The sequence below is a fragment of the Pseudomonas sp. C32 genome (assembly GCF_030417915.1).
Lineage (GTDB): Bacteria > Pseudomonadota > Gammaproteobacteria > Pseudomonadales > Pseudomonadaceae > Aquipseudomonas.
In genome coordinates, this window is record NZ_JAUHUK010000016.1 from 57672 (window position 1) to 115342 (window position 57671).

At 58.8% G+C, this 57671-nt stretch carries 50 protein-coding genes and 1 tRNA gene (2 of these 51 cut by a window edge); 22 read left to right on the forward strand and 29 right to left on the reverse strand.

Annotation, left to right across the window (positions count from 1 at the left end; genetic code table 11):
* The 7 genes from bioC to QYH43_RS18830 form a co-directional block, all read left to right on the forward strand.
* Positions 1-322: the final stretch of a malonyl-ACP O-methyltransferase BioC gene (bioC, locus tag QYH43_RS18800; protein ID WP_301157786.1), read on the forward strand. Its footprint begins 491 nt before the window's first position; only the last 322 of its 813 coding nucleotides appear in the window; its start codon lies off the left edge, out of view; the stop codon is at positions 320-322.
* On the forward strand, positions 319-999 hold the full coding sequence (gene bioD / locus QYH43_RS18805; RefSeq protein WP_301157787.1) for a dethiobiotin synthase: 681 nt from the start codon (positions 319-321) through the stop codon (positions 997-999). The genes bioC and bioD overlap by 4 nt, the downstream gene beginning before the upstream one ends.
* Before the next feature lie 106 nt (positions 1000-1105).
* Complete coding sequence (locus QYH43_RS18810; protein ID WP_301157788.1) at positions 1106-1402, forward strand: pyrroloquinoline quinone biosynthesis protein PqqE; 297 nt, start codon at positions 1106-1108, stop codon at positions 1400-1402.
* 276 nt (positions 1403-1678) lie between these two features.
* Positions 1679-3484: a phenylacyl-CoA dehydrogenase gene (locus QYH43_RS18815; protein ID WP_095060377.1), complete on the forward strand. Its 1806-nt coding sequence runs from the start codon at positions 1679-1681 to the stop codon at positions 3482-3484.
* A gap of 198 nt (positions 3485-3682) precedes the next feature.
* Positions 3683-4972, forward strand: a complete 1290-nt coding sequence (locus QYH43_RS18820) for a GGDEF domain-containing protein (protein ID WP_301157789.1) — start codon at positions 3683-3685, stop codon at positions 4970-4972.
* An 85-nt stretch (positions 4973-5057) separates the two neighbouring features.
* Positions 5058-6854, forward strand: a complete 1797-nt coding sequence (locus QYH43_RS18825; RefSeq protein WP_301157790.1) for an acyl-CoA dehydrogenase C-terminal domain-containing protein — start codon at positions 5058-5060, stop codon at positions 6852-6854.
* 211 nt (positions 6855-7065) lie between these two features.
* Entirely contained in the window at positions 7066-8844 is a 1779-nt protein-coding gene (locus tag QYH43_RS18830) for an acyl-CoA dehydrogenase C-terminal domain-containing protein (protein ID WP_095060374.1), read from the forward strand.
* 228 nt (positions 8845-9072) lie between these two features.
* Here the strand turns inward: QYH43_RS18830 and QYH43_RS18835 are convergent, their stop codons facing one another.
* On the reverse strand, positions 9073-10002 hold the full coding sequence (locus QYH43_RS18835; protein ID WP_301157791.1) for a LysR family transcriptional regulator: 930 nt from the start codon (positions 10000-10002) through the stop codon (positions 9073-9075).
* A gap of 169 nt (positions 10003-10171) precedes the next feature.
* On the opposite strand from QYH43_RS18835, the gene QYH43_RS18840 reads away from it, so the two are divergent.
* From QYH43_RS18840 to QYH43_RS18855, 4 genes are all read left to right on the forward strand, one after another.
* Positions 10172-11377 carry an aminotransferase class III-fold pyridoxal phosphate-dependent enzyme gene (locus tag QYH43_RS18840; protein ID WP_301157792.1) on the forward strand — a complete coding sequence of 402 codons (1206 nt, stop codon included), beginning with the start codon at positions 10172-10174 and terminating at the stop codon, positions 11375-11377.
* Positions 11378-11629: 252 nt separating this feature from the next.
* Positions 11630-11986: a type II toxin-antitoxin system RelE/ParE family toxin gene (locus QYH43_RS18845; RefSeq protein ID WP_301157793.1), complete on the forward strand. Its 357-nt coding sequence runs from the start codon at positions 11630-11632 to the stop codon at positions 11984-11986.
* On the forward strand, positions 11979-12299 hold the full coding sequence (locus tag QYH43_RS18850; protein WP_085727761.1) for a DNA-binding transcriptional regulator: 321 nt from the start codon (positions 11979-11981) through the stop codon (positions 12297-12299). The genes QYH43_RS18845 and QYH43_RS18850 overlap by 8 nt, the downstream gene beginning before the upstream one ends.
* Positions 12300-12383: 84 nt before the next feature.
* Complete coding sequence (locus tag QYH43_RS18855; RefSeq protein WP_003228885.1) at positions 12384-12542, forward strand: YqaE/Pmp3 family membrane protein; 159 nt, start codon at positions 12384-12386, stop codon at positions 12540-12542.
* A 156-nt stretch (positions 12543-12698) separates the two neighbouring features.
* On the opposite strand, the gene QYH43_RS18860 is transcribed toward QYH43_RS18855, so the two are convergent.
* The 10 genes from QYH43_RS18860 to QYH43_RS18905 all read right to left on the reverse strand — a co-directional run bounded on the left by QYH43_RS18860 (position 12699) and on the right by QYH43_RS18905 (position 23717).
* Positions 12699-14525: a S9 family peptidase gene (locus QYH43_RS18860; RefSeq protein ID WP_301157794.1), complete on the reverse strand. Its 1827-nt coding sequence runs from the start codon at positions 14523-14525 to the stop codon at positions 12699-12701.
* A complete protein-coding gene (pqqE, locus tag QYH43_RS18865) occupies positions 14491-15663 on the reverse strand; it encodes a pyrroloquinoline quinone biosynthesis protein PqqE (RefSeq protein WP_301157795.1) in 1173 nt (390 codons plus the stop codon). The genes QYH43_RS18860 and pqqE overlap by 35 nt, the downstream gene beginning before the upstream one ends.
* On the reverse strand, positions 15635-15910 hold the full coding sequence (gene pqqD, locus QYH43_RS18870) for a pyrroloquinoline quinone biosynthesis peptide chaperone PqqD (RefSeq protein ID WP_301157796.1): 276 nt from the start codon (positions 15908-15910) through the stop codon (positions 15635-15637). Before pqqD ends, pqqE begins: the two co-directional genes overlap by 29 nt.
* Complete coding sequence (gene pqqC / locus QYH43_RS18875; RefSeq protein WP_301157797.1) at positions 15907-16659, reverse strand: pyrroloquinoline-quinone synthase PqqC; 753 nt, start codon at positions 16657-16659, stop codon at positions 15907-15909. Before pqqC ends, pqqD begins: the two co-directional genes overlap by 4 nt.
* A gap of 116 nt (positions 16660-16775) precedes the next feature.
* Complete coding sequence (gene pqqB, locus QYH43_RS18880) at positions 16776-17687, reverse strand: pyrroloquinoline quinone biosynthesis protein PqqB (protein ID WP_301157798.1); 912 nt, start codon at positions 17685-17687, stop codon at positions 16776-16778.
* An 81-nt stretch (positions 17688-17768) separates the two neighbouring features.
* Positions 17769-17843, reverse strand: a complete 75-nt coding sequence (pqqA, locus tag QYH43_RS18885) for a pyrroloquinoline quinone precursor peptide PqqA (protein WP_003444522.1) — start codon at positions 17841-17843, stop codon at positions 17769-17771.
* A gap of 158 nt (positions 17844-18001) precedes the next feature.
* Complete coding sequence (pqqF, locus tag QYH43_RS18890; RefSeq protein WP_301157799.1) at positions 18002-20431, reverse strand: pyrroloquinoline quinone biosynthesis protein PqqF; 2430 nt, start codon at positions 20429-20431, stop codon at positions 18002-18004.
* A 48-nt stretch (positions 20432-20479) separates the two neighbouring features.
* Positions 20480-21274, reverse strand: coding sequence for a carbon-nitrogen hydrolase family protein (locus QYH43_RS18895; RefSeq protein WP_301157800.1), 795 nt, complete (start codon positions 21272-21274; stop codon positions 20480-20482).
* A 12-nt stretch (positions 21275-21286) separates the two neighbouring features.
* Positions 21287-22969 carry an NAD(P)/FAD-dependent oxidoreductase gene (locus tag QYH43_RS18900; RefSeq protein WP_095060358.1) on the reverse strand — a complete coding sequence of 561 codons (1683 nt, stop codon included), beginning with the start codon at positions 22967-22969 and terminating at the stop codon, positions 21287-21289.
* Between the two features lie 286 nt (positions 22970-23255).
* A complete protein-coding gene (locus QYH43_RS18905) occupies positions 23256-23717 on the reverse strand; it encodes an Lrp/AsnC family transcriptional regulator (protein WP_301157801.1) in 462 nt (153 codons plus the stop codon).
* 185 nt (positions 23718-23902) lie between these two features.
* Between QYH43_RS18905 and QYH43_RS18910 the strand changes: the two genes are divergently transcribed.
* Both QYH43_RS18910 and QYH43_RS18915 read left to right on the forward strand, forming a co-directional pair.
* Complete coding sequence (locus tag QYH43_RS18910) at positions 23903-26254, forward strand: glucose/quinate/shikimate family membrane-bound PQQ-dependent dehydrogenase (protein WP_301157802.1); 2352 nt, start codon at positions 23903-23905, stop codon at positions 26252-26254.
* 158 nt (positions 26255-26412) lie between these two features.
* Positions 26413-27045 (forward strand): peptidase M41, encoded by a 633-nt coding sequence (locus QYH43_RS18915; RefSeq protein ID WP_301157826.1) that lies wholly within the window; start codon positions 26413-26415, stop codon positions 27043-27045.
* Positions 27046-27140: 95 nt separating this feature from the next.
* Here the strand turns inward: QYH43_RS18915 and QYH43_RS18920 are convergent, their stop codons facing one another.
* Positions 27141-27443, reverse strand: coding sequence for a DUF3077 domain-containing protein (locus tag QYH43_RS18920; protein ID WP_301157803.1), 303 nt, complete (start codon positions 27441-27443; stop codon positions 27141-27143).
* 486 nt (positions 27444-27929) lie between these two features.
* Between QYH43_RS18920 and QYH43_RS18925 the strand changes: the two genes are divergently transcribed.
* From QYH43_RS18925 to QYH43_RS18935, 3 genes are read left to right on the forward strand one after another with little or no spacing between them, the layout of a single operon-like run.
* Positions 27930-28724, forward strand: a complete 795-nt coding sequence (locus QYH43_RS18925) for a MarR family transcriptional regulator (protein WP_301157827.1) — start codon at positions 27930-27932, stop codon at positions 28722-28724.
* Position 28725: 1 nt separating this feature from the next.
* Positions 28726-29427 (forward strand): hypothetical protein, encoded by a 702-nt coding sequence (locus tag QYH43_RS18930; protein WP_301157804.1) that lies wholly within the window; start codon positions 28726-28728, stop codon positions 29425-29427.
* Positions 29424-30095 (forward strand): PP2C family serine/threonine-protein phosphatase, encoded by a 672-nt coding sequence (locus QYH43_RS18935; RefSeq protein WP_301157805.1) that lies wholly within the window; start codon positions 29424-29426, stop codon positions 30093-30095. The genes QYH43_RS18930 and QYH43_RS18935 overlap by 4 nt, the downstream gene beginning before the upstream one ends.
* Positions 30096-30229: 134 nt before the next feature.
* On the opposite strand, the gene QYH43_RS18940 is transcribed toward QYH43_RS18935, so the two are convergent.
* From QYH43_RS18940 to rpsU, 5 genes are all read right to left on the reverse strand, one after another.
* Positions 30230-30306, reverse strand: a tRNA-Ile gene (locus QYH43_RS18940).
* 15 nt (positions 30307-30321) lie between these two features.
* Positions 30322-34068, reverse strand: coding sequence for a bifunctional diguanylate cyclase/phosphodiesterase (locus QYH43_RS18945; protein ID WP_301157806.1), 3747 nt, complete (start codon positions 34066-34068; stop codon positions 30322-30324).
* A gap of 121 nt (positions 34069-34189) precedes the next feature.
* On the reverse strand, positions 34190-36037 hold the full coding sequence (gene rpoD / locus QYH43_RS18950) for an RNA polymerase sigma factor RpoD (RefSeq protein WP_301157807.1): 1848 nt from the start codon (positions 36035-36037) through the stop codon (positions 34190-34192).
* Between the two features lie 67 nt (positions 36038-36104).
* Entirely contained in the window at positions 36105-38072 is a 1968-nt protein-coding gene (gene dnaG, locus QYH43_RS18955) for a DNA primase (protein WP_301157808.1), read from the reverse strand.
* Between the two features lie 482 nt (positions 38073-38554).
* Positions 38555-38770 carry a 30S ribosomal protein S21 gene (gene rpsU, locus QYH43_RS18960; protein ID WP_002551877.1) on the reverse strand — a complete coding sequence of 72 codons (216 nt, stop codon included), beginning with the start codon at positions 38768-38770 and terminating at the stop codon, positions 38555-38557.
* A 199-nt stretch (positions 38771-38969) separates the two neighbouring features.
* On the opposite strand from rpsU, the gene tsaD reads away from it, so the two are divergent.
* Positions 38970-39995, forward strand: coding sequence for a tRNA (adenosine(37)-N6)-threonylcarbamoyltransferase complex transferase subunit TsaD (tsaD, locus tag QYH43_RS18965; protein WP_095060345.1), 1026 nt, complete (start codon positions 38970-38972; stop codon positions 39993-39995).
* A 23-nt stretch (positions 39996-40018) separates the two neighbouring features.
* On the opposite strand, the gene plsY is transcribed toward tsaD, so the two are convergent.
* Entirely contained in the window at positions 40019-40588 is a 570-nt protein-coding gene (plsY, locus tag QYH43_RS18970) for a glycerol-3-phosphate 1-O-acyltransferase PlsY (RefSeq protein WP_095060343.1), read from the reverse strand.
* A gap of 74 nt (positions 40589-40662) precedes the next feature.
* Between plsY and folB the strand changes: the two genes are divergently transcribed.
* Complete coding sequence (folB, locus tag QYH43_RS18975; RefSeq protein ID WP_301157809.1) at positions 40663-41019, forward strand: dihydroneopterin aldolase; 357 nt, start codon at positions 40663-40665, stop codon at positions 41017-41019.
* Positions 41010-41528: a 2-amino-4-hydroxy-6-hydroxymethyldihydropteridine diphosphokinase gene (gene folK / locus QYH43_RS18980; RefSeq protein ID WP_301157810.1), complete on the forward strand. Its 519-nt coding sequence runs from the start codon at positions 41010-41012 to the stop codon at positions 41526-41528. Before folB ends, folK begins: the two co-directional genes overlap by 10 nt.
* A gap of 84 nt (positions 41529-41612) precedes the next feature.
* Here folK and QYH43_RS18985 read toward each other — a convergent pair whose 3' ends face one another.
* The 11 genes from QYH43_RS18985 to QYH43_RS19035 all read right to left on the reverse strand — a co-directional run bounded on the left by QYH43_RS18985 (position 41613) and on the right by QYH43_RS19035 (position 55778).
* Positions 41613-42836 (reverse strand): multifunctional CCA addition/repair protein, encoded by a 1224-nt coding sequence (locus QYH43_RS18985; RefSeq protein ID WP_301157811.1) that lies wholly within the window; start codon positions 42834-42836, stop codon positions 41613-41615.
* A gap of 63 nt (positions 42837-42899) precedes the next feature.
* Positions 42900-44462, reverse strand: coding sequence for a SpoVR family protein (locus tag QYH43_RS18990; protein WP_095060335.1), 1563 nt, complete (start codon positions 44460-44462; stop codon positions 42900-42902).
* On the reverse strand, positions 44459-45730 hold the full coding sequence (locus QYH43_RS18995; protein ID WP_007947798.1) for a YeaH/YhbH family protein: 1272 nt from the start codon (positions 45728-45730) through the stop codon (positions 44459-44461). The genes QYH43_RS18990 and QYH43_RS18995 overlap by 4 nt, the downstream gene beginning before the upstream one ends.
* 200 nt (positions 45731-45930) lie before the next feature.
* Positions 45931-47853 carry a PrkA family serine protein kinase gene (locus QYH43_RS19000; RefSeq protein ID WP_053162938.1) on the reverse strand — a complete coding sequence of 641 codons (1923 nt, stop codon included), beginning with the start codon at positions 47851-47853 and terminating at the stop codon, positions 45931-45933.
* Positions 47854-48150: 297 nt separating this feature from the next.
* Positions 48151-48480 carry a thiosulfate sulfurtransferase GlpE gene (glpE, locus tag QYH43_RS19005; RefSeq protein ID WP_301157812.1) on the reverse strand — a complete coding sequence of 110 codons (330 nt, stop codon included), beginning with the start codon at positions 48478-48480 and terminating at the stop codon, positions 48151-48153.
* Between the two features lie 33 nt (positions 48481-48513).
* Entirely contained in the window at positions 48514-49395 is an 882-nt protein-coding gene (locus QYH43_RS19010) for a symmetrical bis(5'-nucleosyl)-tetraphosphatase (RefSeq protein ID WP_301157813.1), read from the reverse strand.
* Positions 49395-49775, reverse strand: coding sequence for a Co2+/Mg2+ efflux protein ApaG (apaG, locus tag QYH43_RS19015; protein WP_301157814.1), 381 nt, complete (start codon positions 49773-49775; stop codon positions 49395-49397). The genes QYH43_RS19010 and apaG overlap by 1 nt, the downstream gene beginning before the upstream one ends.
* A 115-nt stretch (positions 49776-49890) precedes the next feature.
* The gene (rsmA, locus tag QYH43_RS19020; protein WP_301157815.1) at positions 49891-50700 is read right to left on the reverse strand and encodes a 16S rRNA (adenine(1518)-N(6)/adenine(1519)-N(6))-dimethyltransferase RsmA; all 810 of its coding nucleotides are present in this window, start codon (positions 50698-50700) and stop codon (positions 49891-49893) included.
* Positions 50697-51686, reverse strand: a complete 990-nt coding sequence (gene pdxA / locus QYH43_RS19025; RefSeq protein ID WP_301157816.1) for a 4-hydroxythreonine-4-phosphate dehydrogenase PdxA — start codon at positions 51684-51686, stop codon at positions 50697-50699. The genes rsmA and pdxA overlap by 4 nt, the downstream gene beginning before the upstream one ends.
* Positions 51683-53005 (reverse strand): peptidylprolyl isomerase SurA, encoded by a 1323-nt coding sequence (gene surA, locus QYH43_RS19030; RefSeq protein WP_177408848.1) that lies wholly within the window; start codon positions 53003-53005, stop codon positions 51683-51685. The genes pdxA and surA overlap by 4 nt, the downstream gene beginning before the upstream one ends.
* Positions 52980-55778, reverse strand: a complete 2799-nt coding sequence (locus QYH43_RS19035; RefSeq protein ID WP_301157817.1) for an LPS-assembly protein LptD — start codon at positions 55776-55778, stop codon at positions 52980-52982. The genes surA and QYH43_RS19035 overlap by 26 nt, the downstream gene beginning before the upstream one ends.
* 130 nt (positions 55779-55908) lie before the next feature.
* On the opposite strand from QYH43_RS19035, the gene QYH43_RS19040 reads away from it, so the two are divergent.
* The 3 genes in view from QYH43_RS19040 to QYH43_RS19050 are tightly spaced (at most 1 nt apart) and all read left to right on the forward strand, a layout consistent with a single transcriptional unit that may run on beyond the window.
* Positions 55909-56928: a phosphotransferase gene (locus QYH43_RS19040; RefSeq protein WP_301157818.1), complete on the forward strand. Its 1020-nt coding sequence runs from the start codon at positions 55909-55911 to the stop codon at positions 56926-56928.
* Positions 56925-57596 (forward strand): N-acetylmuramate alpha-1-phosphate uridylyltransferase MurU, encoded by a 672-nt coding sequence (gene murU, locus QYH43_RS19045; protein ID WP_095060319.1) that lies wholly within the window; start codon positions 56925-56927, stop codon positions 57594-57596. Before QYH43_RS19040 ends, murU begins: the two co-directional genes overlap by 4 nt.
* Before the next feature lies 1 nt (position 57597).
* Positions 57598-57671: the start of a TerB family tellurite resistance protein gene (locus QYH43_RS19050; RefSeq protein ID WP_301157819.1), read on the forward strand. Its footprint extends 694 nt past the window's final position; the window shows 74 of its 768 coding nt (coding positions 1-74); the start codon lies at positions 57598-57600; its stop codon lies off the right edge, out of view.

Here is a 57671-nt window from a genome sequence, read left to right on the forward strand (position 1 = left end):
CAGTTGGCGTGAGGTCGACGGTATGGTGCACGTCAATCGCTTCCGTGAGTTCGGTGTTTATCAACAGCTGTGTGCGGACAGCGGTTTGCAGGTGGTCAGCCTGCAAACCCGTCCACATGTGTTGCACTACCCGGATGTGCGCAGCCTGACCCATGAGCTCAAGGCCTTGGGCGCACACAACCTTAATCCCGGTCGGCCGGGCGGCTTGACTGGCCGGGCGCGGATTCTGGGTTTGATCGAGGCTTATGAGCAGTTTCGTCAGGCCGAAGGTTTGCCGGCGACTTATCAAGTGGTGTACGCCGTTCTGGAGAAACCCTTATGAGCGCAGCCTATTTCATCGCTGGCACAGACACGGATGTCGGCAAAACCACCGTCGCGGCGGGGTTGCTGCACGCTGCGCGGTCGGCGGGTTTGAGCACGGCGGCGGGCAAGCCAGTTGCCTCCGGTTGCGCCGTCACGGCCAAGGGTTTGCGCAACGCGGATGCATTGGCACTGTTGGCGGAATGTTCGTTGCCGTTGACGTATGCACAGGTCAATCCGGTGGCGTTCGAACCAGCGATTGCCCCGCATCTTGCGGCGCGTGAAGCAGGTGTGGCGCTGACGGTGCAGTCGTTGTTGACACCGATGCGGCAGATCCTGGAGATGCAGGCCGACTTCACGTTGATTGAAGGTGCCGGAGGCTGGCGCGTGCCGTTGGCGGATCAGGATAATCTTTCTGATTTGGCGAAAGCCTTGGGCCTGCCGGTGATTCTGGTCGTCGGCGTGCGCTTGGGCTGCATCAGTCATGCCTTGCTGACGGCTGAGGCCATTGCTCGTGATGGTTTGCAACTGGCGGGATGGGTGGCGAATATCATTGATCCGAAAACTTCACGACTTGAAGAAAACCTGGCAACCCTCGCCGAACGCCTGCCAGCGCCATGCCTGGGGCGGGTACCGAAACTCAAGTCAGTGACGGCGGAAGCCGTGGCAGAACATCTTCAACTGGATTTGCTCGACTAGTTTTGCCTATGGCAAGGCACTATGCCATTAGTGTTTTTGACGGGCCTTTTTTTCACAGGTCTGCTTCAATGCCCACTGTTGATCCTTTGCAAGGACGAGTTCTCCCATGGAAATCTCAGGAAACACCGCTTTTTATGCCGGTCTGAGCACCATTCAGACAGGGCAGAATCGCGTCGATCAGGCTGCCGGGCAGATCGCCAACACCACCCTTGAGCGTTCGGTCACCAGCCAGTCTTCCGAGGCGCAGGTTGATCGCCTGCGTTCGGTTGATCGCAGTCAGCAATCGGACCTCGCCAGTAATGTCGTCGAAATGTCCCAAGGAAAGTTTCAGGTCGAACTGGGCGCTAAAATCGCCAAGGCGTCCGATGAAGTGCTGGGAACGTTGATCGACACCTTTGCTTGATGCCTCTCTGAGTCCGCCCCCTCAACGCCGCGCCTGTTCGCGGCGTTTTTCTGCGTAAGTCCTTCTTCCTCAACTAATCTTTTTTAATCGACGGATCGCTTTTCAGCGCTGTCGCGTCGTTGCGTGGCTGTGTGTTTTGAGGGTCGATGACGAACGGCAAAAGATCGATGCTTGACAAGAATTCGGCGTAAACGTATGTTTCAAACAACTGTTTGATCGCTACAACAAATCAACGCGGTCGTTCATTCCCGGTTACATCAGCAGAGGTTTATCGCTATGCCTGACTACAAGGCCCCCTTGCGTGATATTCGCTTCGTTCGTGACGAGCTGCTCGGCTACGAAGCGCACTATCAGAGCCTTCCGGCGTGTGCAGACGCAACACCGGACATGGTTGACGCCATTCTCGAAGAAGGCGCCAAGTTTTGTGAGCAGGTACTGGCTCCGCTGAACCGTGTGGGCGACCTTGAAGGCTGCACCTGGAGCGAGTCCGGCGTTAAAACCCCGACTGGCTTCAAAGAAGCGTACAAGCAATTCGTAGAAGGCGGCTGGCCAAGCCTGGCTCACGATGTTGAGCACGGCGGCCAAGGCCTGCCGGAGTCCCTGGGTCTGGCGATCAGCGAAATGGTCGGCGAGTCGAACTGGTCGTGGGGCATGTACCCAGGCCTGTCGCACGGCGCGATGAACACCATCTCCGAGCACGGCACCCCTGAGCAGCAAGAGGCCTACCTGACCAAGCTGGTTTCCGGCGAGTGGACCGGCACCATGTGCCTGACCGAGCCGCACTGCGGCACCGACCTGGGCATGCTGCGCACCAAGGCTGAACCTCAGGCCGACGGTTCCTACAAAGTCTCCGGCACCAAGATCTTCATCTCGGCCGGTGAACACGACATGGCCGACAACATCGTCCACATCGTGCTGGCCCGCCTGCCGGATGCACCGGCTGGCACCAAAGGCATTTCGCTGTTCATCGTGCCGAAGTTCATGCCGAACGCCGATGGTTCGGTTGGCGCACGTAACGCTGTGTCTTGCGGTTCCCTGGAACACAAGATGGGCATCCACGGCAACGCCACTTGCGTGATGAACTTTGATGGCGCGACCGGTTTCCTGATCGGTCCGGCGAACAAAGGCCTGAACTGCATGTTCACCTTCATGAACACCGCACGTCTGGGTACCGCGCTGCAAGGTCTGGCCCACGCCGAAATCGGTTTCCAGGGCGGCTTGAAGTACGCTCGCGACCGTCTGCAAATGCGTTCGCTGACTGGCCCGAAAGCGCCGGACAAAGCCGCTGACCCAATCATCGTGCACCCTGACGTACGCCGCATGCTGTTGACCATGAAGGCATTCGCCGAAGGCAACCGTGCGATGGTTTACTTCACTGCCAAGCAAGTCGACATCGTCAAGTACGGCGTGGACGAAGAAGAGAAGAAGAAAGCCGACGCGCTGCTGGCGTTCATGACGCCAATCGCCAAAGCCTTCATGACCGAAGTCGGTTTCGAGTCGGCCAACCACGGCGTGCAGATCTACGGCGGCCACGGCTTCATCGCCGAGTGGGGCATGGAGCAGAACGTTCGCGACAGCCGCATTTCGATGCTGTACGAAGGCACCACCGGTATCCAGGCACTCGACCTGCTGGGCCGTAAAGTGCTGATGACTCAAGGCGAGGCTCTGAAAAGCTTCACCAAGATCGTCCACAAGTTCTGCCAGACCAACGAAGGCAACGAAGCGGTTCAAGAGTTCGTCGCACCGCTGGCTGCACTGAACAAAGAGTGGGGCGAGCTGACCATGAAGGTCGGTATGGCTGCCATGAAAGATCGCGAAGAAGTCGGCGCGGCCTCCGTGGACTACCTGATGTACTCCGGTTACGCCTGCCTGGCCTACTTCTGGGCTGACATGGCACGCCTGGCTGCCGAGAAACTGGCTGCCGGCACCGCGGACGAAGCGTTCTACACGGCCAAGCTGCAGACCGCGCGCTTCTACTTCCAGCGCATCCTGCCGCGTACCCGTTCTCACGTCGTAACCATGCTGTCGGGCGCCAACAACCTGATGGACATGAAAGAAGAGCACTTCGACCTGGGCTACTAAGGCCTGGTGAAGCACTCCAAAAAGCCGCTGTTCCTTAGGGATCAGCGGCTTTTTTGCTTTAAAGATGGTCGGTGAAATTGAAGCGGGCGACACCCTTTTAAAAAATACCTCAGTAATTCACTCAGCAACTCGGGGTTTCTGCCGTTACAGTGGTGGGCACAATGCCATCTCCTGAATAGACGGGTCGGAGCTCTACCCTTGCTGCGTTCTTCCGCTGTACGTTTCAGTCATTTCCTACCGTCATTACTGCTGCTGTTGGCGGGGCTCGCGGCTGCATACGTCAAGGATCTCAACGTTTTCTTCACGTCGCTGTTCAACGTCCTGCCGACTCTGGTTTTACTGCTCGGCGGTGCTTATTGCGCGGTTTACCGACGCCAGCGTGAGCTGTTTCTGATGGTCACGGTGTACATCGCCTACTTCCTGCTCGACACCCAGACCGACTATTACCGCGACAACGGCAAGGTGCGCGATGACGCCGCCGTGGTCTTTCATTTGTGTTGTCTGCTGCTGCCGTTGCTGTTTGGCATTTTCGCCGCGTGGCAGGAGCGCACGCATCTGTTCCAGGACATGGTGGCGCGTTTTGCCGTGTTGCTGGCGGTGGGCAGCGTGGCTTTGGCGCTTGAGCAAAGTTATCCCCATGCGTTGCTGATCTGGCTCTCGGAGATTCGCTGGCCCGCATTGCACGGTGCCTGGATGAGCTTGATCCAGTTGTCTTATCCGGTGTTCATCGCCGCATTTTTATTGCTGGCTTATCAGTACTGGCGCAACCCACGCCCCCTGCATGCCGCGCAATTGGTGGGCCTGCTCGGGTTGTTCTGGATGCTGCCGAAAACCTTCATCCTGCCGTTCACCCTGAACATCATGTGCAGCCAGGTGATGTTGATGATCGCCGCCGCCGTCGCCCACGAAGCCTATCAAATGGCCTTCCGCGACGAGCTGACCGGGTTGCCGGGCCGTCGCGCGCTGAACGAGCGCATGCAGCGGTTGGGTCGCAACTACGTGGTGGCCATGAGCGACGTCGACCACTTCAAGAAATTCAACGACACCCACGGTCACGACGTCGGTGACCAGGTGCTGCGGTTGGTGGCCAGCAAGTTGTCGAAAATCGGCGGCGGCGGTAAGGCATATCGTTACGGCGGTGAGGAATTTGCCCTGGTGTTTGCAGGCAAGACCCTCGAAGAGTGCATGCCGCATCTTGAAGTCATCCGCGAGTCCATCGCCACTTACAACATTCAACTGCGCAATCCGGACAGGCCACAGGACGACCATCAGGGTCGGCAACGTCGTGCCGGTGCCGGCGCTTCGAGCGTGTCGGTAACGGTCAGCATCGGCGTCGCCGAACGCATCGAGCAGCGCACCCCGGAAGAAGTGCTCAAGTCCGCTGACCAGGCGCTCTACAGCGCCAAGGGTGCGGGGCGAAACTGCGTGATGGCGTTCGGTCAGAACCGCCGTGGCGCCGTGCGTATGGAAGCCGCTACGGTTGAGTGATGATGGCGCATTCAGCGTCTGGACTGTGATTGTGAGGCTGGGTCGACGGCAGTAGGTTGGAGCAATCTGCTGACGGAGAATGACCATGCCCGACTACAAAGCTCCCTTGCGCGATATGCGCTTTTTGATCGATCACGTCTTCGATTTCCACGGCAACTACGCCGCGCTGGGGGCGACCGACGCCAGCCCGGACATGGTCAATGCGATCCTCGAAGAAGGGGCGAAATTCTGCGAGAACGTCCTCTCGCCGCTCAACCGCAGTGGTGATGAAGAAGGCTGCCATTTCGACAACGGCGTGGTCACGACGCCCGCAGGGTTCAAGCAGGCTTTTGCACAATATGTTGAGGGCGGCTGGCATGGGCTGGCGGCGGATCCGGTCTACGGCGGCCAGGGTTTGCCAAGCTCGCTGGGGCTGGTCATCAGCGAAATGGTCGGTTCCAGCAACACCTCTTGGGGCATGTACCCGGGCCTGACCCACGGCGCCATGTCGGCCATTCACGCCCATGGCACCGAAGCGCAAAAAGACACTTACCTGAGCAAGCTCACCGCGGGCCAATGGACCGGCACCATGTGCCTGACCGAAGCCCATTGCGGTACCGACCTGGGCATCATCAAGACCCGCGCCGTACCTTCTGCCGATGGCAGTTATGCGATCACCGGCAGCAAAATTTTCATCTCTGCCGGCGAGCACGACATGAGCGACAACATCATTCATCTGGTGCTGACAAAGTTGCCGGATGCGCCAGCCGGGACCAAGGGCATTTCGCTGTTTATCGTGCCCAAGTTCTTGCCCGATGCAGCGGGTGAAGCGGGCGAGCGCAATGGTGTGTCTTGCGGTTCGATCGAACACAAAATGGGCATCAAGGCCTCGGCTACCTGCGTGCTGAATTTCGACGGTGCCAAGGGCTTCCTGATCGGCGAGGCGAACAAGGGCCTGAACTGCATGTTCACCATGATGAACCACGCACGCCTGGGCACCGGCATGCAGGGGTTGTGTCTGGGCGAAGCGAGTTTCCAGGGAGCGATCAAGTACGCCAACGACCGCTTGCAGATGCGTTCGCTGACCGGCGCGAAAGCCCCGGAAAAAGTCGCAGACCCGATCATCGTGCATCCCGATGTGCGACGGATGTTGCTGACCATGAAGGCCTTCAACGAGGGCAATCGGGCGCTGACGTATTTCACTGCACAATTGCTCGACGTGGCGCACTTGAGCCCGGATGCAGCCGCGCGCCAGGACGCAGAAGACCTGTTGGCCTTCCTCACGCCGATCTGCAAAGCCTTCATGACCGACACGGGCCTGGAAGTCACCAACCACGGCATGCAGGTGTTTGGCGGCCACGGGTTCATTCGCGAATGGGGCATGGAACAGTTGGTTCGCGACTGCCGGATCGCGCCGATCTACGAAGGCACCAACGGCATTCAGGCGCTGGATCTGCTCGGTCGTAAAGTCCTTGGCAGCCAAGGCAAACTGTTGCGGGGCTTTACCAAAATCGTCCATAAATTCTGTGAGGCAAATGCCGAGCACCCACAACTGGCCCGTTATGTCGCACAGCTCAAAGGGTTGAACCAGCAATGGGGCGAGTTGACCGCTCAGGTCGGTATGGCCGCGATGAAAAACCCCGACGAAGTCGGTGCCGCGTCGGTGGATTACCTGATGTACAGCGGTTACATCATCCTCGGCTATCTATGGTTACGGATGGCGTTGGTCGCTCAGGCGCAGCTCGATAGCTGCACCGGCGATGCCGATTTCTGCCGGGGCAAACTCGCCACCAGCGAGTTCTACTTCAAGCGCTTGTTGCCGCGAACCGCCGCTCATCGGGCAGCCATCGAGGCGGGCAGCGATTGCCTGATGCAACTGCCAGCGGAGTTGTTCGCGCTTTAATTAGTTTTCAATCCTTAGACGATCGCAGCCTTCGGCAACTCCTACCTTGATTGGCGTAGGAGCTCGGGGAGGCTGCGATCTTTTGCGTGACTAAAAATAACAAAAACGTCACAGGCTGACCCTATGTGTCGCAAAAGTTGTTGGGGTACACTCCGACCCAACGAAAATCATCTTCCTACGAATCACCTGTATAGATCTTGCGAGGTTTGCCATGGCTGACTACAAAGCGCCCCTGCGCGATATGCGCTTCGTCCTCAATGAAGTTTTCGAGGTCGCCAAACTTTGGGCCGAACTGCCTGCGCTGGCCGAGACCATCGATGCAGAAACCGTCGAGGCGATCCTGGAAGAAGCGGGCAAGGTCACCAGCAAAAGCATTGCGCCGTTGAGCCGTGCGGCTGACGAAGAAGGTTGCCATTGGGCGGACGGTGCCGTCACCACGCCGGCAGGTTTCCCACAGGCTTATCAGACTTACGCTGAAGGCGGCTGGGTCGGTGTGGGGGGTGATCCGGCTTACGGCGGCATGGGCATGCCCAAAGCCGTTTCGGCCCAGGTCGAAGAAATGGTCAACTCCGCGAGCCTGTCGTTCGGTCTGTACCCGATGCTGACGGCCGGCGCTTGCCTGTCGATCAATGCTCACGCCAGCGAAGAACTGAAAGCCGCGTACCTGCCGAACATGTACGCCGGCGTCTGGGCTGGCTCGATGTGCCTGACCGAGCCGCATGCCGGTACCGATCTGGGGATCATCCGCACCAAGGCTGAGCCTCAGGCCGACGGTTCCTACAAGGTCAGCGGCACCAAGATCTTCATCACCGGTGGTGAACACGACCTGACCGAAAACATCATTCACCTGGTGCTGGCCAAACTGCCGGACGCACCGGCGGGTCCGAAAGGCATTTCGCTGTTTCTGGTGCCGAAGTTCATGGTCAATGCCGATGGCAGCCTGGGCGCACGCAACCCGGCCAACTGCGGTTCGATTGAACACAAGATGGGCATCCAGGCCTCCGCGACCTGCGTGATGAACTTCGATGAAGCCGTGGGTTACCTGGTCGGCGAGCCAAACAAAGGCCTGGCGGCGATGTTCACCATGATGAACTACGAGCGTCTGGGCGTCGGTATCCAGGGCCTTGCCACTGGCGAGCGCTCGTACCAGAACGCTGTTGAATACGCCCGTGATCGCCTGCAAAGCCGTTCGCCAACCGGCGCGCAGAACAAGGACAAAGTGGCTGACCCGATCATCGTCCACCCGGACGTGCGTCGTATGCTGCTGACCATGAAAGCCTCGAACGAAGGCGGTCGTGCGTTTTCCACTTACGTGGCCATGCAACTGGACACCGCCAAGTTCAGCGAAGACGCGACCACCCGCAAACGCGCCGAAGATCTGGTGGCTTTGCTGACCCCGGTGGCCAAAGCGTTCCTGACCGACCTCGGCCTGGAAACCACCGTGCACGGCCAACAGGTTTTCGGCGGTCATGGTTACATTCGTGAGTGGGGCCAGGAGCAACTGGTTCGTGATGTGCGCATCACCCAAATCTACGAAGGCACCAACGGTATTCAGGCGCTGGACCTGGTCGGGCGCAAAATCGTGGGTAGCGGCGGCGCGTTCTATAACCTGTTCGCTGACGAGATTCGCCATTTCACGGCCACTGCCAGCGCCGATCTGGTTGAGTTCACCAAGCCATTGAACGACGCGGTGACCACCCTCGACGAATTGACCGCCTGGTTGCTGGACCGTGCAAAAGCCAACCCGAACGAAATCGGCGCGGCGTCGGTCGAGTATCTGCAAGCGTTTGGCTACGTTGCTTACGCTTACATGTGGGCGCTGATGGCCAAAGCCGCGTTCGGCAAGGAAGCGCAGGATGATTTCTACGCGAGCAAACTGGGCACGGCGCGGTTTTACTTCGCCCGTCTGCTGCCGCGGATTCACTCGCTGAGCGCTTCGGTCAAGTCGGGGAGCGAGTCACTGTTCCTGCTGGACGCCAAACAGTTCTGACGATGTAACGTCATGTAAGCATTCGCTTACATGGCGTGCTGCTGTTCTCCCATAGAAGCAAATTGGATCCACAGCTAATCTACTTCTCATGGACGTAGCGCAGGAAGCGCAAAAGCAACAACACGGACACGTAGGATTCCGCCAGGACGGTGGAGCGAAATGGATGTCAGGGAAACAGTCTGCAAAGCCCCGCTTCGGCGGGGTTTTCTTTTGCCTGCAGAAATGTGCTCAGTCCAATCCGTCCATGACTTGCGGGCTGTTCAAGCGCTCGTGCGGGCCGTTTATCACTTCTTCCAGCAACGTGCGCAACAAGCTCAACGAAGCCTGTTGGCGTTGCACATCCCGACACACCAATCCGACTTTCAATGGCACGCGTGGCTCGCTCAGGGGTTTCCAGAGCAGTTCTTGATTGCCATGGGTCTTTTGCGAACGTCCTGGCAGCACCGTCGCCAATCGCGTGTGCGGCAGGCTGTCGAGTATCCCGACCATGTTGTTCAATTCGGCTTGTACCTGTGGGCGTCGTCCCAGGCTCGCCAATTGCGCCTGCCAGATCTGGCGTATCTGGAACTCTTCCCCGAGCAGCAACATGGGCAATTCGGCGGCCTGGCTCATGGAGACCTTCTTGAATTCGCGCAGCGGATGGTCGGCGGGGATGACAAGGGTCAGTTCATCTTCGTACAGCATCACGCCATGCAGGCCCGGCTGACGCGGCGGCAGGTAACTGATGCCGATGTCCAGCGAGCCATTGAGCAGGCGGCGTTCAATCTCCAGGCCGGTCAGCTCATAGATCTGAACTACAAGGTGTGGCTGCGCCTTGCGCACTCGTTCAAGCATCTGCGGCACAAGACTGGTGTGGACCGTCTGCAATACGCCAATCGCCAAGGTGCGCAGCGCTTGTCCCTTGAAGTTACCCAGCGCTTCACGCGCCCGTTGCAGGCCATCGAGCAAAGGCTGCGCGTGGTTGTACAGCGTGTGGGCGGCGAGGGTTGGCAACAGGCGTTTGCTGCTGCGCTCGAACAGGCTCACGTCGAGGTTCTGTTCGAGGTGACGGATCTGTTGGGACAGCGCCGGTTGTGAGATTGAAAGCCGCTCGGCGGCCCGGCCCACATGACCCTCTTCGTAGACCGCGACGAAATAACGCAGTTGTTTGAAATCCATAAGTAACACTTATCAAAAATGCTCGGAAATCGAAATGGCTCAACGCCTTGTCTGAGCCTAGTCTAACTGTATTCACAGGGCTTACAGGGCCAGAAAGCGAAATGGATACGGTGTGTTTCGATGGTATTTGCATAGGTAAGGCAAAAAACCTCCAGCGAGGTTTTCTCAGATGAATCTGTTCAAACTGCGTCGGCACATCCCCAGCCTTGATGATCTGGCGATGCACGCGCCCCTGCCATCCAAACGCGAACGGCCGCCGCAGGTTTTTGTCCGGGGCCAGGGTTCATGGTTATGGGACAGCGATGACCGCGCTTACCTGGATTTTTCCCAAGGGTGCGGCGCCAACACGCTCGGACATAGCCCATCGGTACTGGTCAATGCTATCGCCGCTCAAGCGCAATCGTTGATCAATCCCGGTTTCGATCTGCATAACCGCGGCATGCGCAATCTCACCGAACGACTGTGTGTCAGCACCGGCAGTGATCACGCCTGCTTGTTTAATTCAGGCAGCGAAGCCGGCGAGGCGGCGATCGAACTGGCGCGTAAATGGGGTCAAACACATCGCGGTGGTGCTTCGAGAATTATCGTGGCCAGCAATGATTGTCGTGGATTTGGTCTGGCGACGACTGCGGCGTCGGTCAGCCATGTCCCGTTCAATGACCTTCCTGCATTGCACGCGGCGGTGGATGAGCGAACCGTGGCAATTATGCTCGAACCGTTCCAGAGCGATGCTGGCGTCATTCCCGCCGCCGCGTATTACCTCAAAGGCGTCGAGCGGCTCTGTCGAGAGCTCGGCATTCTGTTGATCCTCGACGAAGTGCAATCCGGTGTCGGTCGCTGCGGCACTTTGCTTGCCGAACAGTCCTACGGCGTCAAGGCAGATATCGTCGTGCTCGGCGAAGGATTGGGCGGTGGCGTGCCATTGGCTGCGTTGCTGGCGCGGGAAAAAGTGTGCTGTTTCGAAACGGGCGAGATGACCGCCACTCATCATCATGGCAATGCATTGATGGCGTCAGTGGGCCTAACGGTGCTTGACGCCGTGCAAGACAAAGGCTTGCTCAAACACGTCGCAGAAACCGGTCAACACTTGCGCGAAGGATTAGGTCGTTTGTCCCACCGCTACGGCCATGGCGAACTGCGCGGTCAGGGGCTGCTCTGGGGGCTGACACTGTCTGACGACTCGGCTGATGCCGTAGTCAAGGCCGCACTGTATGAAGGCCTGCTACTCAATGCCCCGCAACCCGACTGCTTGCGCTTTACCCCCGCGCTAAATGTGAGCAACGCCAATATCGACGAAATGCTCCTGCGCCTGGCCCGCGCCTTCTCCCGCGTACGCACCGCGCAATTGCAGTGCCGCAAAGGGATTGCCGTCTGATCAGACCTGCCCTACACAAATTCCAGAACCGTCTCGCGGTATAACGCACGCCCCACGCCTGATTCTTTTGGCGTGGGGCGTTTTTTTGTGGCCGGGTTTTGCCAAAAGCATTTCGGCGCTTGTGCGAAGGGCAGATCACTGGTTTTTTAGAGGGAATCGGCAAGGAGTGCCGGTGCCAACGTAACCGTTTGGTTGCTGCGTTGGCTTTGATATCTATACCACTGAGTGGTATGTTTTGTGGAAGGGATGCCAATGTCACCCAGGTTGTTCAAGACAAAGCGTTTTGCAACGCAAGCCGCGAAGGCGTGGATTGGTGATGATGAGCTTCGGGAAGCGTTCACCGAAATGCTCAATGGTCAGGCTGACAATTTAGGCGGCGGAGTCTGGAAGAAGCGTTTGAATGCCAACCGCCATCGCTCGATTGTCCTGGCTAAGGGAAGTGGATACTGGATTTATCAGTTCCTGTATGCGAAGAAAGATCAGAGCAATATTAGTCAGGCCGAACTGATCGGATTTCGAAAAATGGCAAAAACCTACGAGGGTCTGACAGAAGTGCAAGTGGAGTACTTGCTCAATACCAAGGAGTTTGTGGAGATACCTAATGAGTAAGAAATTTAAGAGTGAAGCATTTGAATCAATCCACGAATCCGCCAGTGCCTTGTACGCCATCGGCGCAATCAGCAAGGCAACCATGCGTGAGTTCGATGAGTCTTGCCTTGCAACGGTACCGGATGCGATCCCGGCGCAGGAGATCAAGGCATTGCGCGAGCGCAACAATGTCAGTCAGCCGGTGTTTGCACGCTACTTGAACACCAGCGCTTCGACCGTCAAGCAATGGGAGGCTGGGGATAAGCACCCCAGTGGCATGGCGTTGAAGTTGCTGAGCATCGTGCAGAAACACGGTCTGGAGATACTGGCCTGAGCAATCGTGCTGAACCCTGACAAGCGGCACAGGTCGATTAGCTGTAGGGTGTGAACGAACCCACCCCCAATCAGGAGCTGCCCCATGGACTTCATTCGCATCATCATCGCCATTCTGTTACCGCCGCTGGGCGTGTTTCTGCAAGTAGGATTTGGCGGGGCGTTCTGGCTGAATATTCTGCTGACGCTGTGCGGCTACATTCCGGGGATCGTGCATGCGGTGTACATCATCGCCAAGCGTTGAGTCGAGTATCGGCAGGTAGATTGCCTTCGCGAGCAGGTCGTATCGCCGCACCGTCACTCCCACATTCGACCGAGTTCTCCCAAAGGAACGCGATTAATTGTGGGAGCGAGCCTGCTCGCGATTGAGGCGCCAGCGTTTCGGCAATGAGCGTGGGCTTCAGTCCACTGAATCCATCACCCGCCGATAAAACAACCACTCCTGCTCCAGCGCATGGGCCTGATTGCCGGCCTTGCGGAAGCCATGGCGTTCGTCGGCATAGTAGTGCGCTTCAACCAGAACGCCGTTGTCCTGCAGGGCCTCGACCATGTCGCGGGTCTGCTGTGGCACAACCACGGCATCCAGTTCCCCTTGAAAGAAAATCACCGGTACGCGGATGTTGCCCGCGTGCAGTAACGGCGTTCGTGCGGCATAGCGCTCGGCGTCCTGTTCTGGATCACCGATCAGCCAATCCAGGTAGTCGCCCTCGAATTTGTGGGTCGCCCGGCCCAGCGCGACCGGATCGCTGACCCCATAAAGGCTCGCCCCGGCCCGGAAAACGTTGTGGAAAGCCAAAGCACACAGCGTGGTGTACCCGCCTGCACTGCCACCCCGGATGAATGCCTTGTTACCGTCGATCAATTCGCGTTTGGCGAGATGGCTGACCACAGCACAAGCATCTTCGACATCGACCGCCCCCCAACTCAAATGCAGTGCCTGGCGGTAAGCCCGGCCATAGCCGCTGCTGCCGCGATAGTTGAGATCGGCCACGGCGAAGCCGCGTTGCGCCCAGTACTGAATGCGCGGGTCGAGCATCGGATAGCACGCCGACGTCGGGCCGCCGTGGATGAACACCACCAATGGCGGTTTCGCCTGGCCAGCCATCGCCGGATAGAAGAAACCGTGTGCCTCACCGGAACCGCTTGGATAACGCAGTGTTTGTGGCTGGCTGATCTGCTCGGCGGGCAGCGGCGCAACGCCGCCGGCCAGTACCTTTACTTGCCGGGACTGGCGATCGATTGCGATCACGGCGGTTGAACTGAGCGGCGAAGCGGCAATGCAGTAGATGAATTGTTCATCCAGCGCGAGATGGCGGAAGCGGCTGTAGTCCCCGGTGAAGTCTTCGCACGTGGCACCGCGAAGACCCAGTCGGCCGAAACCCTCTTCGGTCCAACTCGCCAGATAGCTGTCTTCGCCCAGCAGCAACCAAGTACATCCACCGAGTTGCCAAGGCGCGGGGCCATGGTCGGCGGCGGCACTTGGCAGAGGGCTCAGGCCATTTTCAGAGGCCACCCACGGTTGCCAGTAACCGCCACGATCGGTCAGGCAAAACAAACGGCCGGAGTGATCAAATCTCGGTTGCTGCAGGGACTCCTGAAGGGTGTCTCCGGCCACGCATCGGGCCGGGCCAAAGCCACCGTCGTTCTGGCGTTCGGAAATCATCAAACGGGTCGCGGTCCAGGGTTGATCGGGGCGACTCCATTCGATCCAGGCCAGACGACGCGCGTCTGGACTGAGGGTCGGGGCGGCGTAGAAGTCAGCGCCTTCGGCCAACAAATGCCGCGTGCCGTCGACCAGATCAATGGCCACCAAACGGTGCTCATTACGGTTTTCCTCAACCGCCAGCACCTGGCCGTCGGCGAACTGCAGATCACCGTAGCGACATACGCCAGACGTAAGCACTTCGGGCGTTTCGCCCTGTATCGACTGACGATACAACTGCTGGTCAGCCTCGTTGACGCAAACGATCCCATCGTCCGTCAGACAAAACGCACCACCGCCATATTCGTACACCCGGCTACGCACGCTGAACCCTGGCGGCGTCAGACATTTCGCCACGCCGTTACGCCAATGCCAGATCCGGCACGCAGCGTCTGCGGGGCGATACTCGTTCCAGAACAGGCCCTGTGGGCCGACCTGCAGTTCGGCAAAATCGATGCCGGCGGCGACAGCTTTGGCAGCGCTGATAGGCTCAGCTTTTGGCGATGAGGCGTGAGTTTCGTTCATTGCGAAAGGCCAGTTGTTCGATGGTCTGGGCGGCGTGCTCGGCTTCTTCGCGGGCCTTGAGGATCACGCCGTGATGTTCGGATTTGCTGCATACCGGGTCGGCGTTGCTCGCATCACCAGTGAGCATGAAGGCCTGACAACGGCAGCCGCCGAAGTCTTTTTCTTTCTCGTCGCAGGAGCGGCAAGGCTCGGGCATCCAGTCGTAACCACGGAAGCGGTTGAAGCCGAACGAGTCATACCAGATGTGCTGCATGCTGTGGTCGCGCACGTTGGGAAACTGCACCGGCATCTGTCGGGCACCGTGACAGGGCAGTGCGGTTCCGTCCGGTGTGACGGTCAGGAAAATACTGCCCCAGCCGTTCATGCAGGCTTTCGGGCGTTCTTCATAGTAGTCCGGCGTGACGAAAATCAACTTGCACGGATGCCCTTCGGCTTCGAGCTTGGCGCGGTATTCGTTGGTGATGCGCTCGGCCCGCACCAGTTGTTCTTTGGTCGGCAATAGCCCGACGCGATTGAGCTGCGCCCAACCGTAAAACTGGCAAGTGGCGAGTTCGACGAAGTCCGCTTCAAGGGCGATGCACAGCTCGATGATGCGGTCGATCTTGTCGATGTTGTGCCGATGGGTGACGAAGTTCAGCACCATCGGGTAGCCGTGGGCTTTTACCGCCCGGGCCATTTCCAGTTTCTGCGCGAAGGCTTTTTTTGAGCCGGCCAGGAGGTTGTTCACCTGCTCGTCGCTGGCCTGGAAACTGATCTGGATGTGATCGAGCCCGGCTTTTTTGAAGTCGCTGATTTTCTGTTCGGTCAGGCCGATGCCGGAGGTGATCAGGTTGGTGTAGAAACCCAGCTTTCGGGCTTCAGCGATTAGCTCGGCGAGGTCTTGGCGCACCAGCGGCTCGCCACCGGAAAAACCCAGTTGCGCGGCGCCCATCTCCCGCGCTTCGCGGAATACCTTGATCCACTGTTCGGTGCTGAGCTCCTTGCCTTGCTCGGCGAAATCCAGCGGATTGGAGCAGTACGGGCATTGCAGCGGGCAGCGATAGGTCAGCTCGGCGAGCAACCACAGCGGCAGGCCGATTTCCGGTTTGGGCGGTACTTGCACCGATGAATCAGGCAAGTTCGATCCAGTGCTGCGCACGGGCAACCTCCATGAACTGCTCGATGTCCTCACCGAGTTCGGGCACGCCGGGGAACTGCTGGTCGAGTTCGGCGATGATCGCTGCGACGTCGCGTTCGCCATCGATCAAACCGCCAATCAATGCGGCGCTGTCATTGAGTTTAATCATGCCTTCCGGGTACAGCAGCACATGGCCTTTTTGCGCCGGTTCGTACTGGAAGCGGTAGCCGGGGCGCCAGGTCGGGGTCTTGCTGCGATCGAAACTCATAAGGTGATTCCTTTGTGCCAGACCCGTTCCTCGGTCACGCTGTGATACGGCGGGCGTTTCAGTTCGTAGGCCATGCTCATCGCGTCGAGCATGCTCCAAAGAATGTCCAGTTTGAACTGGAGAATTTCCAGCATGCGCTCCTGGCCTTCGCGGGTTTTGTAGTGCTCAAGCGTGATCGCCAGACCGTGCTCGACATCGCGCCGCGCCTGGCCCAGGCGGGTGCGGAAATACTCGTAGCCGGCCGGGTCTATCCACGGGTAATGCTGCGGCCAGCTGTCCAGGCGCGACTGATGAATCTGCGGTGCGAACAGTTCCGTCAGCGAGCTGCTGGCGGCTTCCTGCCAACGGGCCCGACGGGCGAAATTGACGTAAGCGTCGACGGCGAAGCGTACGCCGGGCAGTACCAGTTCCTGGGAGCGCAATTGGTCCGGGTCGAGACCAACGGCTTGACCCAATCGCAACCACGCTTCGATGCCGCCGTCTTCACCGGGGGCTCCGTCATGGTCGAGCAGGCGCTGAATCCACTCGCGACGAATCTCGCGGTCCGGGCAGTTGGCCAGGATTGCCGCGTCCTTCAGGGGGATGTTCACCTGATAGTAAAAACGGTTGGCGACCCAGCCCTGGATCTGCTCACGGCTCGCCCGGCCTTCGTACATCGCCACGTGATACGGGTGATGGATGTGGTAGTAGGCGCCCTTGGCGCGCAGGGCCGCTTCGAATTCGGCGGGGGACATTGGGGTGTCAGTCATTGCGGTTCTCCGGGTAGGACCGGTGGATTCTTCATCGTCTGAGCTGGCCTCATCGCCGGCAAGCCAGTTGCTACATTCCCCTGTAGGAGCTGGCTTGCCAGCGATAGGGCCATCCGCTACAGCACAATACTCATGCCGTCATAAGCCACTTCGACCTGACGCCGATCCAGCTCCGCACGCTCCGGTGAATCCTCATCAAGAATGGGGTTGGTGTTGTTGATGTGGATAAGCACCTTGCGCGACTCGGGCAGTTGCTCAAAGACTTCGAGCATACCGCCGGGGCCGTTCTGCGCCAGGTGGCCCATCTCGCGACCGGTGCGGGTACCGACGCCGCGACGCTGCATTTCATCGTCGTCCCACAACGTTCCATCCACCAGCAGGCAATCGCTGTCGGCCATGATGTCCAGCAGCGCCGCATCCACCTTGCCCAGTCCCGGCGCATAGAACAGTTTGCCTCCGGTGCCGAGGTCTTCGACGATCAGGCCGATGTTGTCGCCAGGATGCGGGTCGAAGCGATGGGGCGAGTAGGGCGGTGCGGCGCTACGCAGAGGCAATGGGGTGAAACGCAGGTTCGGGCAGGCCGGCACGCTGAAGCTCTGGTCGAGCTCAATGCGGTTCCAGTTCAACCCGCCATTCCAGTGAGTCAGCATGGTGAACAGCGGGAAACCGGTGCTCAAGTCTTCGTGGACCATGTCGGTGCACCACACCTGATGCGGGCAACCCTCGCGCAGCATGAGCAGGCCGGTGGTGTGGTCGATCTGGCTGTCCATCAGGATGATTGCGCTGATTCCGGTATCGCGCAGGGCGCGGCCCGGTTGCATCGGGGCGAAGTCCTGGAGTTGTGCGCGGATGTCCGGGGACGTGTTGCACAGCACCCAGTTCACGCCGTCATCGGAGATCGCGATGGACGATTGCGTCCGCGCCTTGGCCCGCAGGCTGCCGTCGCGAAAACCTGCGCAGTTCACGCAGTTGCAGTTCCACTGTGGAAAACCGCCGCCGGCAGCGGAACCTAGAATCTGGACAAACATGGGCGCTCCATCATTTCAACGCTGAAAATAAAACGCCTCGGATAACCGAGGCGTTGTGCTGCTCATCTGCCAAGGCAGAGATTAGCGGCTTGCGAAGTACATGGTGACTTCAAAGCCGATACGCAGATCGGTGTAAGCCGGTTTGGTCCAGGCCATAAATCGAGCTCCTTCAAGTAGGGTGGGACAGCGCTATCTATAGGTATAGTCCACCTCAAGTGAGAGATGTTCCAAATAGTTAGGCTGCTATGTTACTCAAAATTTCAAAGGGATTGCCCGTGAATCTTTGAGAAAGCTCCTTACCGCCCCGGTAATGATCATTTTGTCGCTTGCCAAGGTGCGCCTGGTTTCGCGCTGTTGGCAAGGCATAGCCAGCCACCTTCGGCCTGATTCAATCGCTGTGCTGCTGCGAGCAATTCAGCGCGATCGATCTGCAGGATTGCTTCGGGCAGTTGTGTCAGGTAATCCGACGAGCGGCCGGCCAGTTTGCCCTGCCAAATCAGTTCGGCGGCCTGAGCGGTGGGCAACACGTTGCTCGAAAACTGTTCGGCGAGCACCTGGCGCTGAGCGATCAAAACAGGGTCGTCGATGGCAGTGATCCGTTCCGGTAACCCGCCCAGAAAATGCTCGATGTGTTGCAGCAGCTCCGTTGGCGCAACGCTTGGCGATTGCACGCCGAACAGCAGCCCGGTTTGCCCATGAATCTGGCGCAGGGCGCTGAACACCGCATAACCCAGTTGCAACTCCACCCGCAGCCGTTGGTAAAACGGTGTCTGGCAGAGGTGAGCGAGTAAACGCCAGGCAGCTTCGTCGGACATTTCGTCAGTCGCTGTCGGGCAGAACAGCAGCAGTGCGTGTTCGCTGGAGCCGGTGTCGACCGTGCTCCACACCCGCCGCGAACGGATCGAAGTCGGCAACGCCGGTTGATGATCAGACGTGCCGGGTACTCGACTCAAAGCCAGCCCCATGCCCGCTTGAGTCTGAGCGGATAACCCCACGGCCAGACCATCCCAGCGAGCACTCGACCAGAGCTGCTGGACGTCATCCGAGTGCGCAGTGGGTTCTAGACAGTGGTCGGGCAACGCCTTGAGCAGTTGTCGAATCGGCATCTGTGCGGCGCTCGCCGGTTCTTCCTGTGAGAACCCCGCAACAGGCGTTGTCAGCTCTTTCAGCGCATGCTCCAGGACGATGGGCATCGGCTCCTGTAGGCCGGTCATTTTCAGCAGCCATTCATTTCCCGAAGCGCTGAAGGAAAAATCCACACCGGCCTGACGTGCGTCTTCGCGCAACGGTTGCAGGTCATTTTCCAATCGTGATTGAAGGGTGCTGCCGGGTGTCGAGTCCAGACGCCAGCGCAGATAAATCGCACCTTCCGCACCGTTGTCCGGTAGTGCCTGACTGAACTGCATCGGTGAGCGTTCGCGACGACTGCGCGAGCGATCCTGGGCAAAGGTGCGCAGGCCACGGTGGGCACTGGTCTGACCGCGAATCAGTCCGGCGTTCGATGCCGGTGCTTCGGCGCGCAAAAAAGGATTGGGTGCCGGCAATTGCCACGGGCCGCTGAAGTTATCCACAGCGCCAATTTGCTCAAGGACTGATTTGAGGGCTGTCACGCCGTGCTCGGTTAACCCGAATTCGCGTTGCTCGCTGTCCAGTCGGGCCAATTGCAGCGCACTGCTGACCTGTTGCTGACGCTCAAGCAACGCCGCGTATTCTTCGCGTAACCCGCTCCAGTCTTGCCCGGCGAAGAAGCTCAGCCAATCCATGAGTCGTTCAGGAATTCCGGTTACCGCTGCATTGGCGGGCAAGTTGAATTCGATATGCAGCAAGGCTTGCCCGGCGAACTGGTACAGCGGGGTGGCCTTGAGTTTTAGAGCTAGCCCGCGTTCGTGTAAATCCGCCAGCAAACTGCCCGGTTTCTCGATATTGAGCCAATGGCACAGAAACGCCAGCGCTTCGGCAGACGACTCGGGCAGCGCTTCGAACGGGAACAGTAAATCCAAGCGCTGCTCGCCGGCCTGTTGATAACTTCTGTCCGACGTTTCCATCAGCGGTGCCGGGGCTTGTTGTGCTGCAACTTCGCCCTTGGCAATGACGCTGCCAAACGCGTCGGCCATCTCTCTCAATTCATCGAGACTCTGCGGTCCCGCCAGGCTCAAGGTCATCTGCCCGGTCTGATAGTAGCGCTGGTAAAAATCCTGCAAGGCTTGCTGAAACTCGGGTTGCGCAACAGGCAGGCTGTCGCGATTGCCAGCGTGAAAGCCTCGCAGTGGATGAGCCTGTGAAAGTCCGTTGAAGAGAGCAAGCTGCTGCTGAGCTGTCGGATCTTGCGACCACGCGACATATTCCGCGTGCAGCACTTCGCGTTCCCGCAGTTGATCGTCCGGATTCATACGCGGATGGGCGAGCATGTCTGACAGACGCTTCAGCCCTCCGGCGAATGCCTGAGGCGGCAATTCGAAAAAGTAGTCGGTGGTTCGTTCGCTGGTCCGCGCATTCACTTGACCACCGTGACTCTGCACGTAGGCCATCAACCCTTGTCCCGCAGGAAAACGCTCGGTCCCCAAAAACAGCAGATGCTCGAGAAAGTGCGCCAGACCGGGCCATGCCAGCGGTACGTCATGGCTACCCGCGGCAACGCGCAACGCTGCCGCGCAGCGCTTCAAGTTCGGTGCATGACGCAGCGTCACCCGCAAGCCATTGGCCAGGGTTTCAGTGTGGGGGCGAGGGGGATTCAGCGCGGGCATGGGCACTTCCAGAACAGTGAAGTGCCAATGCTAGCGGATTACGGTGGGCTAGCGCTTGTTCAGGTCGCCGTAAAGCTCGGGACGACGATCAATCAGGTAGCGATTGGCGGCACGGGAATCGATCATCAGCTGTCGATCCAGCTCTGCGACGATCAGTGCCTCATCCAATCCGGCCTGGGCAATGCGGCTGCCATCCGGCGCAGCGATGCTGCTCTGGCCGCAGTAGTGGATGTCGCCTTCATGGCCGCAGTAGTTGGCGTAAGCCACATAGCATTGGTTTTCGAAGGCGCGGGAACGCACGGTGACATCGGCGACGAAATCGAACGGAATCATGTTCGCGGTCGGCACCAGAATCAGCTCTGCACCGGCCAGGGCCAGACGTCGGGCGTTCTCCGGAAATTCCAGGTCGTAGCAGATCAGGAAGCCGAGCTTCCAGCCATTGAGTTCAACGATGGGAAAATCGTCGGAACCGGCGCTGAACATCGAGTGATCCAGATCGCCGAACAGATGGGTCTTGCGGTAGTTGCAGACGCGCTCGCCATTAGCGTCGATCAGCTGCACGGCGTTGTAGATCTGCCCGTCCTCGGTGCGCTCGGGGTAGCCATACAAAATGGCAATCCCGGCAGCCTTTGCAATACGCGCAATCTGCTGCGCCGATTCACCGTTGTGCACCTGCGCGAGTACGCTGACGGCATCGACGCCGATGTTGTAGCCGGTCAGGAACATTTCCGGCAGCACCAACAGATCGGCGCCTTTTGCCTCCAGCACAAGCTGCTGCAAGCGGTGCAGGTTGCCGGCGACATCCAGCGGCAGCGGTGGACATTGGTAAAGGGCTACGCGCATTTCGGATTCCTCTTACTCGGGGAGGGCGATCGGTCCGATCTCGTTGAACACATCTCCTGGACCCGGATTCTCGGCATGAGTTGCACCGCCGAAGTGTTTCATGATGCCCCACACCGCGTTGAGCGACGTCTGCACCGCGCCCTCAACCCAGGCCGGTGTCCACGAAACGTCGTCGCCGGCGATGAAAATCCCGCGCTGCTCGGCGGGCATGTCGTCCTGCATGAAGTGCGCGTACATGCGCTGGTTGTAGCGGTAGTGGCCGGGCAGGGCGCCTTTGAATGCGCCGAGGAAGTGCGGATCGGCTTCCCACGAAACGGTGATCGGATCGCCGATGATCCGCGCGGCGATGTCGACTTTCGGGTAGATCTTCTTCAACGCATCCAGCGCCAGCTTCACGCGTTTTTCCACCGGCTGCGGCAGCATTTTCAGCGCGTCGCTCATCCACGAGTACGACAGGCAAATCACGCCGGGTTTGTCGTCGCCGTTGTCGAACAGATAGGTGCCACGGGTCAGGCGATCGGTGAGGGTCATGCTCATCAGGTCGCGGCCGGTTTCTGGATCTTTATCCTTCCAGAACGGGCGGTCGACCATCACGAAAGTCTTCGACGACTGCATGTAGCGAGTGCGGTCCAAAGCCATCCACATCTTTTGCGAAAACAGGGTTTCGTCGCATTCGATCTGAGTGGTCAGCAACCAGCTCTGGCAGGTGGTCAGCACGGCGGCGTATTCGCGGGTGTCGCCCCAGTTGTCGGTGACGGCGAAACGGCCGCCCGGCGCGTGGGAAATCTTCTTCACACCAGTGCGCGGTGCGCCGTTGTGCAGCGAGCTGAGGCTGGTGCCCGCTGGCCAATGCGCGCAACGCTCCGGCACATGGCGCCAGATGCCCTGCGGTACCTGTTCCACGCCGCCGACCACCAGGTGCTGGTGATCGTCGCAGTTGGTCATCACCACGCGGAAGATTTCCAGCATCGAGTTCGGGAAGTCCGAGTCCCAGCCGCCGGTACCGAAACCGACTTGGCCGAACACTTCGCGGTGATGGAACGAGAGCTTGGCGAACGCTTTGGAGGTGGCGACGAAATCGTAGAAGGTGCGGTCGTCCCACAGCGGCACCAGGGTGTTCCACAGCTCTTTCAGGCGTGGCACATCACGATCACGGATGGCTTGCTGGATATCGGCGAACTGCGAGCCTGCTTCCAGGGCATCAGCCCAGGCGTCAGCCACTTCCTGGAACAGCGCAGGAAGATCCGACAGCTTCTGTGCGTAATGGGTCTGGCCTTCGAGGTCGATCACCGTGCTGCCCGACGCGGGCGTCAGCGGGTTAGGGAAAGGCTTGGTTTCCAGACCCAGTTTGTCGACGTAGTGATAGAACGCGGTGGACGACACCGGGAAGCGCATGCCGCCGAGTTCGGCCACGATGCCTTCGGCGCCATTGAACGCCTGAGAGCGTAGACGGCCGCCCATTTTCGAGGCTTCGTAGACGACGGGTTTCAGGCCCAGCTTCATCAGCTCATACGCCGCCACCAGACCGGCGATCCCGCCACCGACAATCGCCACTTCGGCACCGTGATTGTGCTCGGGAATGCTGCCCAAACCGGCCGGGTGTTCGATCCAGTCGTCGAAGGCGAAAGGAAAGTCGGGGCCGAAAATGGTGATTGGTTTCTTACCGTCTGCAGGATGGCGATTGTTCTTGTTCATGGCTGACCTTGCTGGCGACCCGACGCGGAATGCGCATCTGAGTATAGGAAAAGATGCCAGCCATTCTAGAGAGCACAGAACACGTTAATAAGACGCAAAGTGTCGTCGTTTTGCCATTTATCAGGTCATTCTGACAATGTTACTGCGCACACTGACCACTGTAGGAGCTGGCTTGCCAGCGAAGAGGCCGTGGAATTTTGTATTGAAGATCCGGACGCCTTCGCCGGCAAGCCAGCTCCTACAGGTCTTTGCTAGCCTGTCAGGCACCTAAAACCACCGGAAAAACTTAAACCGGCTGCCCCCGATCAATCTTGCTACTCAAGATGATCGACGTCGTGGTCTTCTCCACCCCATCCACACTGCCAATCTGATCCAGCAACTGATCCAGCTGCTCCGGCGAATCGGTGCGCAACCACGCCACATAATCAAATTCGCCACTCACGGCACACAACTGCTGCACCTGCGCCATCGCACTCAACCGCCGCAACACCTCCTTGCCCGAACGCGGTTGCACTGTAATCCCCACATACGCCTGCAGCCCGCCATCCACCACGCGCTGCCCAAGGCGCACGCCATATCCGGTGATCACTCTGGATTTTTCCAAGCGCGCCAGGCGCGAAGTCACCGTGGTGCGGGCAATGCCCAATTGCCGGGCGAGCATGGCCACGCTCTCGCGGGCGTTGATCTGCAGGGCGGCAATCAACTGGCGGTCGATTTCATCGAGCACGGGTGTGCGAGTGTCAGGCAAAGGGTTATCTCCTGCGGCATGGATCAGTGCGCAAGCATGTTACAGGCAGTTTCTGTACGACGCTCGCGACGGATCCTTGATCTGGCCTCAGTACCGTTCATGACATTTCCAGCTGCGACAAATTGCCATAAGTAACTAGCTAGTACATTATTCCGCCCTTGTCACAAATGGGGAAAATGTCCGACATGAAAAATTCTGGGGCTGCCGCCGGCAGCAAATGGTTGCTGGCGGGGCTGGGTGTGTTGATTGCACTGATCGGGCTCGGTCTGGTCGGTGGCGGTGGCTACCTGATCGCGCTGGGTGGTAGCTGGTATTTCCTGCTGATGGGCCTGGCGATGCTGACGTCCGGGCTGATGATTGCCCGGCGTAGGCCGCTCGGTGCCTGGCTGTACGGTGTCGCGTTGGTTCTCACCGCGATCTGGGCTGTTTGGGACACCGGTTTTGAATACTGGCCGCTGGTCTCGCGTGTGCTGACGTTTGCCGTCATCGGTCTGGTGGTGGCGTTGATCTATCCGACCCTGGTCCGCGCTTCGGGCGCGAGCGGCGGGCGTGGCGCTTACGGCTTGGCGGGCATTCTGGGTGTTGGCGTCGTTGCGACCATGGCCTACATGTTCGTGCCGACCCACGTGGTCAAAAACGCGACTGTGCCTGCGGTAACGCCGGTCGCTCCGGGCACCGAACAGAAAGACTGGGCCCATTGGGGCAACACCACCGCCGGCAACCGCTTCGCCGCGCTGGACCAGATCAACAAGGGCAACATCGACAAGTTGCAGGTCGCGTGGACCTTCCGCACCGGCGACATTCCGCAGAGCACCGGCGCTGGCGCCGAAGACCAGAACACCCCGCTGCAAATCGGTGACACGGTCTACACCTGCACCGCCTACGGCAAAGTCTTCGCCCTCGATGCCGACACCGGCACCCAACGCTGGAAGTTCGATCCGCAAGGCACCGCGCCCAACTGGCAGCGCTGCCGTGGCCTGGGTTACTCCGAAACCCCTGCGTCTTCGGACAATCAGCCAACCGCCTGTAAGAAACGTCTGTTTCTGCCGACCGGCGATGCGCGCCTGATCGCCATCAACGCTGAAACCGGCAAGCCCTGCGAAGAATTCGGTAATAAAGGCACCGTCGATCTGACCATCGACATGGGCGAAGTGAAGCCCGGTTACTACCAGCAAACCTCGACCCCGTTGGTTGCGGGTGACGTAGTGATCGTCGGTGGCCGCGTGGCCGATAACTATTCCACTGGTGAGCCGCCGGGCGTGGTTCGTGCCTACGACGTGCGCAGCGGTGAACTGGTCTGGGCGTGGGATCCGGGCAACCCGAACACCACCAAACGCCCGCCCGCCGGTGAGACGTATACCCGTGGTACGCCGAACGTGTGGTCGGCCATGTCCTACGACGCCAATCTCGGTCTGGTCTACCTGCCAACCGGTAACGCGACGCCGGACTTCTTCGGCGGTCAGCGCACCGAGATGGACAACAAGTGGAACTCGTCTGTCGTCGCCATCGACGTGAAAACCGGCCAAGTGCGCTGGCATTTCCAGACCACCCACAACGATCTGTGGGACTTCGACCTGCCGGCCCAACCGCTGCTGTACGACGTGCCCGACGACAAGGGCGGCACCCAGCCTGCGCTGGCGCAAGTCACCAAGCAAGGCGAGATCTTCCTGCTCAACCGAGAGACCGGCGTGCCGATTGCTCGCGTCGAAGAGCGCCCGGTGCCGCAGGGCCATGTGCCCGGCGAACACTACTCGCCGACCCAGCCGTTCTCTGTCGAAATGCCGTCCATCGGCAACAAAACCCTGACCGAGTCCGACATGTGGGGCGCCACACCGTTCGACCAATTGATGTGCCGCATCCAGTTCAAAGGCATGCGCCACGAAGGCGTCTACACCCCGCCGGGCATGGACCGCGCACTGCAATTCCCGGGCTCGCTGGGCGGCATGAACTGGGGCAGCGTCTCGGTTGATCCGAACACTAACTACATGTTCGTCAACGACATGCGCCTGGGCCTGGCCAACTACATGATCCCGCGTGACAAGATCGGCGCCGGGGCCAGCGGTATCGAAATGGGCGTGGTGCCGCAGGAAGGCACGCCGTTCGGCGCCATGCGCGAGCGCTTCCTCTCGGCAGTTGGCATTCCGTGCCAGAAACCACCGTTCGGCACCATGTCGGCCATCGACCTCAAGACCCACAAACTGATGTGGCAAGTGCCGGTCGGCACCGTGCAAGACACTGGCCCGATGGGCATCCGCATGCACCTGCCAATTCCGATCGGCATGCCGACCCTCGGCGCATCGCTCGCCACCCAGTCGGGCCTGCTGTTCTTCGCCGGCACCCAGGACTTCTACCTGCGCGCCTTCGACACCGGCAACGGCAACGAAATCTGGAAATCGCGCTTGCCGGTAGGCAGCCAGTCCGGGCCGATGACTTACGTTTCACCGAAAACCGGCAAGCAGTACATTCTGCTGACGGTGGGTGGGGCGCGTCAGTCGACGGATCGCGGGGATTATGTGATTGCTTACGCTTTACCGTAGGAGCGAGCCTGCTCGCGATGGACGTTAACGATAACGCGTACTTGCAGAATAAACGCGTCGTTCTTGAGTTCATCGCGAGCAAGCTCGCTCCTACAGTGCGCGGGGCGCTAGAGTTACTCGTAGTCGAATGCTGGAACGAAGGTTCAGATGCGATGGACATGACGAGGAAGCTGCCTCCCGCAGTACGCGAGCGTGCATTGCAAATCGCCCATCACGAAATGGGCCACTACGTCGTGGCCCGCGCCCTGGGCTTTGCCACGGGGGGTGTGACCTTGACGGTGACCAAGGATCTGCGCCACTACGGAGGGGCGACCATTACCCTGGTGCGCCCCATTTCGTCGATGGAAGCCATGAAGGAACATCTGGAAGCCCGAATGATGGTGCTCCTGGCTGGCGCTATGGCGCAAACCCTGCCCTCAAAACCCTCAGCCGCCAAACGCGTCGACAAGCGCAAAGCCACCGCCATCCTCAAAGGCGAGCAGGGCGCGGAGCAGGATTACGCAAAGGTCAGGGAGCTTCAGCATCTGCTGCGAAATATCGTCTACCCGGAGACTGATCCCGCGACGGGTGAGCGGATAGCGGCCGAGCTTAAAGCGATGACTGACCAGCTGTGGCTTCGGACTCAAAAAATCATAGAAGATCAGGCCGAGACGATTGCCGAATTGGCGGCGACATTGGTCGACGGCATGACGCTCGTTGAGCAATGGGGACGGCCCGCGGATACGTATGAGGGCATGCTGACTGGGCCGATGCTGGAGCGGCGGCTGACCGTGCAGGCCATGCCTTCATGATGTGATTGAACTGAAGAACCGAAGCATCTGGCGCTAATCAGTCCCAAAAAGGGAACGCTCGGTCCCTGTTTGGGAATTTTCAGGCTCTGTTTGTTTTACTGACCTGCCTGCGCTCTCGTTTGAGCCGGTTTGCGCGTCAGCACCTTCACCACATCATCAATCACCGCTTTGCTCATCGTCGTCAGGTAATGCGCGGCCCAGGCGTGACGGTCGGAGTCTTGGGCGTAGGCGGCGTCCACGGTGAGGGACTTGGCGAGGAACAGCAGGTCGGAGGCTTGGGCCAGAGCGTCGGCGATGGGGACGTCGCGGCAGACGTGGAATAGTGGTTGGTCCGAGAGATACAGAAAGGGGGTGAAGCCGACGGTTTTTAGATCTGAGGGCGCATTGGTTTTGGACATGTTCAATCTCCTAAGCTTGAGGAGCTGCCACGTTCGTTTCCAAGCGAATGGGTGGCAGCTGTGCGCAGGTTGGAAAACCGGGAGCCTAGGAAACCGGCACGTCCGAAGACGTCCCACGCACAGCCACCATGACACAGGATGCAGTCGTAAAACGTCTGCGGTCATGTTGGGCACGTTGTTGCGATTCGCTCGACGGGTTTCCAAGCCCGATCGCTGAGTGGTCAGCGACGTCCGGAGACTATCCCGTCAAAGAAAAGCGCAACAAGGCGGCAAAGTGCCCAAACAGCAGATTCGGAGTTTGCCTACAAGGTCCTAAGGCGTCATCCGATAAAGCGAAACCTTAAGTAAACAATCAGGCATAAAAGCCGCATATGAACGCGGCGTTCAGGTTTAACGTATAAGCCCAGGTCGATCCACAGCCAGTCGCGCGTAAAAGTGCTTGACTAAAAAACTTTTCACGTGCGACAAGTGTCCACGTTTTATGGAATGTGGACAGCGAGGCTTTTTGAGTTCATGAAGGGTCAAGATATTTTGCTTCTTTTTAAAATGGCGAGTCTCCATGCGCAGGAGGAGAGGCTATTTGGAAGAATGGAATCGGAGACAATTGCGAATTTAGCTGAAGCGCTATTGGAGCCCAGTGTGAGCCCGTCAATGGGAGCTGGAGATCCGGTGGGGCGCGCATTGGCTGCTCACAATCCTGATCCTGAGGACACAGTTTATCGCGTGCAGGAGTTTGATACTCCCATGGGAGATGCTGACAAATGGGAGGGGTGGTCGGACGCGGCGCCGTCCTCCCCAGTGTCGAGCTGGAATGAACGTTACTCCTTGCGTGCACTCTCGGCATCTCTTGGCCTGAGTAAAAGTGAGGTTTCGAACTCAATGGCACGGTGTCGTGAGGCGGGGTTGCTCACCAACGACTACGACACCTCCCTCCCGAAGGTGAACCGCCGAGAACTCGTAAAAATCACAGAACATGCGCTCAAGTACTTTTACCCGGTAAAGCTAGGTGCAATGGTTCGCGGCATCCCCACTGGCTTTGCAGCGCCAGCACTGTCCAAGAGCCTCAAAAGTGCGGGCGGGCTCATTCCCGTTTGGCCTAATGCATTCGGGAGTGAGCGCGGTCAGGCGATAGAGCCGCTCTACAAAACTGTTCCAGACGCGGTGAAGAAGGATCGAACCCTTTACCATTATTTGGCACTCGTTGATGCGATCCGCGTTGGCGGACCGAGAGAGTGCGCAGTAGCGGTCAACATACTCAAGGCAGGGATGGGGCTGAAATAGGATGGCATCAAACGCGGACCACAATTACGAGCTGATCGAGTATGTGGCTGAAGGTCTGGGCAAAGAATTATTGGCTGAAGTTGCCTTTGTTGGTGGATGCACGACGGCAATGCTGGTGACCGACACCGCTGTCATGGATGACATCCGGTTTACTGATGATGTCGACTTGGTCATCGAGCTGGCGGGTGTTAGTGCCTGGCAACACCTCACAGAACGCCTGGCGGCAAAAAAAATCAAAATTACAGGGGAGGACGAGGTCAACTGTCGATTTCGTTTCAACGATGTCATCGTGGATGTGATGCCTTCGGATCCGGCGGTTCTCGGCTATGCGAACCGCTGGTTCGTGGAAGGGCTTGCTCACGCTGTGAAGTTCGCGCTACCCAGTGGTCTAGAGATACAGATCTTCCAGTCGACTTATTTTCTTGCTACGAAGTTGGAAGCCTTCAACGGGCGCGGAGAAGGTGATCCTTATCACAAGGATGTCGAGGACATCGTTATCTTGATTGATGGGCGTCCGGAGCTGTTGGAGGAAGTCCGAGGGGCGGAAACTGAATTACTGCATTTTATCGCCAAGGGAGTGGGTGAACTGTTTAGGCTCAGTGGCATCGACTATGCGATTCAAAGCTCAGGCTCGGTTCGGGCAAACCCCGCTCGTGGCGTGCTCATCCATCAGCGTATGAAGGACCTAAGCCTGCTCGCATGAGATACGAAATCAGATCGGTAAAAGGGCTGGCCCGAGAAGCCAACCATGATTGCGCTGGCGCGGTTTTCGATGGCGTCAGGGGGCTGTTTGTTGTCGTGGATGGCACTTCGAAGCCAGGGAGTGGCCAATTGGCCCTTGGATTTGTGCAAGCAGTGATGGATGCCTACCAGGCTCTTATCAATCAAGGTGCTGAAGACTCGACTCATAGTGCCGTCGAGCAACTGCTAAGGTCTGTGCTTACAGACTTGCACGCTCCCCTTTTTTCCAAGCGGACAGGTACAACAAGCTACTTGGTCGGCGTTGCTTCTCATGGGCAGCTCACACTTGCATATGAGGGTGACTGCTCATGTGGCTTTGTCTGCGCGAAAGGTGGAATCGAGTGGTTCACGCCACCGCATTGCAAGGCGAACTGGAGGCGTGACCGATCACATCGGGAGCTTGCGCTTGATCCTGCTCGCAATCTGATTACCCGTTGCTATAGGGCCAACCGTTCCCCGGATCCAGATTTTGTTTTCCGTTCTGTAGCTGCAGGCGAGCGTCTTGTGTTCGCAACGGATGGCTTTTGGGCGGAGCTGACTGATGCTCGACAGGATGATGTGCTTGCAGCTCCTGCCAGTGAAATCACCGATGTAGACGATGATGTGACTTGGATTGATGTGAAACTGTAAACATTGCGAGTTGGCTGGTTTGTTCATTGATGGCGCGCCAACTCCCTATGAAGTGGGGCGAAGGGCTTGAAAGGCTGTTTTCAACGGTGGTCGATCAAACACGAAAAAGCCGCGCATTGCGCGGCTTTCTTGTTTGGTGGGCCCACACGGACTTGAACCGTGGACCAAAGGATTATGAGTCCTCTGCTCTAACCAACTGAGCTATAGGCCCTCAGTAGGTCGCGGATTATAGCGACGGTTTCACGGCTGTGCCATCCGAAAAAGCCTTTACGTTTGTACGAAGAAACGTCGCAGCAAATTCCTCGGGGGGCAGGGGCAGGCTGACGATGTAGCCCTGGATCTGTTCGCAGCCTTCGGCGGCGAGGAATTGTTGCTGTGCCTGGCTCTCGACGCCTTCGGCGATGACGGTGAATTGCATGCTTCGTCCGAGGGCGATTATGGCTCGCACAATGGCCGCGTCGTGTGGGTCGTCGGGCAGGCCGCGGACGAAAGACTGGTCGATCTTGAGAATGTCCAACGGCAGGCGCTTGAGGTAACTCAGGGAGGAATAGCCTGTTCCGAAGTCGTCGATGGCCAGTTGGACGCCCAATTGCTTGAGTTGATGCAGCACGGCCAAGGCCTCTTCGGCCTGGCTCATGATGAAGTTTTCGGTAATTTCCAGTTGCAGAATACCGGGGTTGAGGCCGTTGTCCTTGAGCAGTTGTTCGATTCGGCCCAGCAGGTTCGGCTGACGCAGTTGAGCCCCGGCGAGGTTGACCGAGAGCGGACCGAGGCCTTCGTACAGCTGGTGCCACTCGCGTATCTGGCGGCAGGCGGTTTCGAGGACCCAGTCGCCGATTTGCAGGATCATGCCGTTTTCTTCGGCCAACGGAATGAAGTGCTCTCGCGGCACGTCACCAAAGGTCGGGTGGTGCCAGCGAATCAAGGCTTCGGCACCGACCAGGCGGTAGTCATCGAGGCTGATTTTTGGTTGGTAGTACAAGTGCAGTTCGTTGCGTTCGATGGCGCGGCGAAGTTCGTGTTCCAGGGCCACACGCTCGCTGGCCTGGGCGGTGAGGTCGCGGGTATAGCTTTCTACGCGGTTGCGGCCCTTGGCCTTGGAGCGATACATCGCCGCGTCCGCATTCTTGATCAGCGTGGCGACGTCGCTGCCATCCTTCGGATAGAGGCTGGTGCCGATGCTGGCGCTGATGAAAAACTCATGCTCGCCGGCCTGGAAGGGCGCCGAGAAGCAGTTGAGCAGTTTGGTGGCGATGTTGTCGGCATCGGTGGGTTGTTGCAGGCCGGGCAGCAGGATGATGAACTCGTCCCCACCCAGGCGCGCCACGGTATCGATATCGCGCAGTTGCTCCTTGAGGCGTATGGCGATGCCTTTGAGCAGCAAGTCGCCGACCGGATGGCCAAGGCTGTCGTTGATATGCTTGAAGCGGTCAAGGTCGAGAAACAACACGGCGCCCTGGCCGCCATTTTCCTGCTGATTATTGAGTGCGGTCAGCAATCGGCTTTCAAACAATGTGCGGTTGGGCAGGCCGGTCAGCGGATCATGGTGTGCCTGGTAGTCGAGTTTGGCCTGGGCGTGCTTGAGGCTGGAAATGTCGGCAAACACCGCGACAAAGTGAGTGATGAATTTGTCCCGGTTACGCACGGAGCTGATGGTCAACCAGCTCGGATAGAGTTCGCCGTTTTTGCGCCGGTTGGAAATCTCGCCTTGCCAGTGTCCCTCGGCGGTCAGTTGGTGCCACATGGCCGCGTAGAACGCGCTGTCGTGCAGGCCCGAGGCAAGCAGGCGCGGCGTATGGCCCAAGGCCTCGCTTTCGCTGTAGCCGGTGATTTCAGTGAACGCCCGGTTGACCGCGCTGATGTGCTGCTGGGTGTCGGTGATTAATACACCTTCCGCGGTGCTCTCGAATACGGTCGCGGCCTGTTGCAGTTTTTCCTGCATCAGGTGCCGCTCGGTGATGTCCCGGGCGATGGTCAACATGCAGTCTTCATCGCCGATCGGCAGCGGCCGGCTGGACACTTCGCAAAGCCGGATCTGCCCGTCGCTGCGGCGGATGTGGCAGCTGAAGTCGCGGACGAAGCCATCACGATGCAACAGGTCGAGCATTTGTTTGCGTTCGTTGAGGTTGACCCAGATCCCCAAATCCAGCGCCGAACGATCCACCGACATGGCGCTGTTGAACCCGGTGATGCGGCTGAAACCCTCGTTGACCTCCAGTAGCAGGCCATCGCTTTGCCGCGACAGCAATAAACCGTCGGGCGAGGCGTGGAAGGCCTTGGCGAATTTTTCTTCGGACGTTTGCAGCTGTTGCTGGGTTTCCTTGAGCTGAGTGATGTCACGCACCACGACCACCAGCGCGGGCGTCATGTCGAGATCGAACGGCTCGGCGGAGATCAGGCCGGTAAACACTTGGCCATTGTTGCGACGGAAAGGCATTTCCAGGTTGCGGATGCTGCCGGCCTGCAGCCGCTGCAACAGGCCCGGCCCCACGCCGGGAATACCCCAGATGTTGAGGTCGGTGGCGGTGAGGCCGATGACGTCTTCGGCCCGGAGGCCAATCTGTTCTTCAAACGCTTCGTTGACTTCAAGAAGACAGCCGTCGGAAAGCCGCGCGATCACCAGAATGTCCGGGCATTGCTGGAACACCGAGGCGAATTTCTGCTCCGACAGGCGCAGCGCTTCTTCGGTGCGTTTGGCGTCGCTGATATCGATCATCAGTCCGCGCAGCACTGGCTCATGGCCGTGTTCGATCAGGCTGACGATGTCGCGCACCCACAAGCAACGGCCGTCAGCGGTGATGACCCGGTAATCGAGGGTGTGGTCACGTCCAGCCAGTACTTCGTTGTCGCAGTAGGTCTGGGCGCGGATCAGGTCGGCGGGGTGAATGATGTTGCGCCAGAAGCCCGGGATCAGCCAATGGGCCAAGGGATAACCCAGCAGTTCTTTGGCATGGGGGGACACGTAGCTGTAGGTGAAATCGTCCATCTTCGCTTCCCACGCGATAGCCGACAGGCTCTCCACCAGGCCGCGGTAATGGTATTCGCTAATGCGCAGTTCTTGCTCCAGATCGACCCGGCGGGCAATTTCCGAACTCAAGCGACGGTTGATCCGAATGACCGCCGCCAGCACGAAGGTCAACAACAGCAACCCCGGTAAGCCGTAAATCAGCAGATCGTTCCAGAACGTTCGATGATCGAGGACGTTGCCGACCCAACGTTCCTGGATGGCGCTGATTTCCGCCGGGCTCATGTCTGCCAGGACTTTGTCGAGAATGCCGACCAGAATTTTGTTGTCGCGGGGTACGCCCATGGCCATCTGATAGCGGTAAGGGGTCTCACCGCTGACATACAGCCCGTCGAGCTTGAGCTGGCGCAGGCTCCAGACGCTGGAGGCCAGATCCCCCACAACGGCGTCCACTTCATCGGTCGCCAATGCCTGCAACGCCGAGCTGACGTTGGGCATCGCCACTAAGTTGAGATCGGGATTGTGTGTGCGCAAGAGTTCGTGGGGCGCGTAGTTCTCCACGACGGCGATTTTCAGCCCGTACAGATCTTCGATTTTGCGCGGTTGCGGGCCTCCGGCATGGGCCAGGATTACAATCGGAAAGTCCAGGTAAGGACGGGTAAAGGACAGAAAAGCCTGGCGTTCGGGCGTCGACATGATGCCGGGCAGCAGGTCCAGCTTGCCCTGTTTGGCTTGCTGTAGGACGACGGACCAACTTACGGGTTCAACGGGTGTGAGCTTTACGGCCAATCGCTGGCGTATCACCTGGATATAGTCGGCAGCCAAGCCCTGATAGCGCCCCTGATCGTCGCGAAACTCAAACGGGGGCCATGAGGCATCGACACCCAGGCGCAAGTCCGGATGAGCCGTCAGCCAGCGACGTTCTTCGTCTGTGAGAGTCAGCGCGCCAGCCGTTGCGGTCCAGGTCATCAGCGACAGCAAAAAAAGCACGGTCGGCAATCTGGGCATAACGGTCTCGTTATGGCTCGGGGGAATGCTTCGAGTGTAGACGGGCTATGGGGCGGGAGGCGGAGGCGCGGGGATTTATCTGCACAAAACAAAACCCCCGGCCTGGGCCGGGGGTTTGTGTTTACTCGTCGAGGAAGGAGCGCAAATGCTCGCTTCTCGTCGGGTGGCGCAGCTTGCGCAGCGCCTTGGCTTCGATCTGACGAATCCGTTCACGGGTCACGTCGAACTGCTTACCAACCTCCTCGAGGGTGTGGTCGGTATTCATGTCGATACCGAAACGCATGCGCAATACCTTGGCTTCACGGGCAGTGAGGCCGGACAGTACTTCGCGAGTCGCTTCTTTAAGGCTCTCAACGGTGGCAACATCGATTGGCGACTGCATGGTCGAGTCTTCGATGAAGTCGCCCAGATGGGAGTCTTCGTCATCACCGATCGGGGTTTCCATGGAGATCGGCTCTTTAGCGATCTTCAATACCTTGCGGATTTTGTCCTCAGGCATTTCCATGCGTTCGCCCAGCTCTTCCGGGGTCGGTTCGCGACCCATTTCCTGCAACATCTGGCGGGAAATACGGTTGAGCTTGTTGATCGTCTCGATCATGTGCACCGGAATACGGATGGTGCGGGCCTGGTCGGCGATCGAGCGAGTGATCGCCTGACGGATCCACCAGGTGGCATAAGTCGAGAATTTGTAGCCGCGACGGTATTCAAACTTGTCTACCGCTTTCATCAAACCGATGTTGCCTTCCTGGATCAAATCGAGGAATTGCAGGCCACGGTTGGTGTACTTCTTGGCAATCGAGATCACCAGACGCAAGTTCGCTTCAACCATCTCTTTCTTCGCGCGGCGGGCCTTGGCCTCACCGATGGACATGCGACGGTTGATGTCCTTGATCTCGGCGATCGTCAAGCCGGTCTCGGTTTCCAGCGCGGTCAGCTTCTGCTGGCAACGGATGATGTCCGGTTGCAGGCGACCAATGGCTTCAGCGTATTTGCTTTTGCCTTTGGCCAGAGCGTCGCTCCAGCTTTCGTCAACTTCGTTGCCCGGGAACTGGCGCAGGAAGTCGGCACGCGGCATGCGTGCATCACGAACGCACAGCTGCATGATTGCGCGCTCTTGCTGACGCAGGCGATCCAGGGCACTGCGAACACGCTCGACCAGGCCTTCGAATTGCTTCGGCACCAGTTTGATCGGCATGAACAGCTCGGCCAGGGCCAACAGCTCGGCAATCGTTGCCTTGTTGTTGCGACCGTGCTTTTTCAGCGCCTTGCGGGCGATTTCCATCTGATCGGCGACAGCACCAAAGCGCTGTGCAGCGATGACCGGATCCGGACCGCTTTCGGCTTCTTCTTCGTCATCGGAAGATTCGGCTTCATCGTCGTCGGTGTCGTCATCCGCTTTCACCGCTTTCGCGTCGACCGGTGGCGGCACTTCCGCTGCCGGCGGCGCAATGCCGTCGTCCGGGTCGATATAACCGCTCAGGACGTCAGACAGGCGACCACCTTCGGTGGTAACGCGGGTGTACTCGGAGAGAATATGATCAACCGTGCCAGGGAAGTGCGCGATAGCGCCCATCACTTCACGGATGCCCTCTTCAATACGTTTGGCGATTTCAATTTCGCCTTCACGTGTGAGGAGCTCTACTGTTCCCATTTCGCGCATGTACATGCGCACCGGGTCGGTAGTGCGACCAATGTCGGTCTCGACCGCTGCCAACGCAGCAGCTGCCTCTTCGGCCGCCGCTTCGTCGGTATCGGCGTCGGCCAGCATAAGGGAATCCTTATCTGGCGCAACCTCGAATACGTTGATCCCCATGTCGTTAATCATGCGGATGATGTCTTCCACCTGTTCCGGATCTGAAATATCCTCCGGCAGGTGGTCGTTGACCTCCGCGTAAGTCAGGTAGCCCTGCTCACGACCAAGTGTGATCAACTCTTTGATACGAGACTGCTGTTGCGCTTTTCCGGACATAACACCCTATCCACTGAAGGTCTTGGCGGGCAAAAAACAAGCCGAGGATTATACCTGAGCTATGACCTCACGCGCCAGTTGAGGTCGGGCTTGATGCGGAAACATTGCGACTTAATAGGTCGCGCAGTTGATTTTTCTCGTCGCTGGTCAGTTCGCTTTGACGTGCTTTCCTGAGAAGTTGTTCCAGGTTTCGCTCGCGTTGGCGCGCTGACAAGCTAGTTATGGTGTCAAAAAACTGTTGTTCAAGGTTATCTCCGTCTATCAGCCATTCCTTTTCCGCCAGGGCTCTGAGCAAGCGACCTTGCTCCGTGCCGTGCCAGCGTGCGATCAACTGAATTGAGTTTAGCTTGGGATTCTTTTGCACGGCTTCGAGCAGCGCCACCAGCAATTGCGTGTTGGTGTGGTCCTCGGCGGCAAAGTGCCCGGCATCCTCGACTTTTTCCGCCAACTGCGGGTGATGCAGCAGCGTGCGCAAGGCGGCGAGGGTTGGCGGCTCTACAGCGGCAGGCACCCGCGGGGCGCGAGGTTGATCGCGATCACCGCCACGTTTGCCATTTTTGTCCCAGGGTTTCTTGTCCCATTTCTTGCCTCCTGCACCAGGTTTCTTCGGCGTCCATTCATGCTGCGGCACATACATTTCCTGCGCCTGCGGCTGATGATAGTCGCTGTAATCGGGCATCGCGTCGTAATCGATACCCGGATCGTAGGCCGGTGGGGCTTCCTGCGGGGCGCTTTGGGCCAGTTGGCTCACCGCTTCGCCGCTCAGGCCGGTGATTTCGCTCAGGCGCTGACGCATCAGGATGCGCAGGTTGGCCCCGGGGACTTTGTCGATCAGCGGCGCGGCGAGGGTGGCCATGTGGGCCTTGCCTTCGAGCGAGCGCGGGTCAGCTTCTTCCGTCAATTGCTGGAAGAAGTAATCCGCCAATGGCTGTGCGTGCTGGTTGATCCGGGCGCGGAAAGCATCGGTGCCTTCGGAGCGAACGAGCGTATCCGGGTCTTCGCCTTCGGGCAGGAACAGAAAACGGGCACGACGCCCGTCCTGAAGGCTCGGAAGCGTTGCTTCCAGCGCTCGCCAGGCGGCATTGCGGCCTGCCTGGTCGCCGTCGAAGCAAAACAGCACGTTGGGCACGACGCGAAACAATCGCTTCAAGTGCTCTTCGCTGGTGGCGGTGCCCAGTGTCGCGACGGCATTGCGCAGGCCTTGCTGGGCGAGGGCGATGACGTCCATGTAGCCTTCGACGACGATGATTTCGTCGAGGTTACGGTTGTTCTTGCGCGCTTCAAACAGGCCGTAGAGTTCCTGACCTTTATGGAAGACCGGGGTTTCCGGGGAGTTCAGGTATTTCGGTTTGTCATCGCCCAGTACCCGGCCACCAAAGGCAATGATGCGGCCGCGGCTGTCGCGGATCGGGAACATCACGCGATCACGAAAGCGATCGTAGCGTTTGCCGGTTTCGGCGTTCTCGATCAGCAAGCCGGCATCGATCATGGCTTTTTGTTGCAGGGTATCGCTGCTCAAGTGCTTGAACAGGTTGTCCCAGCCGGGTGGTGCAAAGCCGAGGCCGAAGTCCCGGGCGATTTCACCGGTCAGCCCGCGACCTTTTAGGTAGTCCACGGCGGCTTTGCGCGATGGATGGCTTTTGAGGGCCTGACGATAGAAATCGGCGGCGGCACTGAGCAGCGGGTACAGCGGCGAATCGGTCGGTTGCCGTGGCTTGTGCGGCCGCCCGCTTTCTTCGCGGGGGATCTCCATGCCGGCCGCTTTGGCCAGTTCTTCGACAGCCTGGACGAAATCTAGGTTGTCGTGGTCCATGATGAAGCCAAGGGCGTTGCCGCCCGCGCCGCAACCGAAGCAGTAATAGAACTGTTTGTCGGGGCTGACGCTGAAAGAGGGTGTTTTTTCTTTATGGAACGGGCAGCAGGCGGTGTGGTTCTTGCCGGCTTTTTTCAGTTGCAGGCGCGAGCTGACCACGTCGACGATGTCGGTGCGGTTCAGAAGGTCGTCAATGAAGCTCTGGGGAATTAGCCCGGCCATGGCGTTCTCGTCATCTGCGCTGATAGGAGCCCGAAACGAAGGGCGACCGAACGCGGGTCATTGTGTGAGGCGCGCAAGATGTGCGGCTCGACCAGTGTCGTCTGCGTATTCGCTGTCGGGAAGTGTATCTGCCGAAAATCCACTGACGTTAGTGCCAATCAGTATTCGACGGTTTGAAAATGTTGCGCTGAATCCGGCTGCGACCAATCAATGGTCTCGGATAGCTCACAATTTGGCACGCATGCAGGTGCCTTGGGCTGATCGTCGTGAGAGGAATCAGTGGGTGTGCTCGTCAGTAGCCTTGAAAGGCTCGTCAGAAAAGACGTGCACCGCTGGCAAAAGAGCCAGGTCTGACGCGGTGAAGCAGATTTGTCTCGGTCGCGTCTGCGGCTTCGACAGTGAAGCATCAAGCGTTTTACGCAAATGCCATAAGCCCGGCTGAGGGCCGGGCTTGGCAGAAGCTTGCTACGATCGTCTGTGTATTAGTACAGACGAACGGCGCGGCGCTGTTCGCGCTGAACTTTCTTGGCGTGACGCTTAACAGCGGCTGCTGCCTTGCGCTTACGCTCAGAAGTTGGCTTCTCGTAAAATTCGCGGCTACGAACTTCAGCCAGTACACCGGCTTTTTCGCAGGAGCGCTTGAAACGACGCAGAGCTACGTCGAAGGGTTCGTTCTCTTTTACTTTGACGGCTGGCATCCAGAGCTACCTTCATTCATTACCGGGGTCAACATCCTCGCGGCAAAAGAGCACTTGAAGACGTCGGTTTTTAAGGGTTGCGGATGTTAACCCCTCATCGCTCGGAATGCAAAGCCTCTGATCGAAAACCGCTGGTCGGGGCATCACGCGACGACTATTATGCGCGCCTTCGAATTCAGCCTAAACAAGGCGCAAACCCATGCTAGTACTGGGATTAGAAACCTCCTGCGACGAAACTGGTGTCGCATTATATGACAGTGAACGCGGCTTGCTGGCCGACGCGCTGTTCAGTCAGATCGACCTGCACCGTGCCTATGGTGGCGTGGTGCCGGAGCTGGCCTCGCGGGACCACGTCAAACGCATGCTGCCCTTGATTCGTCAGGTGTTGGCCGAGGCGGACTGCGTGCCGACCGAGATCGACGCGATCGCTTATACCGCGGGTCCTGGCCTGGTTGGTGCCTTGTTGGTGGGGGCTTCCTGCGCCCAGGCGCTGGCCTTTGCCTGGGGCATTCCGGCGTTGGGCGTGCACCACATGGAAGGCCATTTACTGGCGCCGATGCTGGAGCCAAAACCGCCGGAATTTCCGTTCGTCGCTTTGTTGGTGTCGGGCGGTCATACGCAGCTGGTTCAGGTCGACGGAATCGGTCAATACACGCTTCTGGGCGAAACCCTGGATGACGCGGCAGGCGAAGCCTTCGACAAGACCGCGAAGATGATGGGTCTCAATTATCCTGGTGGACCGGAGATCGCTCGTCTGGCGGAGCAGGGCGTTGCAGGACGTTTCGTGTTCCCGCGTCCGATGTGCGACCGCCCGGGCCTGGATTTCAGCTTCAGTGGCTTGAAAACCTTCGCTTTGAATACCTGGCAACAGTGCGTCAGCGCCGGGGACGACGGCGAGCAAGCTCGTTGCGACATCTCACTGGCGTTCCAGCAGGCGGTGGTGGAGACTTTGACCATCAAGTGCAAGCGTGCCCTCAAAGCGGCTGGCATGAAGCGTCTGGTGATCGCTGGGGGCGTCAGTGCCAACAAGGCTCTGCGTACTTCATTGGAAAAAATGCTCGGCGACATGAAGGGCGATGTTTTTTATGCTCGCCCTGAGTTTTGTACCGATAATGGCGCGATGATCGCGTTTGCCGGTTGCCAGCGCTTGCAGGCCGGTCAGCAGGAGAGCCTGGCAATCAGCGTGCAGGCGCGTTGGCCGATGGAGCAATTGTCGGCGCTGTGATGAGCGGTGCTCACGTGCGGCATTTAAAAATGCCGTTCGCGCCCGGCAAACAGGTCACGTAGATTACCGCGATGACGCCAGACGATCAGTGCGGTGAGTGCGCTCATGGGTAGCAGCGCTGCCGGCTCTTGCCAGGCCAGCAGCGGCAGGGTCAGCGGTGTGGCGATCAAGGCGGCCAGGGAACTGGTGCGGGTCAGATAGAACGTCAGCAGCCAGGCGCAGACCGCCAGCAGTGCTGCTGGCGGATACAGGCCCAGCAACATACCGGCAGCAGTGGCGACACCCTTGCCACCGCGAAAACGGAAGTACACCGGGAACAAATGGCCGATAACGGCGCTGACGCCAATCCATGCCTGCTCTTGCAGTGAAAGCCCGGCAATGCTTGCAATCAGTACGGGCAGCAAGCCTTTGCACAGGTCGCCGAGCAGGGTCAGGATCGCGAGTTTCCTGCCTGCGACGCGCAACATGTTGGTGGCGCCGGCATTGCCCGAACCACTCATTCGCGGATCGGGGTTACCGGTCAGGCGGCTGAGCAAAATGGCAAAGGACAGAGAGCCGAGCAGGTAGGCGAGGATCGCCAATAACCAAAACATGCTAACTATTCCGGGCGAGGACGCCCTGATTCTAACGGCGCATTGCGCCCTTGTCGTGTAGCGGAGAGAAGTGCTTGGACAGAGTGTTTATCGAGGGCCTGGAAGTCGATACGGTGATTGGTGCCTACGACTGGGAGCGAGGCATCCGACAGTGCTTGCGACTTGATCTGAGCTTCGCCTGGGACAATCGCCCGGCCGCTGCCGGCGATGACCTGACGTTGGCGCTCGACTACGCAAGCGTTTCCACGCGCATTCAAGCCTTTGCCGAGCAGGCGCAGTTTCAGCTGGTCGAAACCTTTGCCGAGCGTCTGGCTGAGGTGCTGATGAGCGAATTCAAGATCACCTGGATGCACCTCAAGCTGACCAAGCCCGGTGCGGTCCCGGCTGCCACGGGTGGTGTGGGTGTGGAGATCGAGCGCGGATGTCGCTGACTCAGGTGTACCTCGGGCTCGGTAGCAATATCGAGCGCGAAACCCATTTGCTTGCCGGGCTGGAGGCGTTGTCGGGGTTTCTGGCGGACATCCATTGTTCGCCGGTTTTCGAAAGCCAGCCAGTCGGGATCAAGAGCGGGCCGTTCTTCAATTTTGTGGTGTCGGCTTACACCGATCTGCCTCTGATGGAGCTGGATCGTCGGCTAAAGTTTATCGAGGCGGATAACGGTCGTTATGCGCCTGATCGCCGGGGTTTGCCGCTGGATATCGACGTGTTGCTGTTCGGTGATCTGGTGGGCAACTTCGATGGCTTGATCTTGCCGCGGGCAGAAATTCTGAAAAATGCATTCGTTCTGTGGCCGTTGTCTTTGATTGCGCCGGATCGTGTACATCCCGGAGTAGGCAAAAGTTTTTCCAGGCTGTGGGATGAATCGCAGATTGATCAGGTGTTGGTGCCGGTGGCTTTCGAGTGGCGTGGTGAGCAACTGACACCCTCTAATTTACTGTAATGAGAAAGATCGCAACCTTCGGCAGCTCCTTGGATTGATGTGCGTCCTGTAGGAGCTGCCGAAGGCTGCGATCTTTTGATCCGCCTAGACTTTTTCTTTGTAAGCCTTCAACGCCTTGAGCCGCTCGCGCTTGATTGCCTCTCCCAACTCCGGTCCGTTAAAGCCTTTCTCCAGCAGCGGCCGAACCGCCACGCTGCGAGCAGCTGTTGCGGCCCCGCGCAAATAATCCGCCTGTGGATAACTTCTCTCTTCCAGTCCTTTGCGTCCGCGTGCATCCATTTCGCATGCAGCGATGAACTCTTCGAACCGCTGCGGACGACGGTACACGTCGAAGCGTTGCAGTAACTCCAGCAATGTCGACGGCTTGAGCTCTTGGGCGCGATGACCGTGAGTGTGATATTCACCCACCAATAGTGCCAATTCCTGGCAATCCCTTGGCGCCTTGAAGCGCTCATTGACCGCTTTGATCAGTTTGAGTCCCTTGAACTCGTGAGCAATGTGCCTGGGCCATTCTTCTTCCGGCGTCAGGCCTTTGCCCAGGTCGTGCAGCAGGCAGGCCCAGCGCACGGTCAGCGGTTGTTGGTGCTTTGCGGCTTGTTCCAGCACGCTCAGGGTGTGTGCGCCGGTATCGATTTCCGGATGGTGAACTTCCGGTTGCGGTACGCCGAACAGCGCATCGACCTCTGGCATCAAGACGTTCAGTGCGCCGCACGCACGCAGAACTTCGATGAACACCTGAGGCTGTTTTTCCATCAGTGCGCGGGATATTTCTTTCCAGCTCCGCTCTGCCGTCAGCGCCTCCAGTTCGCCTGACTCACTGAGTTGGCGCATGAGGTCCAGCGTTTCGGGGGCAACGGTGAAACCAAGCCCCGCATAACGAGCGGCGAAGCGGGCAACACGCAGAACCCTGAGCGGATCTTCGGCAAACGCGGGGGAAACGTGGCGAAGAATACGTGCTTCAAGATCGCGTTGACCGTGATAAGGGTCGGTCAGGTTCTGCTGATCGTCCTCGGCCATGGCATTGATGGTCAGGTCGCGGCGAATCAGGTCTTCTTCGAGGGTGACTTCAGGGCTGGCGTGGAACGTGAACCCGCCGTAACCGCGTCCGCTTTTGCGTTCGGTCCGGGCGAGGGCGTATTCCTCACCGGTTTTGGGATGAAGAAACACTGGGAAATCCGCTCCCACCGGGCGAAAGCCCTTGGCGAGCATCTCTTCGGTAGTGGCACCGACCACGACCCGGTCAATGTCAGTGACCGGTATGCCCAGCAGGCGATCGCGTACTGCACCGCCGACTTTATAGATCCGCATAAAAAACCTCCGTTAGCTCGACAGGATAACCGTTGCGTCGAGCTTTCGGAGGCTGGTACAGGATCAAAGATGAATGACAGCCAGATCCAGCCGTCCGTAATCGCCTTCGCTGTGCTCGTTCCTTGGGGGGACATGGTGGGTTTTCATCACTTGGTCTCCTTGCAAGGTTTCCAGGTGAATATCGAAACCCCAGAGGCGGTGCAGGTGCTTGAGCACCTCCTCGGTGGACTCTCCCAGCGGTTTGCGGTCGTGTTGTTGATGGCGCAAGGTCAGGGACCGGTCGCCGCGCCGGTCGATGCTGTAAATCTGCACATTGGGTTCGCGATTGCCCAGGTTGTACTGCGCCGCGAGGGTTTCGCGGATGATGCGGTAGCCGCCCTCGTCGTGAATGGCGGGCACCAGCAGATCGTCCTTCTGGTCGTCATCGAGAATGCTGAACAGCTTCAGATCGCGGATCACCTTGGGCGACAGGTACTGCAGGATGAAACTCTCGTCCTTGAAGCTGCTCATGGCGAACTTGATGGCTGCCAGCCAGTCGGTACCGGCGATGTCCGGGAACCAGCGGTAATCTTCTTCCGTAGGTTCTTCGCACATGCGACGGATGTCGCGGTACATGGCAAACCCCAAGGCGTAGGGGTTGATGCCGCTGTAGTAAGGGCTGTCGAAACCAGGCTGGAACACCACGCTGGTGTGGGACGTCAGGAACTCCATCATGAAGCCGTCGGTCACCAGCCCTTCGTCGTACAGATCGTTCATCAGGGTGTAGTGCCAGAACGTGGCCCAGCCCTCGTTCATCACCTGAGTCTGGCGTTGTGGATAAAAATACTGGGCGATCTTGCGCACGATACGCACGATTTCCCGCTGCCACGGCTCCAGCAGTGGCGCGTGTTTTTCGATGAAGTACAGGATGTTTTCCTGAGGTTCGGCGGGGAAGCGAGCGTTGTCCTTGTCGCTGTACTTGTCTGCGCCCTTGGGAATGGTGCGCCACAGGTCGTTGATTTGTTTCTGCAGGTGTTCTTCCCGGTCTTTCTGCCGGCGACGTTCTTCTTCCGCGGAAATCGGATAGGGCCGCTTGTAGCGGTCAACGCCATAGTTCATCAGCGCGTGGCAGGAATCGAGCAAGTCCTCGACCGCATCGATGCCGTGGCGCTCTTCGCATTGCATGATGTACTGCTTGGCGAACACCAGGTAATCGATGATCGAACTGGCGTCGGTCCAGGTGCGGAACAGGTAATTGCCTTTGAAAAAGCTGTTATGCCCGTAGCAGGCATGGGCCACGACCAACGCCTGCATGCAGATGGTGTTTTCTTCCATCAGGTAGGCGATGCAGGGGTCGGAGTTGATCACGATCTCGTAGGCCAGCCCCATCTGGCCGCGGGAGTAGGATTTTTCGGTGCTGAGGAAGTGTTTGCCGTAGGACCAATGGTGATAGCCCAGCGGCATGCCGACGGAGGCGTAGGCGTCCATCATTTGTTCGGCGGTGATGACTTCGATCTGGTTGGGGTAGGTGTCGAGCGCGTAGCCAGCCGCAATACGGCTGATTTCGCGGTCGTAGGCCTGGATCAGCTCGAATGTCCATTCGGAGCCGGTGGAAATGGGTTGGCGCTTCTGCTCTTTGGCGGTCATGTCACTAACCTGCGCTGGAAGAGTTCACGGAAGACCGGATAGATATCCCCGGCCGAGACCAGTTGTTGCTGGGCAAACGTGTCGGAAAAGGCTTCGGCGATGCGTTCGTACTCGAACCACAAGGCTTGATGTTCGCGCGGGGTTATCTCAACGTAAGTGTAGTACTGCACGAACGGCATGATCTGGTTGATCAGGATGTCGCGGCAGATCGGCGAGTCGTCGTTCCAGTTGTCGCCGTCGGAAGCCTGGGCGGCATAGATGTTCCACTCGTTGCTCGGATAGCGCTCGGCCATGATCTCTTGCATCAGTTTCAAGGCGCTGGACACGATGGTGCCACCGGTTTCCCGGGAGTAGAAAAACTCTTCCTCGTCCACTTCGCGAGCGCTGGTGTGGTGACGGATGAACACGACGTCGATCTTGTCGTAATTACGCTTGAGGAACAGGTACAGCAAGATGAAGAAACGCTTGGCGATGTCCTTGGTCGCCTGGGTCATCGAGCCGGATACGTCCATCAGGCAGAACATCACGGCCTTGGAGCTGGGGTTGGGTTGCTTGATGAGCAGGTTGTACTTGAGGTCGAAGGTGTCAAGAAACGGTACGCGATGGATGCGTGCACTGAGTTTTTCGATTTCAGCTTCGATTTTCTGAATATCGCCGAAGTTGTCCGGTTCTTCCTGCTTGAGTCGCAGGAGTTCCTCTTTGGCTTCACGCAGTTTGGCGCGGCTGCTGCCGGACAACGCAATCCGTCGGGCATGAGCTGAGCGCAGGGTACGGATGATGTTGATCCGCGACGGATTGCCTTCGTTGCTGATCCCGGCGCGTACGGTTTTGAAGGTGTCGGTGCCGGTCAGGTTGCGTTTGACCAGGTTTGGCAATTCGAGATCCTCGAACATGAATTCGAGGAACTCCTCCTGGGTGATCTGGAAGACAAACTCGTCCATCCCTTCACCCGAGTTACCGGCTTTACCAGGCCCGCGGCCGCCGCCACCTCCCGGTGGGCGGGCGATATGCTCGCCGCTGGTGAACTCTTTGTTCCCCGGATGCACGACCGTCTGTTTGCCACCGCGACCGTGGTGAAGCACCGGCTCGTCGATATCGCGGCCGGGAATGCTGATTTGTTCGCCGTGTTCCATATCGGTAATGGAGCGCCGGCTGACCGCCTCTTCGACAGCCTTTTTGATGTGATCACGGTAACGCCGCAGAAACCGCTGCCGGTTCACCGTGCTCTTGTTCTTGCCATTGAGACGTCGGTCGATCACATAGCTCATGACTGCTCCTTAGAAGCTGTCCTGAAAGGGGCGAGCGGTGATGCAGCATCGAACCGGGAGCCGAGGGGTCACGCTCCCCCAAGCGCTTTGGATGCTGCCTGAACTCGCTACCGACTTTCGAACACCTTCCAGAGGCCTGTGTAACAGAAAAAGCGCACACAGGTCTCTGGCTGACGACAACCGGTCTGACCGGCAGCGGGTTATTGTGATTTTCTGACCCGCAGGTACCACTCGGACAGCAGTCGTACCTGTTTGTCGGTGTAGCCCCGCTCGACCATTCGTGTGACGAAGTCGTTGTGTTTCTGCTGGTCCTCTTTGCTGGCCTTGGCATTGAAACTGATGACTGGCAGCAGGTCTTCGGTGTTGGAGAACATTTTCTTCTCGATGACCACCCGCAGTTTCTCGTAGCTGAGCCAGGTCGGGTTCTTGCCGTTGTTGTTGGCGCGGGCACGCAGGACGAAGTTGACGATTTCGTTGCGGAAATCCTTCGGATTGCTGATGCCGGCCGGTTTTTCGATTTTCTCCAGTTCTTCGTTCAGGGCCACGCGGTTGAGGATTTCGCCGGTTTCCGGGTCGCGGTATTCCTGGTCCTGGATCCAGAAGTCGGCGTACAGCACGTAGCGATCGAAGATGTTCTGACCGTACTCGCTGTAGGACTCGAGGTACGCGGTCTGGATCTCCTTGCCGATGAACTCGATGTAACGCGGCGCCAGGTATTCCTTGAGGAAGCGCAGATAGCGCTCGCGGGTTTCGGCCTGGAACTGTTCCTGCTCAATCTGTTGTTCCAGCACGTAAAGCAAGTGCACCGGGTTGGCGGCAATTTCGTGCGGGTCGAAGTTGAACACCTTCGACAGGATCTTGAACGCGAAGCGGGTCGACAGGCCGTTCATGCCTTCGTCGACACCGGCGTTGTCGCGGTATTCCTGGATCGACTTGGCTTTCGGATCGGTGTCCTTGAGGTTCTCGCCGTCGTACACGCGCATCTTCGAGTAGATGTTGGAGTTTTCCGGCTCCTTGAGGCGCGAGAGTACGGTGAACTGGGCCAGCATCTTCAAAGTGTCGGGTGCGCAGTGGGCCTTGGCCAGTGAGCTGTTGAACAGCAGTTTGTCGTAGATCTTCACTTCGTCACTGACCCGCAGGCAGTACGGTACTTTGACGATGTAGATCCGGTCGATGAACGCTTCGTTGTTCTTGTTGTTGCGGAAGGTGTGCCACTCCGATTCGTTGGAGTGCGCCAGCAGGATCCCGGTGAACGGAATCGCGCCGAGGCCTTCTGTACTGTTGTAGTTGCCCTCCTGGGTGGCAGTCAGCAGTGGGTGCAGCACCTTGATCGGTGCCTTGAACATTTCGACGAATTCCATCAGGCCCTGGTTGGCCCGGCACAGTGCGCCCGAGTAGCTGTAGGCGTCGGCGTCGTTCTGTGGGAACTCTTCCAGTTTGCGAATATCGACCTTGCCCACCAGCGCCGAGATGTCCTGGTTGTTTTCGTCACCCGGTTCGGTTTTGGCCACGGCGATCTGGTTGAGGATCGACGGGTAAAGCTTCACTACGCGGAACTGACTGATGTCGCCGCCGAATTCAGCCAGGCGCTTGGTCGCCCATGGGGACATGATGGTGTTGAGGTAGCGCCGTGGAATGCCGAAATCTTCCTCGAGGATCGCCCCATCTTCAGTGGAGTTGAACAGACCCAGAGGTGATTCGAACACTGGCGAGCCCTTGATCGCATAGAAGGGCACTTTTTCAATCAGTTGCTTGAGCTTCTCGGCAAGGGAGGATTTACCGCCACCGACAGGGCCGAGCAGGTAAAGAATCTGTTTCTTCTCTTCCAGGCCCTGAGCGGCATGGCGGAAGTACGACACGATCTGGTCGATGCATTCTTCCATCCCATGGAAGTCTTCAAAGGCCGGATAGCGGCGAATGACCTTGTTGGAGAAGATTCGCGACAGCCTCGAGTTGGTCGAGGTGTCGAGCAGTTCCGGTTCACCGATGGCCAGCAGCAGACGCTCGGCGGCGGAAACGTAGGCGCTGCGGTCTTTTTTGCACAGTTCCAGATACTCTTGCAGAGAGAGCTCTTCCTGGCGTGTGGACTCGAAGCGTTGTTGGAAGTGGCTAAAGATACTCATGACGTCACCTCGCTCGATACGTGGAGCCGACGCCGGATCATTCAGTCGATGCTGGCAGCAACCGAACAGGCGATTGCTGTTTACCCCCCAGAACTCTCCCGGAGCTGACTGCCCCGAAAGCTACTCCCGATGACCCGCGCGCCGGTGTACCGGCTCTCCCCTGTTTTGGATGGCCTGCGCTTAAGGATAGTTGGGAATTCGGGAGGTAAAGGCGAGATACGTAATTAGTTGTGGCAGACCGTTCGTCTGCCACCGCGCTAGCCCGCGGCTGCCGGGGGCTTGCGTGTTACAAAAAAATTATTCGGAAGTGCCTTGCGACGTTTCCGCAGGATAAGTCGTACGCCACAGCTCAAAACCGCCATCCATGCTGTAGACATCCGAGAAGCCCTGGCTGATCAGATAGGCCGCAGCGCCCTGGCTGGAGTTGCCGTGGTAGCAGACCACCACGGTCGGCGCGTCGAGGTCGGCACCCTGGATGAAGGCGTGCAGGGAATGGTTGTCCAGATGCTTCGAACCGGCAATGTGCAGGGCGGCAAAAGTCGCGGGGTCACGGACGTCGACCACCACAGCGCCTTGCTCGCGCAGGGCCTGGGCCTGTTCCGGGGGGATACGTTTGAATTCGCTCATGGCGGGCTCCTGTGGCTCGGCTGAATGGGCAGTCTAGCGCGGGGCGCTGGCTGGCGATGTTTCGGGAATGGGGGAGGCGACTGGCGGTGCAGGATGCCCGTGCTCGTCGCACTTGCAGGACACGCGCTGGCCACTGTCGACGTTCATCAGGGTCAAGGCGCCACCCCAGACGCAACCGGTATCGAGCGCCAGGATGTTCGGCTCATCGATCTTGCCTTCCAGCGCCGCCCAATGACCGAAGATGATCTTCAGGTCCCTGGTCTTGCGTTCTTTGTGTTGGAACCAGGGTTTGTAACCCGGCGGAGCGGTGTCCAGGCCTTCCTTGCTCTTGAGGTCGAGTTTGCCTTCGGCGGTGCAAAAACGCATGCGAGTAAAGTAGTTGGTGATCACTCGCAGGCGTGTCACGCCTTTGAGGTCGTTATCCCACTTCGCCGGATCGTTGCCGTACATGCCATCGAGATAGGGCGGCAGCAGGTTGTCGTCTCGCAGCGCAGTCTCGACTTCCGCGGCGTACTTCAAGGCTTTGCGCAGCGACCACTGGGGCGGGATGCCGGCATGGACCAAGGCGACTTTGCGCTGTTCGTCGTAGTGCATGAGCTTCTGCTGGCGCAACCATTCAAGCAATTCGGCGCAATCGGGCGCTTCGATGATTTCGCGCAGGGTATCGGACTTCTTCAGGCGCTCAATGTTGCGTCCGGCCGCCAGCAGATGCAGGTCGTGGTTGCCGAGTACGCACACCAGTGATTCACGGATGCCGTAGAGAAAACGCAAGGTTTCCAGCGACTGGGGGCCGCGATTGACCAGGTCGCCCACCAGCCACAGGCGATCCTTTGCAGGATCGAATGCGACTTGCTTGAGCAGGCATTGCAACGCTTCAAGGCAGCCTTGCAGATCGCCGACCGCGTACGTTGCCATCAGTGCAACGACCCCGGCACGGCCAGGCGGAACGGGGCAATGATGGCATCGAATTGCTTACCATCGTCGGCAACCATCTGATACGAACCTTGCATGGTGCCAACCTTGGTGGTCATGACCGTGCCGCTGCTGTAGGTGTGGCTCTTGCCTGCCTCGATCAAAGGTTGCTGACCGACCACGCCGGCACCGCGAACCTCTTCGACGTGCCCGTCACCATCGGTGATCACCCAATGCCGAGACAGCAGCTTGGCGGGCACCAGGCCGTTGTTTTGCACGGTAATGGTGTAGGCGAAGGCAAAACGGTCATGTTCAGGTTGCGATTGTTCTGCCAGATAGCGGGTGACGACGCTGACGTCGACCTGATAACGAGGATCGGACATGCAAGAGGCCTTAAAAACGAAGCGGGACGCGGGGCATAACTGATTGAGTTCAGTCTAGGCCAAGTATCGGGTAGTAAACCAGAGTGGCGTCCTACCCGATAGCGCTCATCGCCTGTCAGTCGGTGGCGGGCTTTTGTTCGCTGAGTTTGTCAGCCAGGCGCACGAACGCGGCCAGGTCGAGTTGCTCGGGGCGCAAGCTGCCGTCGACACCGGCCGCTTCGATTTCGTCGTTGCTCAGCAGCAGCTTGAGCGTGTTGCGCAGGGTTTTACGACGCTGGTTGAAGGCTTCGCGAACGACGCGTTCCAGCAGCCGGTGGTCCTTTGCCGGGTGCGGCAACACGGCGTGAGGCACCAGACGCACGATGGCCGAATCGACTTTCGGTGGCGGATTGAACGCGCCCGGACCAACGTTGAACAGGTGTTCGACCCGGCAGTGATACTGAACCATGATCGACAAACGACCCCAATCGCCACCGCCAGGCCCCGCGGCCAGGCGCTCGACCACTTCCTTTTGCAGCATGAAGTGCATGTCGCGAATCAGGTGCGAGTTGTGCAGCAGGTGGAAAATCAGCGGCGTGGAGATGTTGTACGGCAGGTTGCCGACCACACGCAGGCTGCCAGGCGCAGCATTCAGGCTGTTGAAGTCAAACTTCAGCGCGTCGCCCTGATGCAGGTTGAAGTTACTCTTGCTGGCGAACTGCTGGTTGAGGATCGGGATCAGGTCCTTGTCCAGTTCAACCACGTCGAGTTGTGCGCCGCTGCTGAGCAAACCTTGGGTGAGCGCACCCTGGCCCGGGCCGATTTCCAGCAGTCGGTCCTCGGTCTTGGCGTGGATGGAGCGCAGGATGCGGTCGATAACGCCGGCATCGTGCAGGAAGTTCTGGCCAAAACGCTTGCGCGCCTTGTGTTGGTAATGCTCGGTCATAAACGGGTCTCGGCCATCTGGTAGGCGGTTTCCAGGGCGACTTGCAGGCTGCCGGTATCGATCTTGCCGCTGCCGGCCAGATCCAGGGCGGTGCCGTGGTCGACCGATGTGCGGATGATCGGCAAGCCGAGGGTCACGTTGACTGCCGCGCCGAAGCCTTTGTATTTCAGCACAGGCAAGCCCTGGTCGTGGTACATCGCCAGCACTGCGTCGCAGTGCTCCAGATACTTGGGGGTAAACAGAGTGTCGGCGGGCAGGGGACCGCGCAGGTCCATGCCTTCGCCGCGCAGGCGCTCTAAGGTGGGTTCAATGATATCGATTTCTTCATGGCCCAGGTGTCCGCCTTCACCGGCATGGGGGTTGAGCCCACACACCAGGATGCGTGGCTGGGCGATGCCGAATTTGTTTTGCAGATCGGCGTGCAGGATTCGCGTCACACGCTCCAGCCGCTCCGGGGTGATTGCATCGGCAATCTCGCGAAGGGGCAGGTGAGTCGTCACCAATGCCACTCGCAATCCGCGAGTAGCCAGCATCATCACCACTTGTTCGGTGTGGGTCAGGTCGGCGAGGAATTCCGTGTGCCCGGAAAAGGCGATGCCGGATTCGTTGATCACGCCCTTGTGCACCGGGGCAGTAATCATCCCGGCGAAATGCCCGTCCAGGCAGCCTTGGCCGGCGCGGGTCAGGGTTTCCAGAACGAATGCGGCGTTGGCCTTGTCCAGCTGCCCCGCGACAACCCTGGCGTTGAGGGGCGTATCCCAGACATACAGGCTATTGGCGGGTGCGGGGGCGTCCGGCCAATGGTCCGGCGTGACTGGCAGCACTTCGACAGCCACGCCCAGTTGCGCGGCCCGCTCAAGGAGCAGGTCGCGGCTGGTAATGGCAATCAGGGGGTGTGGCTGGGCTTGCGAGGCGAGCAGCAGGCACAGGTCGGGACCTATGCCGGCTGGTTCGCCGGGTGTCAGCGCGAAACGTTGGGGGTTCACTGCGCTGCCTGGTCGGCGCCAGGGAGTTTGATTTCTACGTACGCTTCGTCACGGATCTGACGCAGCCAGGTTTGCAGTTCTTCGTCGTATTTGCGGTTACGCAGTACGGTCATTGCTTGCTGCTCACGAGCCTGGGTGGTGCTGTCGGTGGCGCGGCGACCAAGAACTTCGAGTACGTGCCAGCCATATTGCGTCTGGAATGGCTTGGACAGCTGACCTTGGGGGGTCTTGGCCATCACTTCGCGGAACTCCGGAACCAGAGCGTTCGGGTCGATCCAGTTCAGGTCGCCGCCGTTGAGGGCAGAACCCGGATCTTCCGAGTAGCTTTTGGCCAGATCGCCAAAGTTTTCGCCGGCTTCGATACGCGTGTAAATCGACTCAGCCAGCGCCTTGGTCTTTGCTTCGTCGCGGATCGGACTCGGTTTGACCAGGATATGACGTACATGCACTTCATCGCGCATCTGGGTCTCGCCGCCACGCTTGCCGAGGAGCTTGAGGATGATGAAGCCACCTGGCGTCCGCGCCGGTTGAGTGATGTCACCCACCGTCATTCTGCTCAGTTCGCGGTCGAACGGAGGCGGCAGTTGAGCGGCTTTGCGCCAGCCCATATCGCCACCTTCCAGTGCGTTTTCGCTGGCGGATCTGGCAACGGCCATTTGACCGAAGTCAGCGCCTTGCTTGAGTTGCTGGTAGACGTCCATTGCCTGGCGCGCGGCATTCTGAATGGCTTCAGAGTTGGCGCTTTCAGGGGTTGGAATCAGGATGTTGGCCAAGTGCAGTTCTTCGGACAGCTGCATCTTGCCAAGGTCGGATGCCAGGAAGTTCTTCACTTCCTGCTCGGACACCTGAATACGTTCGGCAACCCGGCGCTGGCGCACGCGGCTGATGACCATTTCGCGACGAATCTGCTCACGGGCGTCGTCATAAGACAGGCCGTCGTGGGACAGGGCGGCGCGGAATTGCTCGAGCGACATGTTATTGCGCTGGGCGATGCTGCCGACCGCCTGGTTCAGTTCTTCATCGGTGATGCGGATGCCGGAGCGTTCGCCGATCTGCAACTGCAGGTTTTCGACGATCAAGCGCTCAAGTACCTGCTGTTCCAACACACCGGCTGGTGGTGCGGCAGAGCCACGCTTGGCAATGGTTTGCTGAACTTCATGGACGCGGTGGTCCAGTTGGCTCTGCATGACCACGTCGTTGTCGACAATGGCCACCACTTTGTCGATGGACTGCACGGCGGCGCTCGCCGCCGTGCTCAGGAACAGCGCGCCCAGCATCAGCGGGCGCAGACAATCAGAAAGCTTGGTCTTCACGTTCACGATAACCTTGAATGCCTTTGTCAAGGAAGGTCTCTACCTTGGCGCCAGTGAGGCCGCCGAGTCCCTTCAGAACAATTTGGAGGAAGATGCCATGGTCGCCTTTTTCGTTTTCCGGTGCTTCCTGACTGAATTCGTCATAAGAAACCCAGTAACGGTTGATCAGGCGCAATTTCCAGCAGCAGCTGTCGTACTCGAAGCCACCGAAGGCTTCCAGGGTACGGTTACGGTTGTAGTCATACTGCCAACGGCTGATGGCGTTCCATTGCGGCACGATCGGCCAGATCACCGAGAAGTCGTGCTGTTGAATCTTGTAGTAGTCCTTCACGTAACCAGGCTGGCCAGGGGTGCCATAGTCACCACCACCCACAGTCCATTTACCGGTGTTCTGGTCGTAACGGACCTGGTCATTACGATAGCGATAGCCGGCGTTGATGACCTTGTTCGGGTTGTCTTCAGGCTGGTAGTGGAACATTGCGCTGCCCGAACGCGGGCTGCGGGTGTCCGGGTCCCAGTTGTAGTCGGCGGTAGTGCGCCAGTCGCGGTTGTAGCGGTATTCGTATTCCAGTGCGTAGGGTGATACGTCGGAGTGCGCATCTTCGCGGGTCTTGGCATCGATACCGGGCAGTTGGACTTCGCGATCCTTGAAGTAAAAGGCCTGGCCGACGCTGACGCGTTGACGCTCAAAGCCGTTGTCTTCGATCCAGCGGCTGGTCACACCCAGCGACAGCTTGTTCTCGTCACCAACACGGTCGGTGCCGGAGAAGCGGTTGTCGCGGAACAACGACGAATAGCTGAAGGTGTTTTCACTGGTATCGAATACCGGAATGTCTTCCTGATCCACTTCTGGAACGTAGAGGTAGAACAGACGCGGTTCGAGGGTCTGGCGATAGTCCTTGCCGAACCATTGGGTATTGCGATCGAAGTACAGGCCGCTGTCGACGCTGGCAATCGGCACACCACGGTTCTGGTTGCTGTCGAAGGTGCCGTTGAGCTTGTCCTGTTCTGCGTTTTGCGCAGCGACCTGGGCTTTGCCGATGCTGTCCAGATCCAGTTGGTACTGGGTGTACTGGTACTTCAGCGTCGGTTTGATGAACCCGTACGTCCAGTCCAGCGGCAGGCTAACGGCTGGGGCAAGGTTCAGACGGTCGCCAGTGGCACGTGCCAGGCCTTGAATATTGTTATCAAGCCGTGGCTCCACATTGCCGTCTTCATCGGAATAGGTACCGTTCTGCAGATCCCGGTCAAACCGAACGAGTTCGGTGTTGTAGGAGAAGTTCAGACCGTTCGGATGATAGGGCAGGGCACCGTCAAAGGTGATCTGCGGCAAGCGGTCATACGGCGTGATGTTCGATACGGTCGCCAGCTGATAAGCCTGGGCATTCACGCGAGCGGTGTAGCTGTCGCCACGATAGGTGACGGCGCCTTGCTGGTTCACGAAATCGGCACTTTTCACGCCAATCTGGTCAGACTGCAGATCCTGGAAGTAATACGGATCGCTGATCTTGGTGTAGTCGACTAGCGTGAATACGCGCGAGTCCAGGCCACCCTTGTGCTGCCAGTTGTACATGTAACGAGTCTTGTCGTAGTCGCTTTGCTCCTCGCGATCGTTGCTCTCGTCATTGAGGTAGGCGGCACCGAACTGACCTTCGCTGGATTGGGTCAGGTAGCGAGCTTCGCCTTCCATCAACAAACCATGCTTGGACATGTAGCGCGGGTACAACGTGGCGTCGTAGTTCGGCGCCAGGTTGAAGTAGTACGGGGTGACCAGCAGGAAGCCGGTATCGCTGCCGGTGCCGATGGTCGGCGGCAGGAAGCCGGACTGGCGACGGTCGTCGATCGGGAAATAGATGTAAGGCGTGTACAGGACCGGAATGTCCTTGACCCGCAGTGTCACGTTGGTCGCGGTACCAAAACCGGTGGCCGGGTTCAAGGTGACATTGTTGCCCTTGAGCTGCCAGGCGTTGCTGTTCGGTTCGCACGTGGTGTACGTACCGTCCTTGAGGCGGATGATCGCGTTCTCGGAACGTTTGGCGTACAGCGCACTACCGCGGATGCGCGATTTGTGCATCACGTATTCGGCGTTGTCGACCTTGGCTTCACCGGTGTCGAGCTGCACGTCGGCGTGATCGCCCACGATCAGCGCGCCGTTGTCGCGAATGCGCACGTTGCCGTTCAGCTCGCCACGGCTCTCGGCCTGGTACAGGTTCGCTTCGTCGGCTTCGACCTGCATGCTGCCCTGACGCATGACCACGTCACCGGCCAGGGTCGCGATCTGCTCGTCCTGCTTATAGCGGGAGGCTTTGGCGCCGATAAAGGTAGGCGCGTCACTTTTATTCGTCTTGTCATTCATGCCAGGACGAATCGGTTCGATATAGGAACCAGCGCAATAAGGACCGGTTTCGGCCAACTGTGCTGCGGTGAGCTGCTCGCGGGGAACCCAGTCGAGGTGACTGTAGTCTTCACTGCGCGACTTCAGGCCACGGCCCTTGGACTCGGTAACCAGTGCAGCCTTGGCGCCGGCATTTTCGCTGGAGCCGCTCTCGGCCGGGGCTTCACCGGTCGCGGAGACTGCGCTGTCGTCATGCACGGGACGCGGAGGCAATGCAGCTGCCGGTGATTTTGGCGCACAGTTCCAGGCACCCGAAGCAGAGACTGAGCAGTCATACTGTTCCGCGGCGACCACGAAGGAAGTGGCGAGGGGTTGCAGGACCAGCAGACTGCCGGTGACCAACAACGGAAATTTTTTACGAAACGCGGGGGATTTCAATGCCATCTTATTAGTCCGGGCTTCCTGCGTGCCATCTGCCCGCGGTGTGGGCCGCACGCCTCTCGATGGTCTGAAAAAGATGCTGGATAATAAAGCATGACCCGCTTGACGGCTAGCGCCGTCGGAGACCCTTGCAATGCCTGACCAAGATGTACGTTTGCAACACCTGAAAGTTTGGCTCGAAGAGCAATTGGCAACTCTGTTTGCTGAACAGGGCTGGGGGGGCGTACCCCCGGCCACGTTGACCGCGGCCAGCAGTGACGCGAGTTTTCGGCGGTATTTCCGCTGGGAAGGCGGTGACAGAAGTTTCATCGTCATGGACGCGCCACCGCCCCAGGAAAACTGCAAACCCTTCGTGGATATCGCTTTTTTACTGGCAAAATCCGGAATAAATGTGCCGAAAATTTATGCCGAAGACCTCGATCGCGGCTTTCTTTTGCTCAACGATCTGGGCAACAAGACGTATCTGGACGTGATCGACAGCGAAAACGCCGACGATTTGTTCAGCGATGCCCTGCAAGCACTGTTGGCTTTTCAGCAGTTGCCAATGGTTGCGCCACTGCCGAGCTATGACGTGGCCCTGTTGCGCCGCGAACTGGAATTGTTCCCTGAGTGGTACGTAAAGCGAGAGCTGGGTGTCGAATTGGATTCGGCTCAGCAAGCGCTATGGCAGCAGGTCAGCGATCTGCTGATCGACAGCGCGCTGGCCCAACCGAAAGTCCTGGTGCATCGCGACTATATGCCGCGCAACCTGATGCTCAGCGAACCTAATCCCGGGGTGCTGGATTTTCAGGATGCGGTCTATGGCCCGGTGACTTATGACGTGACCTGCCTGTTCAAGGATGCCTTCCTCAGTTGGCCCGAAGAACGTGTGCGGGGCTGGTTGGAAAACTACTGGCAGCAAGCGGGCGCGTTGGGCATTCCTGTTCAACCTGATCTGGAGGACTTCCTGCGTGCGAGTGACTTGATGGGGGTCCAACGTCACCTGAAAGTCATCGGTATTTTTGCCCGTATCTGTCATCGCGACGGCAAACCGCGCTATTTGGGTGATGTGCCGCGCTTCTTCGCTTACATAGAAGCGGTAGTTGCCCGCCGTCCTGAACTGTCAGGCCTGGCCGAGTTGTTGGGCGGCCTGCGAGCTGGAGCCAGCGCATGAAGGCAATGATTCTGGCCGCGGGCAAAGGCGAGCGCATGCGCCCGCTGACCCTGACGACGCCTAAACCTCTGGTGCGCGCAGGCGGCGTGCCACTGATCGAGTATCACCTGCGTGCGCTGGCCGCCGCGGGTTTCACCGACATCGTCATCAACCATGCGTGGCTCGGCCAGCAGATTGAAGATTATCTGGGGGATGGCTCGCGGTATGGCGTCAGCATTCAATATTCTGCAGAAGGGGAGCCGCTGGAAACCGGCGGTGGAATCTTCCGCGCCTTGCCGTTGCTGGGTGACGAAGCGTTTCTGGTGGTCAACGGGGACATCTGGACCGATTACGACTTCAGCGTGCTGCACCCATCCATCACCGGGCTGGCGCATCTGGTGCTGGCCGACAATCCGGCTCATCACCCGACAGGGGATTTCAGCCTGATCGGCGACCAGGTACGCGACGGTCAGCCGGACACCGCGACGCTGACGTACAGCGGGATCGCCGTATTGCATCCGCAGTTGTTCGACGGTTGCTCGGCAGGCGCTTTCAAACTCGCACCGCTGTTGCGAAAAGCCATGGCGGACGGGCAAGTGAGCGGCGAGCATCTCAAAGGACACTGGGTCGATGTTGGCACTCACGAGCGTCTGGCTGAAGCTGAAACATTGATAGAAGCGAGCCGCTGACATGCTGTGGCCAGGGACTCTGATTGGAGCCGGAGCGGGCTTTGCCATAGCCAGCATTCCGGGGGCCATGCTCGG

Coding starts and splice junctions, on each gene's coding strand:
- bioD (WP_301157787.1), top strand. CDS start 319: ATGAGCGCAGCCTATTTCATCGCTGGCACAGACACGGATGTCGGCAAA.
- QYH43_RS18810 (WP_301157788.1), top strand. CDS start 1,106: ATGGAAATCTCAGGAAACACCGCTTTTTATGCCGGTCTGAGCACCATT.
- QYH43_RS18815 (WP_095060377.1), top strand. CDS start 1,679: ATGCCTGACTACAAGGCCCCCTTGCGTGATATTCGCTTCGTTCGTGAC.
- QYH43_RS18825 (WP_301157790.1), top strand. CDS start 5,058: ATGCCCGACTACAAAGCTCCCTTGCGCGATATGCGCTTTTTGATCGAT.
- QYH43_RS18830 (WP_095060374.1), top strand. CDS start 7,066: ATGGCTGACTACAAAGCGCCCCTGCGCGATATGCGCTTCGTCCTCAAT.
- QYH43_RS18835 (WP_301157791.1), bottom strand. CDS start 10,002: ATGGATTTCAAACAACTGCGTTATTTCGTCGCGGTCTACGAAGAGGGT.
- QYH43_RS18840 (WP_301157792.1), top strand. CDS start 10,172: ATGAATCTGTTCAAACTGCGTCGGCACATCCCCAGCCTTGATGATCTG.
- QYH43_RS18845 (WP_301157793.1), top strand. CDS start 11,630: ATGTCACCCAGGTTGTTCAAGACAAAGCGTTTTGCAACGCAAGCCGCG.
- QYH43_RS18850 (WP_085727761.1), top strand. CDS start 11,979: ATGAGTAAGAAATTTAAGAGTGAAGCATTTGAATCAATCCACGAATCC.
- QYH43_RS18855 (WP_003228885.1), top strand. CDS start 12,384: ATGGACTTCATTCGCATCATCATCGCCATTCTGTTACCGCCGCTGGGC.
- QYH43_RS18860 (WP_301157794.1), bottom strand. CDS start 14,525: ATGAACGAAACTCACGCCTCATCGCCAAAAGCTGAGCCTATCAGCGCT.
- pqqD (WP_301157796.1), bottom strand. CDS start 15,910: ATGAGTTTCGATCGCAGCAAGACCCCGACCTGGCGCCCCGGCTACCGC.
- pqqC (WP_301157797.1), bottom strand. CDS start 16,659: ATGACTGACACCCCAATGTCCCCCGCCGAATTCGAAGCGGCCCTGCGC.
- pqqB (WP_301157798.1), bottom strand. CDS start 17,687: ATGTTTGTCCAGATTCTAGGTTCCGCTGCCGGCGGCGGTTTTCCACAG.
- pqqF (WP_301157799.1), bottom strand. CDS start 20,431: ATGCCCGCGCTGAATCCCCCTCGCCCCCACACTGAAACCCTGGCCAAT.
- QYH43_RS18895 (WP_301157800.1), bottom strand. CDS start 21,274: ATGCGCGTAGCCCTTTACCAATGTCCACCGCTGCCGCTGGATGTCGCC.
- QYH43_RS18900 (WP_095060358.1), bottom strand. CDS start 22,969: ATGAACAAGAACAATCGCCATCCTGCAGACGGTAAGAAACCAATCACC.
- QYH43_RS18910 (WP_301157802.1), top strand. CDS start 23,903: ATGAAAAATTCTGGGGCTGCCGCCGGCAGCAAATGGTTGCTGGCGGGG.
- QYH43_RS18915 (WP_301157826.1), top strand. CDS start 26,413: ATGACGAGGAAGCTGCCTCCCGCAGTACGCGAGCGTGCATTGCAAATC.
- QYH43_RS18920 (WP_301157803.1), bottom strand. CDS start 27,443: ATGTCCAAAACCAATGCGCCCTCAGATCTAAAAACCGTCGGCTTCACC.
- QYH43_RS18925 (WP_301157827.1), top strand. CDS start 27,930: ATGTGGACAGCGAGGCTTTTTGAGTTCATGAAGGGTCAAGATATTTTG.
- QYH43_RS18930 (WP_301157804.1), top strand. CDS start 28,726: ATGGCATCAAACGCGGACCACAATTACGAGCTGATCGAGTATGTGGCT.
- QYH43_RS18935 (WP_301157805.1), top strand. CDS start 29,424: ATGAGATACGAAATCAGATCGGTAAAAGGGCTGGCCCGAGAAGCCAAC.
- QYH43_RS18945 (WP_301157806.1), bottom strand. CDS start 34,068: ATGCCCAGATTGCCGACCGTGCTTTTTTTGCTGTCGCTGATGACCTGG.
- rpoD (WP_301157807.1), bottom strand. CDS start 36,037: ATGTCCGGAAAAGCGCAACAGCAGTCTCGTATCAAAGAGTTGATCACA.
- dnaG (WP_301157808.1), bottom strand. CDS start 38,072: ATGGCCGGGCTAATTCCCCAGAGCTTCATTGACGACCTTCTGAACCGC.
- rpsU (WP_002551877.1), bottom strand. CDS start 38,770: ATGCCAGCCGTCAAAGTAAAAGAGAACGAACCCTTCGACGTAGCTCTG.
- tsaD (WP_095060345.1), top strand. CDS start 38,970: ATGCTAGTACTGGGATTAGAAACCTCCTGCGACGAAACTGGTGTCGCA.
- plsY (WP_095060343.1), bottom strand. CDS start 40,588: ATGTTTTGGTTATTGGCGATCCTCGCCTACCTGCTCGGCTCTCTGTCC.
- folK (WP_301157810.1), top strand. CDS start 41,010: ATGTCGCTGACTCAGGTGTACCTCGGGCTCGGTAGCAATATCGAGCGC.
- QYH43_RS18985 (WP_301157811.1), bottom strand. CDS start 42,836: ATGCGGATCTATAAAGTCGGCGGTGCAGTACGCGATCGCCTGCTGGGC.
- QYH43_RS18990 (WP_095060335.1), bottom strand. CDS start 44,462: ATGACCGCCAAAGAGCAGAAGCGCCAACCCATTTCCACCGGCTCCGAA.
- QYH43_RS18995 (WP_007947798.1), bottom strand. CDS start 45,730: ATGAGCTATGTGATCGACCGACGTCTCAATGGCAAGAACAAGAGCACG.
- QYH43_RS19000 (WP_053162938.1), bottom strand. CDS start 47,853: ATGAGTATCTTTAGCCACTTCCAACAACGCTTCGAGTCCACACGCCAG.
- glpE (WP_301157812.1), bottom strand. CDS start 48,480: ATGAGCGAATTCAAACGTATCCCCCCGGAACAGGCCCAGGCCCTGCGC.
- QYH43_RS19010 (WP_301157813.1), bottom strand. CDS start 49,395: ATGGCAACGTACGCGGTCGGCGATCTGCAAGGCTGCCTTGAAGCGTTG.
- apaG (WP_301157814.1), bottom strand. CDS start 49,775: ATGTCCGATCCTCGTTATCAGGTCGACGTCAGCGTCGTCACCCGCTAT.
- rsmA (WP_301157815.1), bottom strand. CDS start 50,700: ATGACCGAGCATTACCAACACAAGGCGCGCAAGCGTTTTGGCCAGAAC.
- QYH43_RS19035 (WP_301157817.1), bottom strand. CDS start 55,778: ATGGCATTGAAATCCCCCGCGTTTCGTAAAAAATTTCCGTTGTTGGTC.
- QYH43_RS19040 (WP_301157818.1), top strand. CDS start 55,909: ATGCCTGACCAAGATGTACGTTTGCAACACCTGAAAGTTTGGCTCGAA.
- murU (WP_095060319.1), top strand. CDS start 56,925: ATGAAGGCAATGATTCTGGCCGCGGGCAAAGGCGAGCGCATGCGCCCG.